The sequence below is a fragment of the Rhodococcus sp. MT28 genome (genome assembly GCF_058792695.1).
Genome location: NZ_JBXAFD010000001.1, coordinates 1 through 57671 on the forward strand (window position 1 = coordinate 1; position 57671 = coordinate 57671).

Consider the following 57671-nt stretch of genomic DNA (forward strand, 5'->3'; position numbering starts at 1 on the left):
CTCGACTTGCATGTGTTAAGCACGCCGCCAGCGTTCGTCCTGAGCCAGGATCAAACTCTCCGTTGAAGACTCTAGATATCACCAACCCGAAGGCCGGCTAATCAGTCATAGACAAAAAGAGTCAAATCACTAGCAAAAAAACTCAACTAGCAAAAAATGTGTCGGCAACCATTCAGACGGAAGAATGAACAATCACCGACGAAAAATACTCACACCACACACAAATCAACCAAACCCCAAGGGGCGGTTGATCATTCGCGGATGTGAAGTACCAAAAAATATTTGGCACTGACATTCATCGACACACTGTTGAGTTCTCAAAGAACACGCACACACCATCACCACGACCCTACGGCCGCCGCTCCGGGGCAACTTTTCCAGCCTATCCCAACCAAGTCACCGGCGCAAACCGGAACCCCGTGAAGAAAAACTGGATTGTGTTCGCCAGGCACTTCGTACAACCTCGTGTCCCTCACCCTCGCAGGTGGGAGTCGGTGTCCGTGTCGCTCTGACCTGGACAAAGTTACGCGAAGATCAACACAACACCAAATCGCCAGGTCAGAGCACTGACGCCGGTTAACAGGCGATACTTTTCTCGAATTTTTACTTCTCGCGATGACTTTCTGCGCCCACTGCGGTCTGTATGAGCAGGAACCAACAGGAACCGAAGCGTTCAGTAATCAGTCAACCGAGTTCAAGGAGCACCCAATGTCTCGTCTTCTCTTCGTCAACATGCCTGTCAAGGACGTCGTCGCTACCCGTGCATTCTTCAGTGGCCTCGGCTTCGAGTTCAACGACATGTTCAGTGACGAGAACACTGTCTCGATGATCGTCAGCGATTCCGCCACCGTCATGTTCCTGAACGAACCGCGTTTCGGGGACTTCATCGCCGACGACATCTGCGACACGTCGAAAGCTCGTGAAGCACTGATGTGTGTGTCGGCCGACAGCAGGGAGGAAGTCGACACCTTCGTCGACGCGGCGATTGCTGCCGGCGGCAGCAAGTGGATGGAGCCCCAGGATCACGGCTTCATGTACGGACGCGCATTCCGCGACCTCGACAATCACGTCTGGGAGGTCATGTGGATGGACCCGGCTGCGACTGTTCCCCAGCAGTAACGCACAGCAACAGCAGTAACGAGCAGTCGCGCGGGTCCCTCCATACCGGAGGGCTCGCGCAACTCCTTGCCCCTACAACTCGGCAGGGCCCCTACAGCTCGGCAGGCAATCCGAACCGTGCGAACAGACTCAGATCGAAGAAACACGTCACGTGCGAGATCCCGGACTCGGTGACATCGAGAACGTGCAACTGGAAAGCGCGGTGAACACCATCGGGCTCGCGCATGTAGAGGCCGAACGCCGGCTGTCCGTTCGCAGCGGTCGGAAGTAGGCGCATCGCTCCTGGTCCGTCGGCCGGGCATTTGGTTCCGATGAGTTGCCCGATTGCCTCGGGGCCCTGGTACCAACCCTCGAACGGAGGCATCTCCCAGATGGCTTCGCGCGTGAACAGTTCGACGATGGCCTCGACGTCGTAGCTCTCGAAGCTGTGCACGTAGTCGCGAAGCAACTTCCGGGCAGCCTCGGTAGTCGGTTCCACGAGATCGTCCTCGGTGGGTCCGATGTGATTGATCTGCGCGCGAGCCCGCTGCAGCAGGCTGTTTACCGCAGTGGTTGTGGTGTCCAGCGCCTCCGCAACTTCCGACGCCTTCCACTGGAGAACGTCACGTAGAACCAGAACCGCACGTTGGCGCGCGGACAAGTGCTGCAAAGCGGCAACAAGGGCGAGCCTGACCGAATCGCGATTGACGACCATGACGGCCGGATCATTGACGTCGCCCAACGCAGAATCGGCAATCGGTTCCAACCAGGCAATCTCGTTGCGCTCGATCAAATCGTCGGCCGGGTCCGAACTAGGTGCGCCGAGGCCGGTCGGGAGGGGACGCCTCGATCTCCCCTCCAGCGCGGTCAGGCAGGTATTCGTCGCGATGCGGTAGAGCCAGGTCCTGAGAGATGACTGGCCCTTGTAACCGTCAAACCCGCGCCAAGCCCGGATGAACGTCTCCTGGACCTGGTCTTCGGCGTCGTGAATCGACCCCATCATGCGATAGCAGTGCGCCAGCAACTCGCGGCGGTACGGATCGGCAAGAGTGAGGAAATCACTGTCCAACGCCTGATCGACTGTCATTTGTTCAGACTAGTGGCCGAGCGCCCGAAACACAGGCGTCGGCGAGAATTCGATCAGGCAGGCGCCTGCACCGCAGTCAACCTGGATCTCTTCCGGAGAACGAACCCCAGTGATTCGTAGAGTCTGATCGCATTCGTATTCGATTGCACTGCATGGAGAAATGGCAGCTCGCCGCGCTCGCGAATCCCGGCAGCGACGGCACGGATCAGCGTCGTACCCAGGCCTCGACCCCGAAAGTCGCTGTCAGTGCACACCGCACTGATTTCCGTCCATCCCGGAGGGTGCAACCGCTCCCCCGCCATGGCAACAAGTCTTCCGTCGACGCGAATGCCGTAGTAACTGCCCATCTCGACGGTACGAGGAAGAAACGGTCCTGGCTTGGTGCGCTCGATCAATGCCAGAATTTCGGGAACGTCGCCCGTTCCGAGAAGTTCGACCGACGGATCAACGGAGACTTCGAGTGCGGATCCGTCCATCTGCACCGAGCCGAACTGATCCACAACGCGCCACCCTTCCGGCGGGCGGTGATCAAATCCTCGTAAACCTACTGTGCCGCCAGGACCTACGAGTGTGAGTAGGTTCTCCCAGTCCTCGGCGTCCAACTCGGGCGGATGACCGACAAACGGCGCGACCGTCGGGTCGTACCGCGCAACTCTCCCTGCCCAGCGAGCGAATTGCGCATGATGTCCGCGAAGTCCTTGTCGCACAGGATCGTCCAGCGGATGGGTGTCGACATCCGTGTCAACTGTCTCGACAAACGACGCCAGGGTCGCCTCCGTGGTCATCGAACCTCTTCCTGCCCTATTTGCCTGTGATGGAGGCGAACGAACCTCCCCGCCCACCTCGATGACAACGCTAGGAACACTTGCTGTCGTAGTCGCCGGATAGAATCAAGATGATTCTGACCTCGACCTGTATTTCCGGCGTCAATCAGGGCTCGATTGCAGATCTGCACCAGGACATTCGTCGCGACGCCTCACCAACCGGAAGGCTATTTGGCATGAGCAACTCCGACCCGATCAGGTCCGCATTCGACCAGTTGCCCCTGAAGGAGATGGACGCTGCAACGCTGGTCTTCGCCATCGAGAGCGCCGTCGACGAGCTGGCGATCTCGGGTGAAACCCTACGGCTCGCCATGGAGGTCGCTACCCTTGCGCACCTCGATCAGTTCAGAAAGAACGGGATCAAGTCCGACGAGGATCCCTACATCGTTCATCCCCTACGAAATGTATTGCGGCTGCTTCGGTACGGGTGCTCCGATGTCGAGATCCTGAGCGCAACCGCGCTTCACGACACGGTCGAAGACCGACCACACGCCGTCATCGCGCTCCTCGGTGGCCAGACTGCAGACGACATGTCCGCATCCGAAGCACAGGAACGTGCGTCAACACTCATCGCCTCGCGCTTCGGCCACAGAATCTCCGAACTTGTTGAGGCAGTGACCAATCCAATCGACTACCCATGCGACAACACCACCGCCGGATATCAGGATCACGTCATCCGCGCGATAGCGGATCCCGCAGTGTTCCTCGTGAAGTTCAGTGACTTCGTCGACAACGCGGGAAGCGTGAAGTACCTGAGCGAGACCGACAGGCTGAGACTGGTCACGAAATACGAACCACTCGTGGAGCACTTCAAGCGGACTTCACTTGCTCTCGGCAACGGATTGCACCTCCCTCCCTCAGGACTCGACGCGATCGCAAAGCACATCGCAACCATCGAAGGCGATTTCTCGAATACGGTCCGACCGGACATAAAAAATACTCGCCAGTAGTACCGATCAGTAATAATCGAGCAACCCAGAGAATTCTCCGAATATGCGATTTTGTTACCAGTGAGTATTCACTTTCTTGCCGATTTCATTACCATCGTGATCCGTGTCACAAGTCCGAATTCGATTGCACCGCAATGATTTAACGCCATATGTGTAACCGTGGTTCACGTTGACTAATATTCTTCAATTCGCCCAGGTGACATGAGCGTCGACATACTGCATTCTTAGATAAACCAGGGATTCCCTGGAAGCAGACACAATATGTTGCTGATTCGTGATTGGAGCGGTTCTGAGTCCACGCCTGCAGGGTGGCGCACAAGGCACACAGTGCCTCAGCGCACACAGCGCTTCGGTGCACACAGTGCTTCAGCGCAGGGGACTCGACGAACCGGAAGGGCAATCACTTGCCGACGCGCAACCGGGGGAAACACAGCGCATCGCGGCGTAGTTCACGAACCGGGGAATCCGGGTACGTGGGACACGGTCGGCTCATATCGCAACGTACGTGACGAAGAATCTCATCAAGGACGGTGGCAGTGACAATGTTCAAACGAATCGCAGTGGTCAATCGAGGTGAGGCCGCGGTCCGGCTGATCAGGGCTGTACGCGAACTGAACGCCGAACACGACTACGGCATTCGCGTCATTGCGCTGCACACCGAGGCCGAGCGCCGCGCCATGTTCGTCCGCCAGGCCGATGAGGGCGTGACCCTGCGCAGCACCGGCACCGGTAGCCCGTACCTCGACTACGCCGAACTCGAGCGAGCACTGCTCGCAGCCAAGGCCGACGCAGTCTGGGTCGGCTGGGGCTTCGTGGCCGAGGATCCCGCCTTCGCGGAGATCGTCGCGAAACTGGGCATCACGTTCATCGGCCCGAGCGCCGACGCGATGCGCCTGCTCGGCGACAAGGTTGCCGCCAAGATCCTGGCCGAGAAGGTCGGCGTACCGGTCGCCCCGTGGAGCGGCGGACCGGTCGAAACGCGCGCCGACGCTCGTCGTCATGCTCAGTCCATCGGATATCCCCTGATCATCAAGGCCCGAAGCGGCGGCGGCGGACGCGGTATCCGCAAGGTCTGGGCCGAAGACGAACTCGAAGTTGCACTCGAGCGCACGCAGGGCGAAGCAGAGCGGTCCTTCGGCGACCCCGTCGTCTTCCTCGAACGCCTTGTCACCGATGCACGCCACGTCGAGGTACAGGTCATCGCCGACAACCACGGCAATGTCTGGGCTCCGGGCGTTCGCGACTGCTCGATTCAGCGTCGCAACCAGAAGGTCATCGAAGAATCCGCCTCCCCCGTCCTGACCGAAGAACAGTCGGACCACCTCAAGAAGGTGTCCGCCGAACTGGTCAAGGCAGCCGGATACCAGGGCGCAGGCACGGTCGAATACCTCTACCAGCCCGGAAACAAGCTCTTCACGTTCCTCGAGGTCAACACCCGCCTGCAGGTCGAGCACCCGATCACCGAGGTCACCACCGGAATCGACCTCGTCAAACTGCAGATCCTGGTCGCCAGTGGTGACGAATTGGTCGGTGACTGCCCGCCCGCATTCGGCCACGCCGTCGAAGCCCGCCTCAACGCCGAAGACGCCGACAACGATTTCGCGCCGGCACCCGGCACCGTTCAGCTCCTCAAGTTCCCGCTCGGCTCCGGCATCCGGGTCGACACCGGCATCGCTGCCGGGGACGTCATTCCGCCCGACTACGACTCGATGGTCGCGAAGGTCATCGCGTGGGGCCGCAACCGCTCCGAGGCACTTGCGCGTCTGCGCACTGCCCTTCGTGAAACCACTGTCGTACTCGACGGCGGCACTACCACCAAGTCGTTCCTCCTCGATCTACTCGATCGCGACGAGGTCATCTCGGCATCCGCGGATACCGGCTGGCTCGACCGCACAGGCGCCCTGACCGGCACCACTCGTCGCGCGGACGTCGCACTGATCGCCACCGCCATCGATGCTTACGACGCCGAGGAGTCCCTCGAGCGTGCGGCCTTCCTCGCCTCGGCACGCGGCGGCCGTCCCCGCGCCAACCACGCGATCGGCCGTACCGTCGAGCTCAACTACCAAGGTCAGGCATACAAACTGACCGTCGGGCGTATCGGCCCGCACCGCTACCGCGTCGACGGAGACGCCGGCGACATCGAGGTCGACGTCGATCGTCTCGGTGACTTCGAGTCACGGCTGGTGATCGGTGATCGCCGCTTCCACGTCGTTTCCGTCGTGAGCCCGGCTCGCTATCTCGTCGAGGTCGACGGCATCAGCCACCAGATCAGCCAGGACGACGCCGGCGTAGTCCGCGCGCCGGCTCCCGCCGTAGTGGTAGCAGTACCGGTCGCGGTCGGCGACGACGTCGAAGCCGGATCCACTCTGGTCGTGCTCGAATCCATGAAGATGGAGACCGCGGTTCGCGCTCCGTATGCGGGCAAAGTGCGTGAGGTTCTCGCTACCGTCAACTCCCAGGTCGATGCCGGCGCACCGCTCCTGCGCGTCGACCAGGTCAGTGAGGAAGCTGTCACGGAGAAGGCTCCGCGAGTCCAATTCGATCTTCCCGCAGCAACTTCCGGGTCCGATACCCGCGCAGATGCATTGGCACAGCTGGAAGCACTGACCGCGATGATCAGTGGCTACGACGTCAGCGGCAAGCACGCAAACGCTGTTCTGGCCGAATACGACGCACTTCGCAGCGCACTCGAATCCGAGGACCGCGAACTGGTCCAGGCAGAACTGGCTGTGCTGACCACCTTCGCCGACATCTGCGAACTCTCGCGCAACAAGCCCACCTCGGGCGAGTCCGCGAAGGACGAGTCCGTCCACAGCCCCCGCGAGCACTTCCACACCTTCCTGCACTCACTCGACTCCGAGCGCGAAGGTTTGCCGGCGTCGTTCCGCACGAGACTCGAACGGGCACTTCGCCACTACGACGTCACCGATCTGGAAGATCGCCAGGCCGTCGAGGAAGCGGTGTACCGACTCTTCCTGGCTCTGCAGCGCATGGAAGCCCAGATCCCGGTCATTGCAGCACTTCTCGAAGGCTGGCTCGTCGGCGACAAGGCTCCCGGTTGCTCGGCGCAGGAGCTCAACGAGGTTCTCGATCGACTCATCGTCGCGACGCAGGTCCGCTACCCCGTCATCGGCGACGTCGCCCGCAACCTTCGCTTCCGGTTCTTCGACGAGCCGCGCATCCGCAAAGTTCGCGAAGACGTCTACGACGGAGTACGCGGCAACCTCGCCTACCTCGAAGAGCAGCCGGACGCTGCAGATTTCGACGAGCGAATCGCCAATCTCGTCGCCACTCCCGAACCGCTACTGGACCTGTTGGGTCGAAAGATCGGCCTCGGCAACCGCGATGGCGGCCCTCTGCTCGAGGTCATCACGCGTCGCTACTACAAGATTCACTCGTTCGAAGACGTCCGCGTTTTCGAGCACGTCGACCGCCGTTTCGTAACCGGTAACTTCGACCTCAAGGGCGACGGGCTGCATCTGGTCTCGACGGTGGCCGAATTCGACGCTCTCGGTACGGCTCTCGACGATGTCGCCACGATCGCGCAGGATGCTCCATCCGGTCGCGGGCTGGTAGTCGACATCTACCTCGACTGGCCTGATCAGCCCGCCGACGGCGACGCGCTCGTCGAGACGCTGCGCACCGAACTCTCGCGCAACGAGACGATCACACGGTCTCGCCGCGCGACGGTGATCATCTGCAACCCGAACGGGGATCCGGTCCGGTGGGTCACCTTCCGCCCCGTCGACGGCGAACTGGTCGAGGACCACATCATCCGCGACATGCATCCGCTCACGGGTCAGCGTCTGGACATGTGGCGCCTGAAGAACTTCAACGGAAAGCGCCTCCCGGCTCCGGAGAACACCTACCTGTTCCACCTCTCGGCCAAGGAGAATCCGAAGGACGAGCGCCTGATCGCTCTGGCCGAAATCCGCGACGTGACACCGCAACTCGACGACGAAGGTCAGATGGTTGCACTCCCGGCCATCGAGCGCACGCTCGCTGCCTGCCTCGACGGTATCCGTCGGGCGCAGTCCCAGCGCGGCGACAAGCGTCGACTCGCAGCCAACCGCGTCGTGCTCTACGTGTGGCCGGTCGCCGACGTTCCCAGCGAGCGCTTCTCGGTGATCGCTCAGAACGCAGCCCGACTGACCGTCGGCGCCGGGCTCGAAGAGATCACGCTCATCACTCGGCTGAAGGACCGAAAGGGCGGCGCGCCCAAGGAAGTTGCGCTGCGATTCTCCTACCGCGCGGGTGCCGGTGTGGTCATCAACAAGACCACACCTCCCACTGAACCGCTGCTCCCCCTCGACGCGTACGCCCAGAAGGTCCAGAGTTCGCGGGCACGCGGAACTGTGTACCCGTACGAGCTGATTCCACTCCTGACCGGCACCAAGGGCACCTTCGTCGAGCACGACTTCGACGAAGCGGGCGTCCTGTCACCTGTCGAGCGTCCGTACGGTCTCAACAAGGCCGGCATCGTCGTCGGCCTCGTGAACACGCCGACGCCGCGCTATCCCGAGGGAATGACCCGTGTCGCGCTATTCGGTGACCCCACCAAGGCGCTCGGTACCGTCGCCGAGGCCGAATGCTCACGCGTCGTCGCTGCCATCGACCTGGCCGAGAAGTTGAACGCTCCGGTCGAGTGGTTCGCACTGTCCTCCGGTGCCACCATCTCGATGGAGAGCGGCACCGAGAACATGGACTGGGTCTCCCGCGGCCTGCGCCGAATCATCACCTTCACCCAGAACGGCGGCGAGATCAACATCGTCGTCACGGGCATCAACGTCGGCGCTCAGCCCTACTGGAACGCCGAAGCCACCATGTTGATGCACACCAAGGGCATTCTGGTGATGACCCCGGACAGCGCGATGGTGCTGACCGGCAAGCAGTCTCTCGACTACTCCGGTGGTGTGTCGGCCGAGGACAACTTCGGTATCGGTGGTTACGACCGCGTCATGGGCCCCAACGGCCAGGCACAGTATTGGGCCCCCGACCTCACTGCGGCGTGCGAGATCCTGTTCCGTCACTACGCACACTCGTACCTCGCTCCCGGCGAACGGTTCCCGCGCCGCGCAGCGACGACGGACCCTGTCGATCGCGACGTGCGTAGCTTCCCGCACACCCACCCGTCGAGCGACTTCGAGACGGTCGGCGACATCTTCTCCTCGGCGAAGAACCCGGATCGCAAGAAGCCCTTCGACATTCGCACCGTAATGCGTTCGGTGGTCGACCAGGACCACTCTGTTCTCGAGCGTTGGGCCGACATGGCCGGCGCCGACACCTCGGTCGTTCTGGACGCGCACCTCGCCGGACATCCGGTCACAGTGGTGGGCATCGAATCCCGCGCGATCCCACGTAAGGGGCACTTCCCCGCCGACGGTCCCGACACCTGGACGTCGGGAACGCTGTTCCCGAACTCGTCGAAGAAGACTGCCCGCGCGATCAATGCTGCGAGCGGCAACCGTCCGATCGTGGTGCTGGCCAACCTGTCCGGCTTCGACGGTTCCCCGGAGTCGCTGCGCAACATCCAGCTCGAGTACGGCGCCGAGATCGGCCGCGCCATCGTCAACTTCGACGGACCGATCGTGTTCTGCGTCGTCTCCCGCTACCACGGCGGCGCGTTCGTCGTGTTCTCCGGTGCGCTCAACGACAACATGGAAGTTCTTGCTGTCGAAGGCTCGTTCGCGTCGGTACTCGGCGGCGCCCCCGCCGCCGCAGTGGTCTTCACCCGTGAGGTGAACACCCGCACCAACAACGACCCGAAGGTGCAGCAACTGGAGGCAGACTTGGCAGCAGCCAAGGATGACACGGAGAAAGCACATCTGCGCGTAGAACTGAACGCTCAGCGCATCGCCGTCCGCTCCGACAAGCTCGGCGAAGTGGCATCCGAATTCGAAGCGATCCACAACATCCAGCGGGCCCGAGAGGTCGGCTCGGTGGATGAGATCGTCCCTGCCGCAGAACTGCGTCCGCAGATCATCGCAGCAGTCGAACGCGGCATGAAGCGCGCACTCGCGCAGTAAGTTTCTCCGCACGTCGAGCGGTCCCGCGAAATGCGGGGCCGCTCGATTTGTGTCCAGGCCTCGATTTGTGTCCAGGCAGCGCCTGCGTCAGACCCCCTCGAGCGCCTCTCCGATCTCTTCGAGGACGTGATTGTGCTGCTCTGTTGCGAGCAGATGCCCCGCTGCAATGGTGACTGCCACGGGCCACTCGATGATCTCGAAGGCGACCATCAGTCCCATCACCGCAAAGTAGGCGATCTGCTCGGGTCTCGGAACAGGGATGGCACCGACGATCGGTAGCTCCAACTCGAAGCTCCGTGCCGAACGGACGGATTCGACTACCGCGCGGTGATCGACGGGGTTCGTGTGGTCGACGGTGTTCTGGGACATGTCACGATTCCTCAGGATTCATCTCGGGTCGCCCGGGAGTTCGGCGACGTGTCACTTCCAGCAGCGACGCTCACAAGCGTGTCCGATTCACCGGTTTCCGCTTCTTTGATTTCCACGTCGCTGATTTCCACGCTGTCGCGGGCGCTGACTCCCCCGGTTCGGGAGGTGTACGCAGTGCTCGTTCGCGTCGGGATCTTGCGAATCGTCGACTGACCGTTCGCGTTCTCCTCAGTTGCGGCAATCCGCTCCAACGCCCGCGGGGCCAGCGCCGCGAGCAGCGTCGCCGCCGACGCGCAGCCCACCGCTTGGCCCCAGGCGATGGGACCAAGCGGCGTGCAACCGAGAAATTGGCTCACCACGGGTGTGCTGACGAGCGTCGCCAGCGCCGCAGCGGATCCGGCAACGGTTGCGACCACCAGCGGACTGCGTGATTCGAGCAGCGTCTGCCCCAGTTGGGTGCCCACCAGGGCAACCAACGCCACCGTCGACGCTCGCCGCCTCCTACCGCTCGCCCGGGCCAGAAGCCACGCTGCCAGCGCACCGATTGCCGTGGCACCGCCGCGGACAGCGATCGTCTGCCACAACGCATGAGCGTCCATCTGTTCGGACTTCTCGGATCCGTTCTCGGACGGGGTGCTCACCGCAAGCGCGGCAGCGGGCAAGGCGTCCGTCATCAGATTGACCAGTAGCAACTGCCTTGCGTTGAGCGGTGATTCGCCGGACAACGCAGAACCGATCAGCGCGAATGCGACTTCACCCGCGTTGCCTCCGAGCAAAACCCCTACCGCTGATCTGACCCGCCGCCACAATTGACTGCCCTCATCCAATGCGTCGGTCAGTCCGCCGACACGGCCGTCGAGGAGCACGATGTCTGCGGCGCCGCGCGCCGGATCACTGTCGGTCGACGCCACCCCGATTCCCACGCTGGAAACTCGGATCGCCGCAGCATCGTTCGCGCCGTCACCGACCATGGCGCACACCCGCCCGTCGGTCTCCAACGCTTGCACGATCTCGACCTTCTGCTCGGGTGTCACGCGCGCAAAGACGCTGCTGCCGCGGACCGCATCCCGTCTTTCGGCGCGAGAGAAGTTCTCCCAGTCAGGACCGGTGACAACATCCTCGCGTGCGACGTCCAACCCCAGTTCGGTGGCGACCGCGGCCGCTGTTGTCGGATGATCCCCGGTCAGCACGCGCACTTGCCGTCCGTCGCCTCGAAGTTCTCGAACAAGTTGCGTTGCTTCGGGTCTGAGCGTGTCCGAGAGTCCGAGAAGGCCGACCGCTTCCAGCCCCTCGGAGCAACACTGTTCGAGAAATTGCGAGTCTTCGCCTGCGCGTCGCGCGTCGTGTTCCGACAACTCGCGCTGGGCGACGGCAACCACCCGCAGTCCGCGTCCGGCCATGCTTTGAACGTGCTTCGCCGACACAGCATTCGGATCTCGTCCTGCTTCGGTCACGAATTCCGGCGAACCTTTGAGTGCGATCCGCCTGCCGAGCAAAGCTGCCGAGTACGGCCGCCCCGACCTGAACGGAACGAGGTTGTTCGCCTCGACGTCACCGAAAACCAAAGCGTCGTCCAGAGCTTGCTGGGCTGCATCGACGACGGCGGCATCCGTCGAATGAAACACGCGATCGTCGCGACTTCCCAGGGCACTGCGCGCCGCAACTTCCAGAATCTCGCTTTCGTCCCAGCCGTCGACGCGTTCGACCGCGGCCACCCGTAGCTTGTTCTCGCTGAGGGTTCCGGTCTTGTCGAAGCAGACCACGTCGACACGACCGAGCGCTTCTATCGATCGTGGCGCACGAACCAACACTCCTGCTGCAGTGAGCCTTCGCGCTGCGGCCTGCTGAGCCAGAGTGGCAACCAGAGGCAGCCCCTCCGGCACGGCAGCCACAGCCACGGCCACACCTCCGGTGACGGCGCGGCGCAGACCGGTACCACGAAGCAGACCCGCGACTGTCACCAACGCCCCACCGCCGATACTGGCCGGCAGGGTCGCCCTCGTGAGTTCGCGAAGTCTGTTGGTCAGGCCCACAGCAGGTCCGGATCGGGACACACCGACATCGGCACGCCTGGTCACCGTTCGGGCTCCGATGGCCGTGACCACGCCACGACCGGATCCGGCAAGCACTGTTGTCCCTGCGTAGGCCATGCACCGTCGCTCGGCCAGTGGCATCCCAGGGGTCGGGTCGGTCTGCTTGTCGACGGGCAGGGACTCTCCCGTCAACGACGACTCGTCGACTTCCAGTGATTCGACGCTCAACAGGCGACAATCTGCGGGCACGATGTCCCCGGACTCGATTGCCACGACGTCACCGAGTTCGAGCGCGTCGGCCGCTGTCTCGACCGTGCCGTCGTTGGTTACTCGCCGAGCTACCGGTTCCTGAGTCCGCAAGAGCCGCTGCACCGCCCGCTCCGAATGAAGCCGTTGAACAGCGGACATCGCGGCATTGCCGACCAAGACCGAGCCGACCAGGACGGCGTCTACCGGTGAACCGAGGACTGCACTGGCAGCGGAGCCGGTCGCCAACACAGGCGTCAGTGGATCCGCCAATTCTGTTCGCAACGCCGACAATCCGTCACGGATCAACCTGAACCGTGCGGGCGCTCGCACACGAGCTTCCGCACGGTGCGGTGTATGTCGGATGGATTCGGATAGTTCGCGAACGACAGCATCACCGTCCATCTCATGCCAGGTATCGCTCGGAGTACCGACAGGGACGGGCGCTTGAATCACAGATCGGGACAGGGTGTATCCGGTCCACAGTCCCGCGGCCGAACCAGCCGTGACCGGCCCCGGCCCTGCCCCTCGAACTCCCGGAAGCATGATCAAGGCACCCAATGCCGAAGAACCTGAGGAGAGTTCGACACCGCGCCTCGTCGCTGTTCGAGCAGCCGGGAGCGCATGGACAACCCGCCACGCCCCGGCCAAGTCGGTGTGGATGTCGGCACTCACGTGCTCGCCACTCGGTGGTGAAATCCCGATGCGTAGCACTGCCTGCCCCGCTATCGCCCTACTCGACACGATCGCAACTGTCCGACCCTCGGCCACCAACGCCGAGAGAGCCTCGCGCAGGCCGGCTTCGGCAGTCGATTGCGCCGGATAGAGCTCGTCGAATCCACTTCGCAGTGATCCGAGCCCGTCGTCGTCGATCGTGACGGCTGCGACCCCGGCCGCACGTATTTCGCCTATCAGTGTTTCCGCCAGACCTTTTCGCACGGGTCGCACGACCACTTCGGCGCCGCCGATGCGGTGCCTTCCCACTCCGACAGTTCCGTCGTTCAGAGCTTTCCTGGCTTGTTCCCACACTGCGACGCGATCCGACTCGGCCACCTCTCGTATGTCGGAAACCCGGAGCGAGTCGTCGAAGAGGACGCTCGGATCGACGAGGACGGTGTCAATACGATCGAGCATGCGTAGAGCCGCAGAGTCCGAAACGGCGGTGTGGTGCGTCCGACACAGACCGTATGACACACCAGCAGCGAATGATTCGCGCGACATCCGAAGCGGCCGCGGCGCCGAAACCTTGATACTCGTCGCGACGGTGTCACCGCCGGCAGAGACGGTAGCCAGTGCAGCCCCGGCCACCAACTGAACCCCTGCGATCCTGTCTGCGTAACGCTCACCTGAGCCACTCGGTTCAGGCCTCACGGAAGAACCGCGACCGCCAGGTTCGAGTGGCCCCACACGCCGAGAGCTTCGCGCCGCCAGAGTTTCGCGCAGCAGCATCGTCCGCAGCCAGAAATCCACGCCCAATGACGCAGGCGCATAGGTCAGAACATCCGCGAACGACGTCGCCGACTCCAATGCGAAGTCGGTGAGCGAACGGCCAAGGCTCTGTTCGATCCGCCGACGCACCCAGGGTTGATAATTGATCGCCGACGCGGCCGCCGAGACATAGGCGGAACCTGGGATTCGCGGGGCACCGAATATCGATCCCGCTGCTGCAGGAATCATCCCCACACCCGCCAACGCGAGGGTGCCGGTCCGCAACGCCACGTCACTGACAGCGGTTCGCGGAATCGTCGAACCACCCACCAACGCGAGTCCCGACAACGCCAGACGCGGCGGCAAAGTTGCCACCGACACCGCACGCCGGGCCATCGCTGAGAACATCAGTGAGTGGATCGAGTGTGCGAAGAACTGTGAGTTCGATCCTGTGACCGGCCGGCCGCCTTGTGGGAGTTTCCGCTCGATTCCTTCTTTACCTGTTCCGGCTTGCTCGTGCGGCCAACCGCCTTGACCTGGCGATCCGGCCGACCGCTCTTGCGATCCCATTCGTGGAGTACCAGGGCCGTGCCGCCGACTGCCAAGAGCACCGGCCATTCCACCAATCCCGCCGCACCCACGGCCGCCATCGTGAGAACCGCCGTCGGCGTCGAGGAACTACCCGCACGAATTCCGTCTCGGACACCCTCCGCCGATCCACGTATCCCGCCCGTCACTCCACCGATCACTCCACCGCCGACGGCTCCGGCCACCGTCGTCGTTGCGTCTGCCACCCCACGAACGACGCGGGTCGCTTCGTCCACAATCATCATCGGACGCTCCTATCAGCAGTCCATCGAAGAATTCAGTATTTGAGGCCATACCCAACGCTGACGGCGGCAATCACGATCCGATACATTTTTCGGCGAACCTGGCGAGGGCGCGCCATCGCCAGCGCCGTGAGAGGGTACGGTGCGGGATGCAGCGACCACCTTCATCGACGGGAGTTCCACACAGTGGCGATCATCGGAAATTCGGATCTCGACATCTTCCGACTCAGCTTGGGCGGCAACCCTTTCGGATGGACCGCGGACGAGAAGACGTCCTTCGAGATCCTCGACTCGTTCGCCGAAGCCGGTGCAAATTTCATCGACACCTCCGACTCGTACACGGCGTCGGCTCCCGGCAATTCCGGTGGGGAATCCGAAACGATCATCGGGAAATGGATCACCGATCGGGGACTGCAGAACGACATCGTCGTCGCCACCAAGGTGGGTAGCCATCCCGATTTCAAGGGCCTGAAGGCCGACAACATCGCGGCCGCAGCTGAGGCGTCGCTGCAGCGCCTGCAGACGGACTGCATCGATCTGTACTACGCGCATTTCGACGACCCGCAGACTCCGCTCGAGGAAACTCTCGAAGCCTTCAATGCGTTGGTCGTCGCGGGCAAGGTTCGCTATCTCGGAATCTCCAACTACAGCCCCGATCGCGTCCGGGAGTGGCTGCGAATCACCGAAGAGAACGGTTACGCCGCGCCGATCGCCCTGCAACCGCACTACAACCTGGTTCACCGCAAGTCGTACGAACCCGAACTTGCCCAGATCGCCACCGACAACAACATCAGCGTCTTCCCGTACTTCGCTCTCGCTTCCGGCTTCCTGACCGGAAAATACAAGACCCGCGCGGATATCGAAGGCAGCTCCCGCGAACGACTGACCGCCGGATACTTCAGCGACGCCGGACTCGACGTCGTCGCGGAACTGGCGACAATCGCGCAGGCACACGACAGCGAGATCTCGACCGTCGCGCTGGCCTGGCTGCTGACTCGACCGGGCATCACCGCACCGATCGCGAGCGTCAGCCGGCCCGAGCAGCTCCCGGCGCTACTGGACGCCCCGAATCTGGTGCTCTCGTCGAACGAACTGGACACTCTCGAACGGGTGTCGGCGGCAGTCGGAGCCTGAGATCAGGCAGTTTTGAGATGAGCGCCGAGGGCCGTGTTGTTGATCGTCCAGAACGACCAACCGTCATGGCTCTCGGTGTCGCCTGAGATGTGACCGGTGACAGCATTTGCGGCCGCGGTCGGATCTGGGAATCGGCGGCCTTCCATCGGTCCACGCATGATCTCGACGACCTCGGTGGTTTCGTCGAAGCGCCCGACCCAGCGATATCCGTGGCAATCGGCTGTCATCTCGAGGCGATTGTCGACGACTTCGATCTCCTCGACACCGCTGGCGCGACGCTTCTTCGCGGCGACCGGCGACGTCTTACGCTTGGTCGCAACCGGGGTCTCGACGTAAATGCTCGGATCCTTGACCGCGGCTAAGCCCAGCGCATCCCAACGATCGTGACCGTGCACGACGCGCCCACGCGGAATCGCGTGATGGCCGGTGCGATTGCGTCCGGGGCTGTCCATGATCCACAGGTCGACCTCGGCGCGGATGTCGTCGGCGACCTCGTTGGAGGGCAACATGTAGAACTCGTGCGGATCTGCTGCCAGGTCGACGAACACCCAGAACTCGGAGCGGGTGTCGTCACTCTCGAGCGACTCGTCCTGACGCCTGGCCTGCCAGTCACCGTCGAGCTTGGACCGCACGCGGACGATTCGGCTGACACCGTCAGCGCCCGTCACCTCGACGGGATTACGACGTGAGTGCGTGAGACGGACAGCCTTGCCCCCACGCTGCGTAGCTTCGGAAATGAACGCATTGATGCCGCGGCTTGCGGTGTCTTCCATGATCGACCTGTCTCGAGCGGGTACGCCCGCATCACCGGATCGGCATCGGGGTCGAGCATTGAGCGAAATCCCGGCCTTTACTTCGATCGTGTGGCCGGTCAGTACCCCCGACCTTACAGCTCCGGCGACGGCCTGACTACGGCGCCCGACGCTCGTTCCCAGAGGTCAGCAGTGCAATGTCCCCGTAAAGCGCCGCCCGGTGAGCGAACATCAGCTCTTCCACACCGTCGAATTGATCCCCGACGTAGTGCGTGTTTGCAGCCGAAAGTTCACGTGAGCCGGAGCGCGCAAGTAGGTCGTCGATCCGGCTGTCGAGGCTCGCTGCATGCGCAACCGCGCGCTGCGAACTCAACTGATCCTCGGCCCGTGCGACCAGGTCACCGATCCGCGCGAGGGCCGCCACGCGCTCGACCAGCTGGTCCCAGACCACGCCGAGCGCTTCCCTGCGCGAAGCGATTCCGGCTCGGGTTCCCTCGTCGCGTGCCAGTGTTTCCGCGTCGTCCAACTCCGCAAGAATCGAACGCAGCGCGACGGTGTCGACCGCGATCTGGGTGATCTCGTCGGCCAGGTCGAGTTGGTTGCGTTGAATGACGAAGTGGTCGGAATGCCACGCGCTGGAGCTTTCGATCCGGTCGAACAGATTCCCGGCGAGGTAAAGCAAGGCGTCGTACTCACCGGCGCGTCCCTCGGGTTCTGAATCGACCAGTCCGTCGAGGACTTCCGCGATGCGCCTTCCGGCATCGGCGATGACACCGGTTCCCTGGACCTTCCCGAACTGGGCGGCAAGTTTGTCGAGTGCTGCGTTTCCACTGCTGGCCACGACACCGAGCCCCACCGGCAGCTTGGCTGGAACCGGTGTACGGGTGAGCCCGGCAAAGAGAGCCTCGCGTTGCTCGACGTCGAGATGCAGGCCGTCGCGCCGGTCCTTGCGGATGGCACGGACACTGCTCGCGAAGTGACGATTGGAATGCACGATCGCCGATCGCATCGACTGAACGCGCTTGTCGAGCGCCTGCACCCGTCGTTCGAGGACAACCTGAACAGGGCCGATGCGAGTCGCGAGCAGTCGACGTCTGGTGCGGGCCAGCTCGTCGGTGAGATACCGCAACTCCGAGAAGCCGCCGATCTCCGGGAACGAACGTCCGACACTGCGCCGGTTCGCCAGGATCGATCGCGTCGACTCGTCCCCATACCCCCCGGCAATCAGCAGCGCGACATCATCGGACAACTCCGGCCGGTTCGACTCGACAGTTCCCGCCGCACACCACTCCCTCACTCGGGTGGAGATGAGCGTTCGCCGTTCGGTCACCGATGCCACGACAAAGACGTCGTCAGTTCCGTCTCTCATCTCACGGCCATCCGTCATCTCACGCCTCCTGCTGGGTGCCGGTTACCACTGTTCCAGAATCTGCCGACACGCGCCCGACCCCTGCGACCCAGCTCGACGCACCCCTGCCATACCGTAGGCGGGTGACCTCCCTGCGATCAGACGCGCACGCAGGTCACTCGCGCGCATCGAAGACTGATCCAGCAGTTCAACCGCTGCTTCCCGACCTCGCGATCGAACAACTTCAGTCCTTGTTGCAAGTACGTTCCTGGACTCTCGCGGAATGGTTCGCGATGGCCGACCAACGCGGATTCCTCGCGCCCGCGGCCAGTGTCCCGCTCTTCATGGAAGCCGCGCTGAAGTATCCCGAGCACCGCGAGGCGCTACTTCGCCTCGCCGGTCGACGCGGGCAGTACCTGGCGGAGCAGAACCCGGATTGGGCCCAGCTGCGACGAATCGGAACACGCCGGGACGAGCTGTGGCTTTCGCCCGATCCGGACGACCGTACGGCCTGGTTCGATTACATACGTACGGTCGACCCGGAACTGGCGAGCGAAGAGCTCGAGATCGCTTGGGACGACGAGGCCACGGCAAGCCGGCTGCACTTCCTCGACCATCTCGACGTCGGGCTGGGTGAACACGACTACGCGCTCCTCGAGCGTGCACTCGACGATCCAGCCGTGCGGGTCCGTGAGCGTGCAATTCAACTACTACGGCAACTCCCCCGATCTCCGTTTGCCTCTCGAATGGTCACTCGGGCTCGGTCCTGGGTGCGGCTCGAGACGAAGCCCTTGCGGCCGCGCCTTGCCGTCCGATTGCCCGGCTCGCTCGACGACCTCGCATTTCGTGACGGCATCGAAGACGTCCACTACAAGAACAAGGGCATCCGGCGCTGGTGGTTACGGCAAGTCGTGACCGCCACTCCGCTGACGCTGTGGGAATCTATGGCCGGTTCGCCACGCGAGGCCCTCACCATCCCCATCGAGAAGCAATGGCGCGCGGTGATGATCGAATCATGGATTGCCGCAACCGTTCTCCAGAAGAACACCGCGTGGGCGTCGGCATTTCTGGAGCGGGACGGGCGCACGACCGACCGGAGAATCGTCGCCATCGCGGACCCACGCGAGCGCGTCGAGTACATCGTTGCCGGCCACGCGGACGAGTACCTTCTGGGCGTCGACGGCAGCGCACTGCTCGACGGCATCGACCGCCCATGGCCCCTGGCCGTCGCCGAAAAGTTGTTGAATGCCTTGGAGAACGAAGCGATGGAGCATGCTGCGACGGGTGAGGACTTGGGCATCCACTCGCGTCACAGTCACTTTTCCACCCTGCGAAGCGTGCAGGCGCGCTTCCCTTTCGACGCCGTACCGCTTCTGCAGGACGCGGCGGCCCGAACGAGTGACCCCGGGTGGCAACAAGCGTTCACCGACAGCGCCGTCAACATCGAGCAGCGCCGACTCCGCTTGGACGTCCTGCGCAATCACCGCTGAACGACGAAGGGGCCGCATCCTTGGAACGGAATGCGGCCCCTTCGTCGTTCGTGAAAGATCAGACCACGCTGACCATCTCGTGATCAGCCACACCGGCGGCCAACACCCGAAGGTGATCTTCGGTGCTGCCGAGGGTGTGCTCGATGGCGACGAGTCGGCTCACGTAGTGCCCCACCGGGTACTCTGCGGTCATACCGATACCACCATGCATCTGGATCGCCTCCTGGCCGATGAGCCGAGCCGAACGCCCGATCTGCAACTTCACCCGCGAAGCGATCACTGGATCGACGACGCCGTCGGCAAGGGACATCGTTGCGTACAGACTCATGCTGCGTGCCAACTCGAGCGAGACGTACAGGTCGGCGGCGCGGTGTGTCAGTGTCTGGAACTTTGCGAGGGGAACCCCGAATTGCTTACGCGTCTTGAGGTATTCGGTGGTCAGGCGTAGCGCCTCTTCCATCGCTCCGACAGCCTCGGCGCACAGCGCGGCCTGCTCACGGATCTGCGCGGCCTGGATCAGAGCAGTAGCGTCACCGCCCTCACCGAGTGCTTCGGCCGGCGTATCGGTGAACTCGATCTGCGCCCCGCGCAACCCGTCGTGAGTGGCGTAGGACTTGCGTACCAAACCGGAGGCATCGCTCTTGACGAGGAACAGTCCGACGCCACCGCCGGGGAGCGCAGCGCTCACGACCAAGATGTCCGCCGTCGCGCCGTGGCCGACGGGATTCTTGATACCGGTGATGGTCCAGCCGCCGTCGACCTGGGCCGCCGCGGTGGCCCGTTCGGTTGCCGGCCAACGGATTCCGGGTTCCTGGTCGGCGAACGCGAGGAACGTGGTGCCCTCGGCCACTCCGGGAAGAATCGACGAGCGCTGCTCTGCGCTGCCACCTTCGGAGATGAGGCCGCCCGGCGTCACGACCGCGTCGAGTAGCGGCTCGGGTGCCAAGCGTCGACCGATCTCGGTCATGACCGCGCCGATTTCCACTGGGCCGGCGTCCATGCCGCCGTCGTCCTCGGAAAATGTCAGGCCGAGCAAGCCGACCTCGGCCAACTGCTTCCAGACCTGCGGGCTCCACCCGGGATCGGAGTCGATGATCGCGTTGCGCTTCTCGGCGTCGTAGCTACGCGCGAGGAGATCCTTGGTGGTGTCGCGGAGAAGTTTTTGTTCGTCGTTGAGTTCGAAGTCCATGCCACGCCTCACAATCCGAGGATCGAGGAGGCGATGATGCTGCGCTGCACTTCGCTCGATCCGCTGTAGATGGATACCTTGCGGTAGTTCAGGTACGTCGGGGCAGTGTGCTGTGCCCAGCTCGCGGAGGCGATGTCGCTGCCCGCGTCGTACGGCAGTGAATCAGGGCCGGCCACGTCCATCAGCAGTTCGACGCTCGCCTGCTGCAATTCGGAGCCACGAAGCTTGAGCAGCGACGACGCCGGGTTCGGCTGGCCGTCAGCGGAACTTGCGACCACCCGGAGCTGAGTGAGCTCGAGGGCAAGCAATTCGTTTTCGAGTTCGGCAAGGCGAGCAGCGAAGAGCGGATCTTCGAGCAGTGTTCCGTTACCGACCTTGACCTCGGCAGCGCGAGCCTTGGCCTGGGCCAGACGAACCTTCGAGAAACCGACGCGGGTGACACCGGTTCGCTCGTTGCCGAGCAGGAACTTGGCGTAGCCCCAGCCCTGGTTCTCTTCACCGACCAGGTTCTCTCCCGGAACGCGGACGTCCTCGAAGAACACTTCGTTGACCTCGTAGCCGCCGTCGATCAGCTTGATCGGGCGGACCGTGACGCCAGGCGTCTTCAGATCGACAAGGATGAACGAGATGCCGGCCTGACGCTTGGGCGCATCGGGATTGGTGCGCACGAGGCAGAAGATCCAGTCGGCGTACTGTCCCAGCGTCGTCCAGGTCTTCTGACCATTGATGACCCAGTCGTCGCCGTCGCGGACCGCACGGGTCTTGAGCGAAGCGAGATCGGAACCGGCCTCGGGCTCAGAGAATCCCTGGCACCACCAGATGTCGAGGTTCGCAGTCGCCGGAAGGAACTTCTCCTTCTGCTCCTGCGAGCCGAAGGCCGCGATGACCGGACCGACCATGTTGGCGTTGAACGCCAAAGGTTCGGGAACCGACGCAAGCTGCAGTTCGTCGAGCCAGATGTTGTGCTGGACCGGGGTCCAGTCCTTGCCGCCCCACTCGACCGGCCAGTGCGGTACCGCCAGACCGTGAGCGTTGAGGATCTGCTGCGCCTCGACCATACGGTCGCGCCCCAACTCCTCGCCGTGGGCGTACGCCTCCCTGATGTCCGCGGGGATTTGCGTACGGAAGAACGTCCGCATCTCGTCGCGGAACGCTAGTTCCTCGTCGGTCAATGCCAGGTTCATCGGGATTCCTTCGCACTCGAAACCGGATTCATGTTCGGTTCGACCGTACCCCGACAGCTATGGAGGCGGAACAGGTACCGCAAAAGACGGCACTCAGGGCCGACCTCCTACACGGTTTTCAGGACCAACAGGTAACCCCCGCCCGCGGCGTCGATACTTGTTTCGACATTCAACGCGGGAGCCAGACGCGACAACCGATCGATCAGCCAATCCGACGCTTCCTGGGCGTCGTCCTTGCCGGGGCAGCGAGCGACGGCGACGCGGCCACCCTTTCGCTCGAGCTGCTCCACGACCCCGATGATCGGGGCGGGATCCACGACGAACAGCCGATCTGGCCATTCCACAACAGGTTTGACCGCACCCTTCTTGGTGTTGCATGCGCGGTGCGCCAAGCGTTCGACGCCACCTTTGGTCTTGCCACCCTTTTTTGCGGTGTTGATGCTGTCGATACTCGGGCCGCGCGGATCATTGACGGACATGTCGGGATCGACCGGTTCGTCACACAGCCAGCAGCGCCAGGATTCACGTTCGCCGACTTCTTGAAGGGTGCTCATGTGGCAACGGTACCGTGCGCACTTTCGGCTGTTACCGCTACCAAAAGTGCGCACGGGGGCCGAAGGCCCTACATGTCTGCAATCGCCTCGAGCGGCTTCGTCTTGGCCGCTCGGTTGGCCGGCCACAGCGCCGCCAAGACACCCACCACACCCGAGCCGATCAGCATTCCGACCACCTGACCCCACGGGATCGTGATCTTGTCGAGGCCCTGATCCGCGAGAGTGCTCACGAAGGCCCAACCGAACGCGATGCCGAGAACAACTCCGACCGCCGCGCCGTACACCGCGATGAGCACCGACTCGAGGTAGATCGTGCGTCGCATCTGTCCGCGCTGCATGCCGACAGCTCGCAGCATTCCGATTTCTCGTCGCCGCTCGACCACCGAGAGTGCCAGGGTGTTGATGATGCCCAGGATTGCGATCACGACCGCGAGTGCAAGCAGTCCGTAGAGGATCGCCAACAACGTGTTGATCTGCTGGCCCTGAGTTCCCTTGAACTCCTCACGATCCTGCACCTGGACGACGACGTACTTCTCCGTGGCCGTTTCGAGCTCGGATCGCAGCGTTGTCAGATCCGCGCCAGGCTTCGCCTTCACCAGCACCACGAAGTCCGGCAGACTCTCGGCCGGCATCAGCTTCCGATACGCCTCGTCCGAGACGATCCACGAGCCGATCAGCTGGTTGTCCTCGAACACTCCCGCGACAACCGTCTGGTACTCGACGCCGCCGGGACCGGTCAACGTCTGGGTCGAACCCACAGTCCAACCCTTGTCGTCCGCAGTCGACTTCGAGACGAGCATGTTGTTGCCGGTCAGATCGACCGTGCCCTCGAGGATCTTGTATTCGAGCACGCCTTCGATCGGGCCGTCGAACGAAGCGCCCTGCTCGTCCTCACCGTCGACCTTCGCACGCACTCCGTGCAACGACGTCGCGCTCTGCACGTCGGGCACTTGTCGGACCGCGTCGGCCGCACCTCGCGGCACGCCGATCGCGTTGGGACCGGTCAGGATGTAGTCGGCCGAAACACCCACGTCGACAAGAGCATTGATGCTCGCCTTGGCCGAGGAACCGAACACTCCGATGACCGTCACCAGCATCAGACCGAGAGTCAAAGCGAATGCCGTTGCGGCCGTGCGACGGGGATTGCGCACCGCATTGGTACGAGCCAATCGCCCGATGGCACCGAACGGCTTGGCGAACACGGCACCGAGCGCGCCGACGATCGGCCGCGACAGCGCGGGAGCCCCGAGAAGCACCGCGATGATCAACGAGAACGCACCGAGGCCTACGATCAGCGCCGCGCCGCCGCCGGTACCGCGAGAGCCGAACACGAGCAGTGCCACACCGATCACGCCGAGAATCGCACCGATCAACGTCCGCACTCGCAGTGAGTCGCCGGTGGAGGCGAACTCCTCACGCATGGCCGCCACCGGCGGGATCTTCGACGCACGACGAGCCGGGGCGTAAGCGCTGAGCGTCGTGACGACGACGCCGACCACCAACGCGACGATGATCGTGCGGGCACCCACCTGGAGCGGGCCTTCCGGCAGACCGACGTCGAATGTGTTGAGGAGACTGCGCAATCCGTAGGCGAGACCGATACCGCCGAGCAGACCGATGATGCTGCCGATGAGTCCGACCACGAGCGCCTCGGTGACCACCGAACGGCCGACCTGCGCTCGGCTCGCACCGATCGCACGCAGCAGCGCCAGCTCACGAAGACGCTGCGCCACGATCATCGAGAAGGTGTTGTAGATGATGAACGTTCCGACGAGCAGAGCAATCGCGCCGAACGCCAACAGGAAATAGTTGATGAAGCTCAGCGCCGAGTCGACCTCGGCCTTGGTCTCCTCACGAACCTGGTCGCCGGTCTGCACCTTGAGATCGGGGAAAACCTGCTCGACGCGTTGCTGCAGTTCCGTCTGCGACACCCCTTCGCCCGCGACGTCGATGTACTCGACGTGTTGGCCGTCGGTGAAGAGTCCACGGGCCTGCTCGTCGGTGAAGAGCGCGCCGATGAACCCGCCGGTGTCACTGCCCGCCCCCTCGTAGATACCGGACAACGTCACGTCCACGATTCCGCGGGCCGGTGCCAGAACCTTGGCGGAGTCCCCCACCTTCAGTCCGGCTCGCTCGGCGGCGCTGGTGTTCAGCGCGACCTGACCGGTCTGCGTCGGAGGCGCGCCCTCGACGAAGGTGTCGGGTTCGGCAATCGCCTGGCCCGGCGGTAGGTAGGACTGACCGATACTCGGCGCGCCGCCGGTCTGAACAGCGCCGCCGTCTGCGTTGATCAGGACGATCTGTCCACTGACGGCCGGGGCTACCGCTCGGACGCCGTCGACTGCGCCAAGTTTGTCGACATCCTCGACCGGAACGCCACTGGTGTTGCGCTCTTCCATCGATACCCGGACGTCGACGCCCTGGGCGGTGTTCTCGAAGATCGAATCGAAAGTCTTCTGGAGGGTGTCGGTGAAAACGAACGACCCCGCGACAAAAGCCGTGCCAAGCACCACGGAGAGAACCGTCAGCGCAAGTCGCACCTTGTGTGCCGCCAAGTTGCGCAGGGAAACCTTGCGCATCGGCGAGTTGCTTACCGAAGCCATGTGCTCAAGCCCCGGCTTCCACGTTCACGACCGCCTGCGGAGCGTCCAGACGCTTCATCCGGTCGAGGACCGAATCCGCCGTAGGCTCGCGCAATTCGTCGACGATCTTGCCGTCCGCGAGGAACACCACCCGGTCGGCATACGCCGCTGCCCGCGGATCGTGCGTCACGATCACCACGGTCTGGTTGAACTCGTCGACGGCCGCCCGCAGGATCGAGAGCACCTCACCGGAGGACTTCGAATCGAGGTTTCCGGTCGGCTCGTCGCCGAAGATGATCTCCGGCTGACCCGCCAGCGCACGCGCACACGCCACACGCTGCTGCTGACCACCCGAGAGCTCTCCCGGCCGATGATCGAGGCGATCCCCGAGACCCAGCTTGGTCAGGACGCTGTTCAACCAGGTCGGGTCCGCTTTGCGTCCCGCGATGTCGAGCGGCAACGTGATGTTCTCGAGCGCGGTCAGGGTCGGCACCAGGTTGAACGCCTGGAAAACGAAACCGATGCGATCGCGTCGCAATTGGGTCATCTGTTTGTCGGAAAGCGTCGTGAGTTCCGTGTCACCGATGAGAACGGAACCCGAACTTGCGGAATCCAGACCGGCGAGGCAATGCATCAGCGTCGACTTACCGGAACCGGACGGCCCCATGATCGCCGTGAACTCACCGCGGGCGAAATCTGCGGACACCGAACTGAGGGCGTGCACCTGGGTATCTCCGGTGCCGTAGGTCTTGGACAGGCCGACTGCGCGGGCCGCGACATCCTGGGCGTGCGAACTCATGATCGCCTTTCCTGTTCACTTCGGTGCTACTTTGCGGGCGTGACGGGCGCCCGTGAAAACACGGACGCCCGCAATGGTTGGTTCCATCCTGTCGGGTGGCGGGCGCGCCCGCCATCGGGGACCACCCTGATATCTGCGGCCGAGCCGGTCAGGGTCGGGGGAATGCGACCCCTCCTGCTTGTGCGCATTGACTGGAAACAGCGATACGAAGACCGGGCGCACATTAACCTTGTGACACCAATCACACGAGAGAGGCGGCCGAATGTCCGACGCCACCGCTGGAATCATTTTCGATCGGCTAGAGCACTGGGCGACGGTCAAGCCTGATCAAGCAGCGATGACCTTCCAAGGGACCGAATTCACGTGGGCTCAGTGGCGGGACCGCATCTTGCGTATCGCCGCCGCCCTCGCCGAATCAGGCATCGGTGCCGGCGACACTGTCGCGTTCGTCGACAAGAATCATCTGTCCTGTCTCGAAGTCACCTACGCCGCCTCACTACTCGGCGCCGCGAATGTCGTTCCCAACTGGCGACTTTCGAGCGAAGAGCTGGATTACGTCCTCGCGGACTGTGGCGCTCGCATTCTGTTCGTCGGCAGCGAACTACTCCCCCAGGTCGTCGCGATGCGAGACCGCTTGACGGCCGTCGAATCGATCTTCGCCGTCGGCGGTGAACACGACGAATTCGAGCCGTGGATCGACGAGGTCACACCGCTGCACTCCCGCCCCGAGGTGAGCCCCGATGCCACCGCTCTGGTTCTCTACAGTTCCGGGACGACCGGTCGCCCCAAAGGTGTCCAGCTCACGCATCGAAACCTGTTCGCGCACAGCAACAATGTCCTCGAAATCCTGCCGGCCCACGAGGATCACCGATTCTTGATCGCGATGCCGATGTTCCACGTCGGCGGAACGTGCTACGCCATCATGGCAATTCACACCGGTGGCCGCTGTTACTTCACGAGAGAAGCCGACGGACCGTCGATCTTCGCCGGTCTCGCCGCCGGAGCCAACATCGCCTTTCTCGTCCCACCGGTCATTGCCGGAGTCCTGGCCGCAGGCGAGCAGGCGGTCGCCGCCTTCAAAGCATTCAAACGCATCACCTACGGCGCCGCCCCCATGCCGCTCCCACTGTTGCGCGCGGCACTCGCAGCGTGGCCGGACACCGAATTCGTGCAGGTCTACGGCATGACCGAAATGGCAGGCGTCATTACCGCGTTGATGCCGGACGTTCACCGCGACGAGTCGCAGGTCGAGCGCATGGCATCAGCAGGTACGGCGATCCCCGGCGTCGAGATGCGCGTGGTGGACCCCGTCACGCTCGCGGACGTGCCCACCGGAACGACCGGTGAGCTGTGGTGGCGATCCGAACAGTGCACACCCGGATACCTGGGTAAGCCCGAGGCGACGGCCGAAACGATTACCGCAGACGGGTGGCTGCGTAGCGGCGACATGGGCCGCGCCGACTCCGGCGGGTTCGTCTTCATCGAGGACCGCCTCAAGGACATGATCATCACCGGCGGCGAGAACGTCTACTCCCCCGAGATCGAACGAGTACTGGTGGAGCATCCGGCAATCGCCGAGGTCGCGGTCATCGGCGTTCCCGACGACCGTTGGGGTGAAACCGTCAAGGCTGTCGTGGTTCTCACTGCCGAAGCGCAGATCGACGAAGCCGATCTGATCACCTATACACAGGAACGCCTCGCAAAGTTCAAGTGCCCGACCAGTATCGACGTCGTCGAGATTCTTCCCCGCAATCCCACCGGAAAGATCCTCAAACGCGACCTCCGCAAACCGTACTGGGAGAACCGCGAACACAAACTGGTCTGAGTTCGCGTGCTGTAATGGGGCGGTGACTTCGCGCCGCCCCACCACACCCAATCCGACCGATCCGTGCCCGTGCGGCAGCGGCAACGCGTTGGCCGGATGCTGCGGCAAGTACATCAGCGGAGTAGCGCACGCACCGACCGCCGAAACCCTGATGCGTTCGCGTTACACGGCTTTCGCTGTGATGGACGACGAATATCTCACGCAGACTTGGCATCCCGACCATCGCCCAGCCCAACTCGATCTCGACCCCGACCAGAAATGGCTCCGGTTGGAGATCCTGGACACCGAACGGGGCGGGCTGTTCGATTCCGACGGCGTCGTGGAATTTCGCGCTCACTACACATTCGGACGCGAGCGGGGAATGCTCCACGAACGCAGTCGATTTGCGCGAACAGAGGGTAAGTGGCTCTATGTCGACGGCGATATCGGTTAGGTAACTCCGGGCACCGCCGCCGCGGATCCCGATAACGCGAGCCCTACGATCGAGTCATGACAACGAACCGGACGAGATCATTTGCCGCTGTCGCTGCCATCGCAGTGGGCGTGAGCCTGACTGCCTGTTCGCAGGACGCGGAGACCACTCCCACGGCAGCCACCTCGGCCGTCACCTCGACCTCGACCTCGAGTGCAGCAGCGTCGACCACAGAACCAGTCCCGACGGACAGCTCCGACAAGACGTCGGCTGCGGGCACCGAATCCAAGCTCACCGTCGTCGACATCCGAGTGGGCGAGCACGACGGATTCGATCGTGTCGTCTACGAAATGGGCGGAACCGGCACACCCGGTTGGCGCGTCAAGTACGTCGACGCGGCGACGCAGGAAGGCAGCGGTAAGCCCGTGGACATCAAGGGTGCCGCTTTGATCCAGGTCCTGATCGACGGTTCCGCATATCCCTTCGACAGCGGAGTCGAGCAGTACTCCGGCCCCAACCCGGTCCCCGGCGTCGGCGGAGTCGTGACCGAGGTCAACGGGTCCAACGTCTTCGAGGGAGTGACGCAGTCGTTCATCGGCGTGACCGAGAAGCAGCCGTTCACGGTCACGACGCTCAGCGACCCTCCTCGCGTGGTGGTCGACGTGGCCCGCTGAGGCCGCACTTGACCTGAAGTTTGGTTGAGGTTCTACCTTCGTGTCGTACCGGCCACGTAATCTTCGTTGCCGGCGACCGGAGGGGCGAAGTCATGAGTATGGAAGTCACCGCGTGGAACGCGATGTACAACGCGATGCACGCGCAAGAAGATCGGCGCCCGTTCTCGAAGGCGACACTGAAGCGGATCGCGAAGTTCGCAGTTCCACAGAAACGCAACCTCAGCTGGTACCTCGTACTGAGTGTCGTCACTGCTGCGCTTGCCGTGGCAACACCTGTCCTGGCCGGGCGCGTGGTCAACGCGATAGTCGGCGGCGACGCCGTCGACGTGGTCGTCAAACTTGCCGCCCTGATCGCACTGGTTGCACTTCTCGAAGCCGCTCTGGGACTGTTGACCCGGTGGCTCTCGGCCAGCATCGGCGAAGACCTGATCCTGCATCTGCGCACCACCGTCTTCGATCACGTCCAGAAGATGCCCATCGCGTTCTTCACCAGAACTCGAACCGGAGCACTGGTCAGCCGTCTCAACAACGACGTCATCGGCGCTCAGCGCGCCTTCAGCGACACCTTGTCCGGAGTGGTCAGCAATCTGGTCACCCTGGTGATCACGCTGATCGTCATGCTCGGGATCTCCTGGCAGATCACCGTCCTCGCGCTGCTACTTCTCCCGATCTTCGTCATCCCCGCACGGCGCATGGGCGCAAAACTTGCAGCACTCAATCGTGAAGCAGCCAACCATAATTCGCTCATGAGCACCCAGATGACGGAGCGGTTCTCCGCTCCCGGCGCGACTCTGGTCAAGCTGTTCGGCCGCCCGTCGCAAGAATCTGCGGAGTTCGCGGTTCGCGCCAGGCGTGTGCGCAACATCGGAGTCCGGACCGCAATGCTTCAGTCCGTCTTCGTCACAGCGCTGACGCTGGTCTCGGCCCTTGCTCTTGCCCTCGTCTACGGACTCGGCGGTTTCTACGCGCTGCGCGGACAGTTGGACGCAGGCGCCGTCGTGGCGATGGCATTGTTGTTGACGCGGCTGTACTCGCCGTTGACCGCACTGGCCAGCGCCCGGGTGGACGTCATGAGCGCCCTGGTCAGCTTCGAGCGGGTATTCGAGATTCTCGATCTGGCGCCGCTCATCACCGAGAAGCCCGATGCACGCACGGTGCCGCAGGGCCCGGTGTCCGTCGAGTTCAAGAACGTCACTTTTGCTTACCCATCCGCGGACAAGGTGTCTCTCGCGTCCCTGGAGGAAGTCGCGATCCTCGACACCCGCGGCGGCGAGGACGTGTTGCACAACCTGTCGTTCCGCACCGAAGCAGGACAGATGGTCGCCTTGGTCGGCACGTCCGGTGCCGGAAAGTCGACCGTGGCGCAGATGATTCCGCGCCTCTACGACATCGACTCCGGTTCGGTCGAGTTGGGCGGCGTCGACGTCCGCGACCTCAGTGCCGATTCCATCCGGGAGACCGTCGGCATGGTCACGCAGGACGGGCACCTGTTCCACGAGAGCCTTCGATCCAACCTGCTCCTTGCGCGACCGGATGCCACCGAAGAAGATCTGCGTGAGGTTCTGGAGCGCGCACGGCTCACCGACCTGGTTGCGTCGCTGCCCGACGGATTGGAGACGGTGGTGGGTGAACGCGGTTACCGCCTCTCGGGCGGCGAGCGTCAACGCCTGACCATCGCACGCCTGCTCCTGGCCCAGCCTCGCGTCGTCATCTTGGACGAGGCCACCGCGCATCTCGACTCGACGTCGGAAGCTGCGGTTCAGGAAGCACTCGGCGAAGCACTCGCCGGGCGGACTGCGGTGGTGATCGCTCACCGATTGTCGACGATCCGTTCCGCGGACCTGATCCTTGTCGTCGAGGCAGGCCAGATCGTCGAGCGCGGAAACCATGAGGAACTGCTCGCGCGCGGTGGCCGCTACGCCGAGTTGTACCGCACGCAGTTCGACACCAACGCCCGGAAGAACGGCGCCCTCGCACCGACGCCGATCTGATACCGCGCAGCGCCTTGCCCACACACACACACAGAAAACAGGCGCTGTCCTCCTCGCGGAGGGCAGCGCCTGTTTCAGTCTTCATGTCAGTCGTTGAAGCTGTAGGTCAGTCGTTGTAGCGATCGCGTCCGCCACCGCGGCGGTCGTCACGTCCACCGCGATCGTCCCGGCCACCACGGTCGCCACGGCCACTCGGACGTCCCTGCGGCGGCCCGAAATCAGGCTGCAGCTGGATCAGGACGCCGGAGATGCGTGTGCGACGCAAAGCTTCGAGAGTCTCGTTGGAGAGGTCGGCCGGCAGCTCGACGATGCTGTGATCCGGGCGAATGCTGATGTGCCCGAAGTCGCTTCGACGAAGCCCACCCTCGTTGGCGATGGCACCGACGATGGCACCCGGAACGACGCGGTGACGCTTGCCGACTGCAATGCGGTAAGCAGCCAACTCCTGGCCCTCGGGCCCACGCGAGCGCGGGGCCGGGCCATCGTCGAAACGACGGGGAGGACGTGGTTCACGAGGCTCGCGCTCACGACGCGGCGGTGCCGGCGGCTCGGGAGAAAGCAAGAATGCTTCGCCGTCGCGCGACTGCAACGCCAGAGCGGCAGCGATGTCGATGAGCGGAACGTCGTGTTCCTGGTCGTAGTCCTCGATCATCTTGCGGAACATCGCGAGATTCTCCGAGGCCAGGCTCTCGGTGATGGAGTCACCGAACTTGGCCACGCGCTGAGCGTTGACGTCGTCGACACTGGGAAGCTGCATCTCCGCAAGCGGCTGACGGGTCGCCTTCTCGATGGACTTGAGCAGATGACGCTCACGCGGGGCGACGAACAGCAACGCGTCACCCTGACGACCGGCGCGGCCGGTACGACCGATGCGGTGGACGTACGACTCCGTGTCATGCGGGATGTCGTAGTTGACGACGTGGGAGATTCGATCCACGTCGAGGCCTCGAGCAGCAACGTCGGTCGCGACGAGGATGTCGAGGGCGCCGTTCTTGAGCTGACCGATGGTCCGCTCACGCTGTGCCTGGACGATGTCGCCGTTGATCGCGGCAGCCGAGTGCCCGCGGGCCCGCAGCTTCTCCGCCAGGTCTTCGGTGGCCTGCTTGGTACGGACGAAGATGATCATCGCCTCGAAAGCCTCGACCTCGAGGACGCGGGTCAGTGCATCGAGCTTGCGCTGATGAGCAACCTGAATGTAGCGCTGCGTGATGTTCGAGGCGGTCGACGTCTTGGACTTGACGGTGATCTCGACCGGATTGTTCAGGTACTGCTTCGAGATCCGGCGAATCGAGCCGGGCATCGTTGCCGAGAACAGAGCGACCTGCTTGTCGCCGGGGGTGTCGCGGAGGATGCGCTCGACGTCCTCCTGGAAGCCCATCTTGAGCATCTCGTCGGCCTCGTCCAGAACGAGGTACTTGAGATTGGTCAGATCCAGGGTGCCCTTTTCGAGATGGTCGATGACACGACCAGGCGTACCGACGACGACGTGCGCACCGCGGCGCAGTCCGGACAGCTGGACGCCGTAGCTCTGGCCACCGTAAATCGGCAGCACGTTGAGTCCGGGGATGTGCGCGGAGTACTTGCCGAAGGCCTCGGCAACCTGAAGCGCCAGCTCACGCGTGGGAGCAAGCACCAGCGCCTGGGTCTGCTTGATCGACGTGTCGATCCGCGACAGAACGGGAACTGCGAAGGCTGCGGTCTTGCCGGTACCGGTCTGTGCGAGACCGACGACGTCCTTGCCTTCGAGCAGTGGCGGAATGGTGGCAGCCTGAATGGGCGAGGGCGACTCGTAGCCCACGTCTGACAGTGCCTTCAGTACCCGATCATCGATGTCGAGGTCGGCAAATGTTGGGGGTTCGGGGTCACGCTCAATATCACTCATTTGACCAGCAGTTTAGCGGATAGAGTATAGACACGACGACATACCGGGGGTGCTTTTACGACAGATCCACCCTCCCAGAGGGTTTCGCCTAGCGTAGGAAGCATGACCGAAGCCACCGCAGCCACCCCCTCCCAGACCGTTGTCGCGATTGCCCAATTCGCCCCGGGGACGGACAAGAAAGCCAACCTCGAATCACTGCGATCACTGGCTTCCGATGCAGCAGCACGCGGCGCGAAAGTTGTCGTGGCGCCGGAATACTCGATGTTCACCGCACCGAAGACGGATGAGCGTTTGATCGAGTCCGCGGAGGACCTGGACGGCGAATTCGGTTCGGCGCTGGCGTCGGTCGCCGCGGAGTTCGGAATCTTCCTCGTGGCAGGAATGAACGAGCGGATCGACGACGTGAGCAGAATCTCCAACACCCTCGTCGCGATGGACCCGAACGGCGAACTGGTGGCGACCTACCGGAAACTGCATCTTTACGACGCTTTCGGTTACCAGGAGTCGGCCGTGATCCGCGCGGGCGAGATCACCGAACCGCAGACCTTCGGGTGCGACGGCCTGACCTTCGGCCTCCAGACCTGCTACGACCTGCGCTTCCCGGAAGTCACCCGGCGCATCGTCGACGTCGGCGCAGACATCTTGCTCCTGCCCGCCCAGTGGGTGCCGGGGCCGCTCAAGGAAGACCACTGGACCACTCTCGTGCGCGCCCGGGCCATCGAGAACACGATGTACATCGCAGCGGCAGATCAGAGCGCGCGCGGCGGCGCGGGTGCCAGCATGATCGTCGACCCGATGGGCGTCGTGATGTGTTCACTTGGCGAGCAGGTCGGGGTCGCAACCGCACTCGTTTCGGCTGCTCGCATCGCCGAGGTACGCGAGAAGAATCCCGCTCTCGCGCTGCGGAGGTTCACAGTCTCGTCGCGGTGACCTGCAGCGAGTAGCGTCGAACTGGTCGGGGTTCGAGCTTCTCGAGGACAACGCAGTGACCCAGTATCGGGATCGATCTTCCGCCGGCAAATTTCTGGCCGGGCGGCTCGAGACCTTGCGTATCGACAAGCCCGTCGTTCTCGGACTCCCGCGCGGCGGAGTTCCGGTCGCAGCCGAGGTGGCTGCGGCATTGAACGCTCCGCTCGGCATCGTGGTGGTGCGCAAGCTCGGCAGTCCGTACAACCCGGAACTGGCGATGGGCGCCATCGGTGAGGGCGGCGTGCGGGTCCTCAACCACGACGTCATCGCAGCGGTTCGCGTCTCGAAAAGAGAACTCGTCGCCGTCGAACGCGACGAGCGAACCGAATTGGAACGGCGGGCGCATCTCCTGCGCGAGGGGCGGACCCCGGTTTCCCTCCACGGACGCACTGCGGTGATCGTCGACGACGGAATGGCTACGGGCGCGAGTGCCGCCGTTGCCTGCCGATGCGCGCGCACCGCGGGTGCCGCCTCCGTGATCGTCGCTGTCCCAGTAGCGTCCCCCGAAGCCATGAGAGTGATCGCGTGCTCCGCCGATCGGGTCGTCTGCCCCTTCGTTCCTGCCCTGTTAGGCGGCGTCGGTGCTGCATTCGAGGACTTTCATCAACTCAGCGACGACGAAGTGCTGTCCTTCCTCGCCTGAGTGCACACCTCTCCAGCCTGAGCACAGTCCAAGAGATCTCTGAGAATTTGTGATGTGTGCAACATTTCGCTCCTCGGTGCCGATAGCCCAAATGGAACAAAAAGAATTCGGCTTTCTGGAGGAACCGTGACCATCTCGACCGATACCGTCGACGCCGTCGCAGCTGCGTGCCGTGACCGCCTGGGCGACCCTTCCGCCTGGGTTGCGTCAGACGCTTATCGACAGAGCCTCGCCCTGTGCATCATCGAATCCGTTCAGTCCACGTCGGGTCACAGCGAAGTGACCGTCGTCGATCGCTACCTGGCGTACCGGAAAGCCCGCGAGGACAAACCCGTCACGGATGGCGCACGTGAACTACTCCGCACCTTCGAGGAAGCCGGCAGTTCGGACCAGTGGGCAGGCAAGATCGGCTCGTACAAGCGTCGCTACACGGCGACGGGTGTCCCGATCGAGGCACGGCACATCCAACAGGTCGCCGAGAAACTCCATCACTTGCGGATCAACAGCGTCGAGGACCTGCTGTCGGCCGCTGATTCCGACAACGCTCTCGAAGCCGTTCACCATGCCTGGATGGACGCGTGCGGAGACGGTTCCGAAGTGACCTGGGCCCACCTGTTGATGTTGGCCGGAATTCCGCACACCGATCTGGGGACCGCTGCCGACACCTTCATCAGCGCGACACTCGGCACCACCGAGTTGCCGGGAGACACCTCGGAGATCCTTGCAGCTACTGCAGAGCAACTCGGAGTGGATCCGGACCGATTGGACTACGCAATTCGGCGGTGGCTGTCCGTGCACGGTCGCACGCTCCAACACGTCGCCTGAGTACCTGTAAACAGGCGGTCACACTAAACTGCAGGTCAGCGCCCGACCAGTTCTACCGAATAGTAACGACAGTGCAAAATGACGACTAATGTGATGCAATGCACATCAGAAATGTCAGTAGTCACTGGAGGGGTCAATAGTGCGCGAGTTCTCAGTTCCACAGTCGTTCTCAATTCCGGAGAACGTATCCATGGCCGACTCCGTGTTCCGTCACGCCGAAGAAGACCCCACATTCGTGCCGTTCAAGAGGCCGTCGAACGGTGGATGGGTCGACGTCACTGCAGCTGAATTCGCGAAGCAGGTCTCCGCAGTTGCCAAGGGCCTGATCGCGTCAGGTGTCGAGCTCGGCGACCGCGTCGCTATCCTGTCCGCGACTCGCTACGAGTGGGTCGTTCTCGACTACGCCATCTGGACTGCCGGCGGATGCACCGTCGCGATCTACGAGACCTCCTCCCCTGATCAGGCGCAGTGGATCCTCGAGGATTCAGCGACGACACTTCTGGTCGTCGAAACGGCCAAGCACGCGGAGACTCACAAGGAAGTCACCGACGGCGCAGAAGCCCTCCGCGAGGTTCTTGTCATCGAGTCGGGTGCGATCGACGAGCTGTCCAGTCGCGGTTCGGCAATCACCGACGAAGAACTGCACACTCGTCGTCACCAGGTCACCGCCGCCTCGCCCGCGACCCTGATCTACACCTCCGGAACCACCGGACGCCCCAAGGGTGTCCAGCTGACGCACTCCAACTTCTACGCCGAGTCCAACGCCTGCCGCCTGGCGATGCCGGAGTCCATGGTTCCCGGCAAGAAGACTCTGATGTTCCTGCCGCTTGCCCACGTATTCGCGCGGGCGATCTCCTTCGGCGCTTTCGACGCCAAGGTCACCGTCGCCCACACGTCGGACCTGACGACGCTGCTCGATCAGTTCGCCGGCTTCAAGCCCAACTTCATCCTCTCGGTGCCCCGCGTGTTCGAGAAGGTGTACAACTCGGCTCGCCAGAAGGCAGTCGACGGCGGTAAGGGCAGCATCTTCGACAAGGCTGCTGCCACCGCCATCGAATACAGCGAATCCCTCGAAAAGGGTGGCCCCGGCCTGGCACTCAAGCTCAAGCACGCGGTATTCGACAAGCTCGTCTACTCGAAGTTGCGTGCAGCTCTGGGTGGCGAGTGCGAGCGTGCAGTCTCCGGTGGCGCAGCCCTCGGCGCGCGCCTCGGCCACTACTTCCGCGGCGTCGGCATCCCGATCTACGAGGGCTACGGACTCACCGAGACCAGCGCCGCAATCACCGTCAACACCTCGAGCGCGCAGCGCGTCGGCACCGTCGGCAAGCCGATCAACGGCCATGCAGCACGGATCGCCGAGGACGGCGAACTCCTCCTGCAGGGCCCGGTCGTGTTCGCCGGCTACTGGCACAACGAGAAGGCCACTGCCGAATCCATCGTCGACGGCTGGTTCCACACCGGCGACCTCGGCTCGATCGACAACGAGGGCTACGTCTCCATCACCGGACGCAAGAAGGAAATCATCGTCACCGCGGGCGGCAAGAACGTCGCACCGGCAGGCCTCGAAGATTCCCTGCGCGCGCACGCTCTGATCAGCCAGTGCCTCGTCGTCGGCGACGGTCAGCCGTTCATCGGTGCACTGATCACCCTCGATCCGGAGACTCTGCCCGGTTGGGTCGAGCGCAACGGCCTGCCCGCCGGCACCCCGATTGCCGATCTGGTGAAGAACGCCGACCTGATCGCCGAGATCGACTCGGCCGTTGCCGACGCGAACAAGAAGGTCTCCAACCCCGAGCAGATCAAGAAGTACACGATCCTCGAGGTCGACTTCACCCAGGAGACCGGTGAATTGACGCCGACGCTCAAGCTCAAGCGCAACATCATTCACGAAGCTCACAAGACCAAGATCAGCGACCTGTACGCCTGATCGATCGTCTTTCACGAGTCTGGCCCGGTTCGAATGCGAACCGGGCCAGACTCGTTTCACTGTCCGGCGCAGAGTAGTTCCTCTTCGATCTCGGATGGAAGGCCGTGCACCGCACGATCCTCCCGCTGAGTCGGCAGAGTTTCTCGCTGCATCCACTCCCAGGTATCGCGCACGGTGTCTTCGACGGGCCGGCACCGCAGCCCTGCTTGCCCCGCCTTGGCGGTGTCGGCTTCGAGGAAGCCCGCGAACTCGCCCTCTTGCGGAACCCAACACGGAAGTTGTGTCCACGGCTGCACTCCCGCAGCGGCCAGCCTGTCCTCGTCGATCCACACGAGTTCAGCGTCCGAACCGGTGGCATCCACGCACGCCTGGAGGAGCCCGGAGGTAGTGGTGTGGCCGGACGGGCTGATGACGTCGTACGCCCCGCTGATCCCGGCGGCCAGTCCGGCCAGGACAAAGGTTGCGATGTCGCGGGCATCGACGTACTGCAACGGTCTGGTCGGCACTCCGGGAGCAACGACACGTCCGCCCGCCGCGATGCGCTGCAGCCACCACGGCAACCGCCCGATGTCCTCGCGCGGGCCGAGGATCAAACCTGCCCTCGCGAGTAACGCGTCCGGGAAGGATTCCAGGACAGCGAGTTCGGCCCCGCGTTTGGCGGACGCGTAATCGCTGTAGTCATCGGAGGTCGCAGATGCGGCCACCACTGGTGAGGTCTCGTCTACGTGCAAGCCCCATTGGTAGACGGATCCACTGGAGATGTATGCGTACCGGTCGACGTGACCGCGCAAAACGCGTGCATTCTCACCGACCACTCGGGGGCTACCCGACCAGGTGTCGACGACAAGATCCCATCGACGATCACCGAGCGCATCAACCATCGCACGCTGATCGGTGCGATCCGCGAACAGGACCTCCGCTGTAGGTGGTGGCGCTCCGGTGAGCCCACGATGGAGCACTGTCACTTCCCAGCCCCGAGCCAAAGCGTCATCGACGAGAGCGCGGCCGAGGAACCGTGTTCCTCCGAGCATCAACAGCTTCATGAGGGCCATCGTCACTTGAAAAGCGTCGTGCGGCAACACGTTCGTCTGGTAGCGCAATTTCCGGCGACTGAGGCACGGACTAACCGCTCAGATACCTCGTCCGGGATTGAGAATGTTCTTCGGATCGAATGCGGCCTTCACTGCAAGCATCATTTCGCGTTCGGTCTGGCCGACCATGTCCGCCATGTACGGCGCTTTGAGAACCCCGATACCGTGTTCACCGCTGATCGTTCCGCCCAACGCCAGTGCGCCGGCAACGATGTCGTCGAAAGCTCCGCGCGCACGATCCTGCGCACCCGATTCGGCAGCGTCGAACACGATGGTCGGGTGGAGATTGCCGTCGGCGGCGTGACCGAAGGTTCCGATCGTGACGCCGTGGCGATCGGCCGCTTCACGAATGCATTCCAACATGGACGGCAACGCCGGCACCGGCACCGCGACGTCGTCGAGAAGTACCGTGCCCAACGCCTCGAGAGCCGGCAAGGCCATGCGGCGCGCGGCGGTGAACTCTTCACCTTCCACCGGATCGTCGGTGTGGAAAACCTCTCGGGCCCCGGCACTTTCGCACGCCGCGGCGCAGTCCGCTGCCTCGGCGGCCGCCGACCTACCGTCGCACTGGATGAGCAGCATCGCCCCGGCCGATTCGTCCAGCCCCATCTTGGTCAGCCGATTGACGGCGCCGATGGTGACGTCGTCCATCAACTCCATCTGACACGGTTCGGCCACTGCCGACACGGCGAGGACGGCATCGATCGCGGACTCCGCGGAATCGAAGAAGGCGACCACAGTGGTCGCGGCAGTGGGCGCCGTACGCAACCGCATCGTGGCTTCGACGATGACCGCGAGAGTGCCCTCCGACCCGACGAGCAGATGTGTCAGGTCCAGCCCCGCAACGTTTTTGCGCGTCCGTGCACCGGTACGGATCACACGCCCGTCGGCGAGTACCGCCGTCAGGGCCGCAACGTGATCACCGGTGACGCCGTACTTGGCGCAACAGATGCCGCCTGCATTTGTCGCCAGATTGCCGCCGATACTCGAGATGGACCGGCTTCCCGGATCCGGTACGTACCAAAGGCCCTGCTGTGCAGCAGCTTCCGCCAGGTCACCGTTGATCACTCCGGGCTCCACCGTGGCGGTGCGCGCGGCAGGATCGATCTCGAGAATGCGATCCATGCCCGCGACGCTCAAGACGATGCATCCGTCGAGTGCGTTGGCGGCGCCGGCCAACCCGGTACCTGCCCCTCGTGTCACCACGGGAACGGAGAGTTCGTGGGCCACCGTCATGACCGCAACGACGTCGTCAACCGTCTTCGCCTTGACCAGCGCGGCGGGCGTTCCGGCTGTGGTGAGCAGTGATTGATCCCGGACGTACGCGCCCATTCGGTCGGGATCGGTTGTCGCCCTGTCCCCCACCGCTTTCTGCAAGCGTTCACCCAACAGATCGATACTCGTGGTCATTGTGTTCGTCCTTCGTAGAATCCGCGCACATGGCGCTCGACCAAAACGGCGGCCTCGTCAGCTGCACCGCGCTCGATCGCGTCGGCGATACCCTCGTGCTCGGCCAACAGTGCGCCGAGCGTGGCCGCCGAGTTCTCGCGCGAGTCGAGTTCGCTCAGCAGGTAGCCGGCGATGCTGTCGCGGAGAACCGTCATGACCAACCCGAACGCCTTGTTCCCGCCCGCTCCGGCCAGCGCAACGTGAAAGTCGACATCGGCGTCGTGGAATGCGACCGAGTCGTCGGCAAGGGTTGCGACGCGCATCCGCTCGATCGCATCCCGGGCGCCGTTCGGCACCGCGACGACAGTGCGCAGCGCAGCAGCTTCGAGCAGCACTCGCAATTCGACAAGATCGCCCAATGGAACTGCACCCACCTGCAACGCCGTGCTGAGAGCTGTGGCCGCGGAATCGGCCGTATGCTCGTGCGTCACCCGAGGCCTGGCAGTAGAAGTGGTGTCCGCGCCGGTCAACAATCCCTGCGCTTGCAGGACACGAAGCGCCTCACGGACCGTCGATCGCCCCACCGAGAACGTCTGCGCGAGTTCCTGTTCGGTCGGCAATGCCTCGCCGACGGGAAGCGAGCCGTCGAGTATGGCAGCACGGATTCTTCCCGACACGGCAAGGCTGAGCGGCATGCGCGACAACGGAGTCGTATCCATGCCGCGACGCTACCACCCCTTGCCTGCTTGTCTGACAAACTGTTTAATTGAGGAGATTCGTGACCCGGACCACAACAGAGAAGGTGCCGACCATGACCGACAAGCTCGAATTGGATCCCGCGACCACCGCCGTCGTGCTCATCGAGTACCAGAACGACTTCACCACCGAGGGCGGTGTCCTCCACGAGGCCGTCGCACCAGTCATGGAATCGAACGGACTCCTCGCGAACACCGCCGCGCTGGTCGATGCGGCCCGGGCGGCGGGTGTCACCGTGATGCACGCACCGATCACCTTCGCCGAGGGGTACAACGAAATCACCTCGCATCCGTACGGAATCCTCAAGGGCGTCGTCGACGGAAAGGCTTTCGTGAAAGGTTCGTGGGGCGCCGCTATCGTCGACGACCTCACTCCGAAAGACGGCGACATCGTCATCGAGGGCAAGCGCGGACTCGACACTTTTGCCAGCACCAACCTCGATTTCATTCTGCGCAGCAAAGGAATTCGCACGATCCTTCTCGGCGGCTTCCTGACCAACTGCTGCGTCGAATCGACCATGCGCACCGGATACGAGAACGGTTACCGGGTCATCACACTCACCGATTGCGTGGCAGGCACTTCGGTCGCCGAACACGAGAACGCGATCACCTACGACTACCCGATGTTCTCGCATCCCGTCACGTCGAAAGAGGTGCTCGGCGCGCTCTCCTGAGAGGACTACCTGGAATGCGCGAGAAGGAATTCACGGCTGACGTTGGTGACACTGGCGTGAACCTTCTCGTGCAGCAGGTCGTGACCGGCGTCCTCGAACTCACGCATCTCGACGTTGCGCAGCGTCCGCGCCCAGTCCCGGACGGGATCGACCGGGGCGATCCGGTCGTCGGTACCGTGAACGACCAGGACTGGGATGCCCGCGTCGGAGAGTTCCGCCCACCCGTGTTGCTCGACCGCACTGCGCGGGATGCCGCACAACACCGCGGACGCGAATTCGTGATCGCGATGAGCCAGCACCGTCAGCGCAGTCACAGCACCTAACGAATGACCCATCACCGCCTGCGGAACGTCGGGCAGTTCCGCCAAGGCGATGTCAGCCAGCGCGGCTGCATCGGCAGCAAGATCGGAGAGAGGAGCCCCGACTCCCGGATCACCCTCCGACAAACCGTGCCCGGTGTGATCGATCGCCCACACGTCAATCCCCGACGCCGTCATTGCGCTCGCGAAACGGTGATACTGCCCGCTGTGCTGGCCGAGACCGTGCAGAAAGACCAGTGACACCGTGGGCACCGCACCCCCTGCCGCCGGCCAATGCCGAAAGTGCACCTGACCGGTTCGTCCGTCGAAGAAAGGCATGATCGTCATTCTGCACGCCGCTACCGATATCCGCGGCTCGTGAGCGGTTACTGGTGGGTTGCCTTGTCGGTGAGCGATGGCACAATCGCCCTGTGTTCCTACTCGATGATCAGATCGTCTACAGCGCCAGCGACCTCTCGGCTGCGGCCTCGTGCGAGTTCGCACTGCTGCGGCAACTCGACGCCCGAACCGGTCTGATCGCGGCCGAGGCCGCCGAGGCGGATCCGATGCTCGAACGGACGTCGAGCCTCGGCGACTCGCACGAGCGCGAACAGCTTCAGAAGTTCATCGATCAGCACGGAGACGGCGTCGTCGTCATGCCGCGACCGGAACACTCACGCGCAGGCCTGACCGCTGCCACGTTGGCCACCGTCGAGGCAGCACGATCGGGCGCGCCAGTCATTTATCAGGGAACCTTTTTCGACGGCCGATTCCTCGGGTTCTGCGATTTCCTCGTCCGCGAAGGCGACACCTACGCGGTCTACGACAGCAAGCTCTCCCGGCACGCCAAGGTGTCGGCACTTCTACAACTCGCCGCATACGCGGATGCGTTGGAGCGCAATGCAATTGCCGCCTCCGATCAAGTTCATCTACTGCTAGGCGACGGCAGCACGTCGTCGCACGACATCGGAGACATCGCGCCGGTATTCGCGGCACGTAGAGCTGAACTCGAACGAGTCCTCGACGAGCACCGCGCCGAGGGGAAACCGACACAGTGGCTCGACGATCGGTACCTGCGTTGTGGTCGATGCGACACCTGCAGCGTCGAGGTCGAAAGCCATCGAGACCTGCTGCTGGTTGCGGGTGTCCGCGGCAATCAGCGTGAACAGCTGATCGTCTCGGGGATCACGACAATCGACGAACTCGCCGCGAGCACCGGCCCAGTCGAGGGAATCCGCCGGGAAACACTCGACAAGCTCCGTGCACAGGCAGCGGTTCAACTACGCCAGGAACTGTCCGGCGACGCCGAATTCGAGGTCTACGAACCCTCGGCGCTCGGCGGACTCCCCATCCCCGACGACGGCGACATCTTCTTCGACTTCGAGGGCGATCCGCTCTGGGCCGAGGACGGGTCCACCGATTGGGGGTTGGAGTATCTGTTCGGTGTGGTCGAAGGGCCTGCGGACGACTACGTGTTCAAGCCGTTCTGGGCACACGATCGCGAGGGTGAGCGCCAGGCGCTCCTCGACTTCCTCGATTACGTCACCGCGCGTCGAGAAGCTCATCCAGGCATGCACATCTACCACTATGCCGCGTACGAGAAATCGGCGCTGTTGCGCTTGGCCGCACGTCACGGTGTCGGCGAGCAGACCGTGGACACCCTGCTCAGCGAGAACGTGCTCGTAGACCTGTACCCGATCGTCCGCGCGTGCCTGCGGATCGGACAACGCTCGTACAGCATCAAGAAACTCGAGCCGCTCTACATGGGTGAGCACGGCCGTGACGGTGACGTGACCAACGCCGCCGCCTCGGTCGTCGCTTATGCCGACTACTGCGAATTGCGCGACGGCGGACAAGCCGACCAGGCCAGGGAACTTCTTCAGGGCATCTCCGACTACAACGAGTACGACTGCGAATCCACTCTCCGCCTGCGCGATTGGCTCGCCGAGCGCGCCGCAGAACACGGCGTCGAACTTCGAGAGCCGACCGGACAGATCAAGATTCCACTCGAAGAACTCACCGAATCGGAAATCGCACTCCGCGACTTCGCCGGCCACAAGGCCGGTTCGACACGCACCTCCGATCAGCAGGCTGCTGCTCTATTGGCCGCAGCAGTCGGTTACCACAATCGCGAGCGGAAGCCGTACTGGTGGGCCCACTTCGACCGATTGGTCACACCGATCGAAGACCTCGTGGACATCCGCGACGTCATGGTGGTCGAGCAGTCCGAAATCGAAACGGACTGGCACAAGAGCACCGCGCGGCAGAAGAAGTTTCGTCGCCACATCCAATTGACCGGAAGTTTCGGCACCGGAACGTCTTTGAGTCCGGGCAGTGATTTGTTCGCGCTCTACGCAACCCCCTCCCCGGATGCCGTTGCAAGCGAGAACCCCACCCAGCGCGGCACCAGCAGCGTCAAGGTCACCGCCGTCGTCAAGTCCGAAGGGCTCGACGTGGTCACCGTGGAAGAACTGCTCAGCGGTGACGAATACATCGATTCCCCTGTCGCGTTGGCACCTGGTCGTCCGATTCCCACCGGACGCATGGAGAAGTCCATCGCCGCTGCCGCGTCCGACGCCAGCGAGAGCCTGCCCGAACTGCCACACATCGCGGCAGTCGACATTCTCAGGCGCAGCACCCCGAGAACCCTCTCGGGTTCAGCGCTGCCACCTGTCGGCACCGACAACAACTACGCCGACGCCATCACCGCCGCACTTCTCGACCTCGACGATTCCTACGTGGCGGTGCAAGGTCCTCCCGGTACCGGCAAAACCTACACGGGCGCTCGTGTCGTCAAGACACTGATCGAACAACACCATTGGCGAATCGGCGTGGTGGCACAATCACATTCGGTGGTCGAGAACATGCTTGGCGGCATTCTGAAGGCCGGCGTGGACCCCGCACTGGTCGCAAAGAAGGGCAGCCGCAGCAAGACCGCGGAATGGCAGGACATCGCGTCCGAGGAATACGCCGGATTCATCGCCGAAGCGGAAGGCGTCGGCTGCGTCATCGGCGGCACTGCATGGGACTTCGCGAACACCGATCGTGTTCCCGCCGGCAGTTTGGACTTGCTCGTGGTCGACGAGGCAGGTCAATTCGCGCTGGCGAACACCATTGCCGTCGCGATTTCCGCGCGAAACCTGTTGCTGCTGGGCGACCCGCAGCAGTTGCCGCAGGTGAGCCAAGGTACTCACCCCGAACCTGTCGACGAATCGGCACTCGGTTGGCTCGCCGAGGGACACGGCGCACTGCCACCCGAACTCGGCTACTTCCTCGAGAAAACGTGGCGGATGCACCCGGATCTGTGTGCGCCCGTGTCCGCATTGTCGTACGAGGGCAAGCTGCGTTCCCAGGAAACCGTCAGTGCGGCAAGGAAGCTCGACGGACTCGCTGCCGGAGTACACACGGTGTTCGTCGATCACCGCGGCAATTCCACCTACTCCCCGGAAGAGTCCCAGGAAATCGTTCGCCAGATCCAGGGCCTTCTCGGCACGCCTTGGACCGACCCGAGCGAGTTCGAGGGAACCAGGCCGCTGGAGCAGTCGGACATTCTCGTGGTCGCGGCGTACAACGCCCAGGTGGGCACCGTCGAGCGCGATCTCACCGAGGCCGGTCTCACGGAGGTCGAGGTCGGGACCGTCGACAAGTTCCAGGGCCGCGAGGCTGCGGTGGCAATCGTGTCGATGGCCGCATCTGCCGTCGAGGACGTCCCGCGAGGGATGTCGTTCCTGCTGTCGCGAAACCGTCTCAATGTTGCTGTCTCACGCGGCAAGTGGTGCGCGATCATCGTTCGATCGCACGCGTTGACGCAGTACATGCCCAGTACGCCTGCGGGATTGGTCGAACTGGGCGCGTTCATGAGGCTGACGAGCTAGCCGAAGCCTGTCTTACCCGAAACACTGCCCTACCCGAAGCACTGCCCTTCGCCGCGATAGGTGGGAACCGAGGTTCGGGTGCCGTCGGCTTCGACCACGTACACGCGGTCGAAGCGCTCGCACAGCTCGCCGGCTTTGGCGTGACGGAACCACACACGGTCGCCGATCGCGATGTTGCCGGCTTCCTTCCCGGTGACCGGCGTCTGGACTTCGCCGGCACCTTCGTTACGGAGCAGTTTGAGACCGGCGGGCCAGACCGGCGACGGAACGCGGGTGGCTCCCGCAGGTCCCGACGCGATGTATCCGCCACCGAACAGGGTCGTGACCGACGGCGTCGGTTTGCGCACGGCCGACAGCGCGAAGAACAGCGCCGGATCGGGACGGAAGGCACGGTAGCGGTCGAACAGGGTCGGTACGTACAGTCCGGAGCCTGCTGTTACCTCGGTCACCACAGGATCGGCCGAGCTGACCTCCAGCGACCCCGTACCGCCGCTGTTGACGATCTCGAGTGCACCCACGGCATCGGTGACGGCCGCGACCACAGCGCCCCTTCTGGACGCCAATTCGCGGGCAGAGGCTTTCTTGACCCAACCGATCGGAGCACTGGTGTCAGGAAGGCCGGCAATCTGGGCTTCGTAGAACATCACTCCGACGACGGAGAATCCGCGTTGGCGCGCACGCGCCGCGAGTGCGGCGACCGCGCCAGGTTCGCGCAGTGGCGAGCGTCGTACGCCCAGATGGATCGGGCCGATCCGCAGTGACGCGTCGACGTCGAGACACACGCGGACAGGCGCATCCCCCGTCGACGCCGAACGAATGAGGTCCAACTGCGCATCGTCGTCGACCATCAAGGTGATCGATGCGAGAGCGGTGTCGTCGGCAGCGAGATCCGCGATGGCGCCACGATCGGCGGTCGGGTACCCCATCAGGATGTCCCGTGCGCCGAGCCCGACCAGCCACAGAGCCTCGCGCAGCGAGTACGCCATGATTCCGCGGAATCCGCCGGACGCGGTCAGTGTGTCGCCGAGAGTTTCAGCCAGAACCGTCCGACAACGAACCGATTTGCTCGCCACTCGCACCGGGGTTCCACCGGCGCGGCGCACCAGGTCGGCTGCATTACTGCGCAGTGTGGTCAGATCCAGAGCAGCCAGAGGCGGGTCGAGTTCTCGCGTGGCAGCAGTGAGTCGATCAAGGGTCCTGGTCACAGATGATCCAATCGTCGCGGCGTGCGACCAGTCAATCACCAATCCTGGACGTATGTCCAGGATGGCGGTTCTACTGAGGCGCGACCACGGCTTTGTTGGCGATTACCTGAACCATTTCTCCGAACTCGGCAATAGTCGCGTCGGAGTCACGATCGACCAGCCATCGCAGAACAAGGCCGTCGATCATCGCAAGACTCAGTCGCGCAATCGAACTCAACGGCTCCGTCCACACCGTGCCCGATATCTTGGCGCACTCTTCGAGAAACGACACCGCGAGCTCATCCATGATTCGGTACTGCTCAAATGCAACCGCCCCAGCACGTTCGGCTCCGAGATTGCGACTACGCAGTGCCTGCGCAGTAATTTCGTAGGTCAACAACTGGCGATCCGGGGTTGCCTCGATGGTCGGCCACATTCCGGTCAGGCCGATGTGCAGCAATTCCCTGAGCCCCTGCACGCCACTGAGATCCGGCGCATGGCGGACCTGCGCGAACGCATACTGCATCGACGCACTGAGCTGCAGAATGAGCGTTTCACCCATTGCCGCGATCAGCGCTTCCTTGCTCTCGAAGCAGTAATGAACGACGCCGAGCGATACCCCGGCCTCCTCTGCCACCGCCCTTACCGTCACAGAACTGACACCGCGCTGTTCCGCAATAGACAAGGCGGACTCGACCAATTGTGTGCGGCGTTCGTCCGCCGGGAGCCTGTTCAGCATCCAATGATCGTAGAACGCAAATGACAAAATCTTCGCGCAATACTTGCCTGGACGACCGTCCAAGTACATTATTGCGTAATGGCTTCGGACACTTGGCAGAACTGGGCGGGCACTCAAAGCGCCGCGCCGCGTCGCTTTGCGACGCCGACAAATACCCGTGAACTTTCGTCGTTGGTCGCCGAGGCCGCCTCGCGTGGCCAACGTGTGAAGGCCGTCGGCGCCGGCCACTCGTTCACCGGTGTCGCGGTCACTGACGGTGTCCTCGTCAGCCTGGACAACTTGAGCGGAATCGACTCGATCACACCGACCGACGACGGTGCGCTGGTCACTGTTTTTGCAGGCACTCGCCTTCATGCTCTCAACGACGCCTTGTGGCAACGCGGATATGCGATGGCCAATCTCGGTGACATCGACGTCCAGTCACTGGCCGGCGCGACGTCCACCGGCACGCACGGCACCGGCGCACGATTCGGCGGTATCGCCACGCAGATTCGCGGAATCGAGATCGTTCTCGCCGACGGATCCGTCGTTACCGCAAGCGCCGACGAAAACGTCGAATTGTTCGAAGCAGGCCGCCTCGGATTGGGCGCAATCGGCATCATTTCGAAGATCACTCTCGCCTGCGTTCCGCGATTCACACTTCGCGCAATCGAGGAACCCGACACGCTGTCTCACATACTGGACACCCTCGAGAGCGATCGTCTGGGCTTGGACCACTTCGAGTTCTACTGGTTTCCGCACACCGATCGTGTCCTGACGAAGAGCAATACGCGACTCCCCGGAGATACCGAACCCGATCCGGTGGGCAAGGTCCGCGCGTTCGTCGACGACGAACTCCTCTCGAACACACTCTTCGAAGGTGTCAACCGCGTTGCCACCCTGGCACCGGCCGCGATCCCGAGAATCAACAACGTGTCGTCCCGATTGCTCGGCGCCCGCGAGTTCACCGATCGCAGCTACCGGGTATTCGCGTCTTCGCGCCGCGTGAAGTTCAAGGAGATGGAGTACGCGATTCCGCGCGAACACGTCACCGAGACACTTCACGAAATCGATCGCTGGATGAAGAAGTCCGGAACCAACGTCGCTTTCCCCGTCGAAGTACGTTTCGCTGCCGCCGACGACCTCTGGCTCTCCACTGCTCACGGACGCGACACGGCATACATCGCGGTACACCAGTACCACCGCCGACCCGAAACCGAATACTTCGCCGCGGTGGAAGCCATCGCGCGCGCCGTCGACGGCCGGCCGCATTGGGGAAAAATGCACAACCGGACCGTCGACGACCTGCGTCCTACGTACGACCGACTCGACGACTTTGTCGCCGTTCGAGACAAGTACGACGCGAATCGTGTGTTCGACAACGAGTACTTGCGTCAGGTGCTCGGCGACTGACGTTCAGTGCCGCAGCAGTTCCGCTTTTCGCGCATCGCTCGCAAACGAGGCTTTGATCGAGTTCCGGGCGAGGGTGTCTCGCTCGGCCTCCGTCAGACCCAGGGCTCGGCCCAGTTCGGTGAAATTGTCGTCGACATATCCCCCGAAGTAGGCCGGGTCGTCGGAGTTGACCGTGACGATCAAACCCATCTCGAGCATCGATCGAAGCGGATGATCCGACAGCGAATCGAACACCCGCAGACGAACGTTCGACAACGGGCAGACCGTCAGTGGAATCTCCTCGTCGACCAGACGCTCGATCAGGGCAGGATCCTCGAGTGCCCGGACTCCGTGGTCGATCCGCTCGGCGCCGAGAATGTCGAGCGCCTGCCAGATGTACTCGGGCGGTCCCTCTTCACCGGCGTGAGCCACAACGTGCAAACCCTCGGCACGCGCGCGGGCGAACACGTCCTCGAACAGTGACGGCGGGTTGCCGACCTCCGCGGAGTCGAGTCCGAGCCCGACGATCGGAGCCTGCAGGCGAATTATCTCGGAGAAGATCTCCTCGGCGTCCTTGACGGGCTGATCTCGGAGGATGGCGGCGATTGCCGCGCTGCTGAGCCCGAACTCGCGCTCACTCGATGCCACCGCATCCATGATCCCGTCCAGGACCTCGGTCAGCGGAACACCACGGACCACGTGCGCCTGTGGATTGAAGAAGAACTCGGCATGCGCGACGCCGGCCGCAGCCGCCCGGCGGAAGTACGCTCGCGTCAGGTCGGCAAAATCCTCCGCGGTGCGCAGGACGGCCATGTTGGCGAAGTAGAGATCGAGGAACGACTGCAGATCGGTGAACTCGTACCTCGACTTCAGATCGTCGATGTCGTTGTACGGCAAGTCCATTCGATTGCGCTCGGCAAGTCGGTAAATCTGTTCGGGTTCCAGAGAACCCTCGATGTGCATGTGCAGCTCTGCGACAGGTGTAGCCATGTCGGTGTTACCGCCCCTTCCAGACCGGGGCGCGCTTCTCGGCGAACGCCGTCGCGCCCTCGCGTGCATCTTCGGACGCGAACACCGGCGCCATGACCTGCAACTGCTTCGCGAAAGCTTCGTCGTCGGACCAACCGCCGGCCTTGACGATGATCTCCTTGGTGACCGCAACCGCGAGCGGTCCGTTGCGGGTGATGCGATCAGCCAGCTCCAGCGCGCCTTCGAGCGCCTTACCCGGCTCGGTCACCGTGTTCACGAAGCCGTAGCGGTAGGCCTCCTCGGCTGTGAAACTGTCACCAGTCAGGGCCAGTTCCAATGCCTTCTGGTACGGAATCCGCTTGGGCAGGCGCAACAATCCGCCTCCACCTGCGACCAGCCCTCGCTTGACCTCCGGGATACCGAACTTCGCTTCGGACGACGCGACCACCAGGTCGGTGGCAAGCACGAGTTCCGTGCCGCCTGCCAACGCGAAGCCCTCGACCGCCGAAATGATCGGCTTACGCGGCGGCCCTTCCGTGAATCCGAGACCGCGTCCCGGCACGAGTACGTTCTCGCCGGCCACGAATGCCTTCAGATCCATACCGGCACAGAAGTTTCCGCCGGCCCCTGTCAGCACCGCCAAGGACAGATCGTCGTCCGCATCGAGCTCTTCGACCGCACCGGCCAATGCGTGACTGACCGCCGAGTTGATGGCGTTACGCGCCTCGGGCCGGTTGATGGTGATGATCAGTGTCCGCCCGCGCCGCTCGGTGAGAACCTCGTCCGCCATGATGTCCCTCTCGTTTGTCGACCACGCTCGCGTGACTACGCGACGTTGCGTTCGACAATACGGACGAAGCCATCGGGGTCGATCTGCGCGGTGTCGTGAGTGCAGAACCACCCCTGGGTGAACCTCGTCGAGGTCGCTTGCGGCGAGTTCCAATACCGACGCGTGACACTCGGTCCACGGCACAGCAACTCACCGAAACCACCTGGAGCATCCGGGCCGTACAACGCCACTTCCATTCCACCGAAAGCGATTCCGACGCTTCCGAGGTGGGTGGGCGCCGACTCGGTTGGCAGAATGAGACCAGCCCCACAGGTCTCGGTTTTGCCCCACCCGATCACATGCCGAGCGGCCGGGAACAGGGTCAGCAGCTTGGATTCCTGTTCGGCCGTGATCGGCGACCCGCTGCAATCGATCCACTGAACCGACCTCGAACCGGCACGCGCCGCCGGTCCAAGGGTGAGCAACCGTGGCTCGAGCAGGTCCTCGGGCCGCCCGGTCACGATGTCGACGGTATGCACACTCTCACGCCAGAAGTCGCCGGCGAGGACCACCGTTCCACCGACCACCAACGTCGCGAGCACGTGCACGAACTGCCGCACCGACTTGAAGTCATTGTCCACCAACAGATTTCGCACACCTTCGACGCCGTAATCGCGCGAGTGCAGAATGCCGACGATGGCGGAGAGCACGTTCTCGTTGCTCAACTCGACGCCCAGCATTTCGCCCGAAGAATCGGCGGTGTACGCGAGGATCGCCATCTCCTCCGGGGCGGCACCGTCGTCGATGAACGGAACACCGTGTGGGAGTTCCCCGTCGAGCACCAACACCGAGCCACTGTCCGCGATGACGAAGTCCGCCGCGTCGTCGCTCAGATGAACACCCACGGAGACCGGAACACCGCCGGCGAGAATGACGCCGAGGCACGCCTCCATCCACCTCACCCCGGCGGCGACGCGAATGGCCACACGGTCACCGATCTCGACGCCTCGCGACTTCAGCCCGCCTGCGACCCGCGACGCCTCGGCCCACAACTCCGCGAAGGTGACCTGCTCGCCGTCGACCTCCTCCACCGCGATGCGTGAGGAGAATCGATGAACGGCGATATCGAGGAGTTCGGACAGCGACGGGTCGAGTTGGCTGTACCGAAGCACCCCGTCACCCGCACGGGTGACACGGGCGTCGGCGAGGAGCTGATTCGAACACGGGTATTCCACAAGCGTCGACCGCATCGATACCTCCACGTCACTGACAACCCACCGGCCATTCGACTATATGACGTGGATCACAGTTCGTGGAGGTCTCTGGCGATAATCGTCGCAAACTTACTTTCCGGAGTAGACCGCTTTGCCCGGTCCGACGTCGAGGAAACTGCGGACAGCGCCGCGTAGGTCATCGGTGGCGAACAGCGCACCGGACACTCCGGGAGTCACCGAATCCGCATGAGCGATCCCGCCGGAACGCCAGGCCGCGACGATCTGCTTGGTGGCGTCGTGGGCTCGCGTGGGTCCGTCCGCCAGCCTGGTCGCCAGGGCACGCGCCGCAGCATCGACATCGTCGTGAACTGCATTGACGACGCCCCACGAGTGCAGGGTTACGGCGTCGTAGAGATCGCCGGTCATGACCAACTCCCGAGCCCGTCCGGAACCGGCGCGCTCGGCCAAACGCTGCGGTCCACCCATGGACGGCGTCAGACCGACCACTGTCTCGACCAGTCCGAACTTCGCCTTCGGCGCCGCGAGGATGATGTCGCAGGCCAAGGAGATCTCGAAGGCAGCAGTCAGCGTCAGCCCGTGCGCCGCGTAGATGACCGGGCACGGCAACGCCTCGAGCGGATGGCAGATCTGGGCGAACAGTTCGCGCCACAATTCCGCTCCCTGCTCCGGGTTCAGTCCGTCGAACACATGGACGTCGACGCCGGCCGAGTTGACCTTGCCCTCGGCGCGCAGAAGCACAGCGCGCGGTGGGTTTTCGGTCAGCGCTGCAACATCGGCGATGACGGCGTCGAACATGGCCTGATCGAACAGATTGAGTGGTCCGTGCGCGAACGTCAGGACAGCCACCTCGGCACCACCATCGGTGGTGAAGCGCTCGAGGCGGGTGGGATGCGATTCGGGAGCAGTCATGCCGCCACACTGCCACATCGAACCGGCCTACGATCGTCGGGTGGAGGGTCTGAGAAATGCACTCGCGGACGTTGTGGGACACCGGTTCGTCGTCGACGACGCCGACGTGTTGGCGACCCGTTCCACCGACCAGACAGGGCGCTACAGCGGGCGCGCCAGCGCTCTGGTCCGACCCCGAAATACCGCCGAAGTCTCGGCAGCGCTGAACGTGTGCCGCTCGCGCGGCGTACCGGTCACCATTCAGGGCGGGCGAACCGGTCTGGTCGCCGGGACGGTGCCCGAGCACGACGACGTCCTGCTCTCCACCGAACGCCTCGAGGCGATCGGCGAAGTCGATGTTGCCGCCGGTCGGATCGCCGTCGGTGCGGGAGCGACACTCGCGCAGGTACATTCGGCGGCCGCCGCCGCCGGTTTGAAGTTCGGTGTCGACATAGCCTCGCGGGACACTGCGACGATCGGCGGCATGGTCTCCACCAATGCCGGTGGCCTGCACACGGTTCGATACGGGAACATGGCCGAACAGGTGCTCGGACTCGAGGTGGTACTCCCCGACGGAACTCCTGTGCGCCGGTCACCGAAAGTGTTGTCCGACAATTCCGGATACAACCTGCCCGCTCTGTGGGTGGGCAGCGAGGGAACTCTTGGTGTGGTCACGGCAGTCGACCTGAAATTACGGAAGATACCGACTCACCGCGTCACATCGCTGACCGGTTTCGACACACTCCAAGACGTCGTCGAGGCGGGGCGAGTGTTGCGCACTCTCGACGGCGTCGACGCACTGGAGTTGGTGGACGGGCGCGGTCTCGAACTGGCCGCCCACCATTTGAACGCCGCGGTTCCGACGGGGCGACCGTGGTACCTCCTCGCCGAGGTGTCCGCGGCCCACGATCCGCTGGAAGACCTGGCCGAGCTGCTCGAACGCATCGACCCACCGGAGAACCCGGCAGTGGCGGTCGACGATCCCGGCTCGACGCGTTTGTGGGCGGCGCGGGAGTGTTTCGCCGAAGTGGTCGGACTGTTCGGCCCCCCACTGAAATTCGACGCGGCGCTGCCGCTGGACTCGCTTGCCACCTTCGCCGAGGACGCCGCGGCGGTGATCGCGAGTCGTGCCCCCGCGGCAATTCCGATCCTCTTCGGACACGTCGCCGAGGGAAATATCCACCTCAACGTCCTGAACTGCCCGAACGCCGACACCGTGTACCGCAGCGTCCTCGAACTGGTTCGCGATCACGGCGGAAACGTCAGTTCCGAACACGGGGTGGGCTCGCTCAAACGCAACTATCTGGACCTGGCCCTCTCTGCGGAGGACATAGCCACGATGTGGGCGATCAAGCGAGCCCTGGACCCGAGCGACTATCTCAATCGTGCAGTGATGTTTCCCGACGCGCTTCGGCACTGACGGCCATCGCGTCGTCGTGTGCGTCGCCGCGCAGAGGCCGAGCGAAGCACACCGAAGCGACGAAGCCGATGAGCAGCACGCCTGCGGGCAGCCAGATCGACTCCGACATCGCCGTGCTGAACGGTTCTCGGACGAACTCGGGTAGGTGACCCACTCCGGCTTCGGAACTGCCGCCGGTCAGACCCTGAGCCGCCAATCGTGCGGTGATCAGTGCTCCGATCGCGGCACTGCCGAGAACCGCACCCACCTGCCGGGTGGTGTTGTAGACGCCGGCGCCGGCGCCGGCCTGCATCGGAGGCAGGTTGTGTGTGGCGGTGGCCGCGAGCGGTGACCAGATGCATGCGTTGGCGAAGCCGATCAGGCCGATCGGCAGGAGCAGTTCCCAGATCGCGACGTCGGGAGACATCACCAGTGCGAGCCAGCCCAGGGCGATCGCAAACAGCAGGAAGCCGGTGCCCGCGATGTAGCGCGGATGCGTCTTGTCGACGAGCTTGCCGATGATCGGCGCAAAGATGCCGGTTAGCACGGCCATCGGAACGAGGAGGAGCGCCGACTGCGTCGGGGAGAGTCCGCGAACTGCCTGGGTGTAGAACATCAGCGGAAGGACCATCGACGTGATCGCGAAGCCCATCGCGGTGATGGCGACGTTGGCGAGCGAGAAGTTGCGGTCCTTGAAGAGTTCGAGTGGGAGCAAGGGCTCGTTCTTGTTGCGCGACTGGTAGAACACGAACACCGCGAGCAACACCACACCGGCACCGATCAGGCTCCAGACGAATCCGTTCCAGTCGTACGAACTGCCTTCCTGGATTCCGAACACGAGCAGGAACATGCCTGCGGCGCTGAGAATCACGCCGGGGATGTCGAACTTGTGCTCGCTGGTCGGCAACGACGGAACAAGCTTCCACGCGAGGAGGAAGGCGATGATACCGACCGGGACGTTGACGATGAAGATCCATTCCCAGCCGAGATTGTCGACCAACACACCACCGGCAAGCGGACCGACCAGCGTCGCAACACCGGCAACCGCGCCCCACAGGCCCATCGCGGCGCCACGCTTGTTCGGCGCGAACGTGCGTGTGATGACGGCCATCGTCTGAGGCGTCATCATTGCGGCGCCCAGACCCTGGAAAGCCCTTGCCACGATGAGCATCTCGACGCTGCCGGACAGACCACACCACAGTGAAGCGCCGGTGAACAGTACGAGGCCGATCATGTACAGGTTCTTCGGTCCGAACCTGTCACCGAGCCGGCCGGTGACGAGCAGCGGCACCGCGTACGCCAGCAGGTACGCGCTGGTGACCCAGACGACCTTGTTGATGTCGGTGCCGAGGTCCTCCATGATCGCAGGGTTGGCGACAGCGACGATGGTGCTGTCCACCAGAATCATGAAGAACCCGATACACAGCGCCCACAGCGCGTGCCAGGGATTGACCTGCTTTTCCATCTTCAGTCCTTAGGTAGTGCGGACGAGCCTGCGGAGCCGGCCAGCCGGTCGAGAAGTTCTTGTGAGAGCCAGGGCATTTCGCCGCTCTCGATGTCTGTCACCAACGCGCCGATCCACTCTCTTTCGGCGACGGTCAGTGCGTGGGCGTAGTCCGCGCCCACCGTGAAGATTCGTGGTTTTTCCGCCGCCTTCAGCGCTTCGTAGTCGGCCTCGAATTTCGCGATCGTCTTGTCGAGGTGCGCGAGACGAATTCGAAGCATCTGACACGCGGTGGACGCGGAAAGGTTGTGCATTTCGGCGAGCGCGAGCGGCAACCGCGGATACTCCCGCACCGGAACCGCCAACATCTCACGTAGTTGATGCTCGAGGGCCTCGCGGCCCCGGGCGGTGATCTCGTACGTCGTCCGTTCGGGCCGGTTGCCCTCACGATCGGTCCCGATCGAAGCCAGAAGTTCCTGCTTCTCCAACCGGGAAACCGTGTGATAGAGCGATCCCGGCTTGATCTTCACCAACTGATCGCCCCGGCGAACCGAGGCCAGTTGATACATCTCGTACGGATGCATCGAACGCTCGGACAGCAGGCCCAGAACGGTGATTCCCAGAGGCGTCAGTGACACGTCACCCATGAGTCCCCCTCCCTGACAAGCCGCAATTGACTATTTCTTGACTATTCCACCTGAAATAGTCCACATGGAATATACGACCTCTGTCCATCTCGATCAACCCGTTCGAATCGGACTAGCCTGTAGCGAGTGGACGAACATCACCTCGACATCATCCGACTCGCTTGGGCACGTGAACTGGGCCTCGGCGACTCGGCACTTCGGCCGGCACACACGGCCCGCGTCGTCGGCGACGACATCCACGTTCTCGATCTGGCAGGCTCAGGTGCGATCGTCGGGCCGCAGTGGTTCATCGAGCGCACCGAGGACATCTCCGTCGACGCCCTGCTGCAACCGGCGCGTCTGCTCGAGATCGCCGGCGATCACGGCGGCCGAATCACCGGCCCCGTCGATCTCGCTTTCCTCGGCGACTACACGGACGCGCCACCCGACGAGCAACTACTGATTTCCCACGACATCGACGATGCCCTCGCCGTCGCTGCGCTCTGCCCACCCGACGACAGCACCACAGCCGACCTCGGGAACCGGACGCGGTGGTTCACCGCCCTCACCGATTCCACCGAGGTGCTCGGATGCGCGGCGTACTCCGAATTTCAGGGATTCGTGGCAGATCTTACGACCCTGACTGCTCCAGCGCATCGCCGTCACGGAATCGGCTGCGCAGTAACGCTTCTCGCTGCGGAGGACGCTCTCGATTCCGGCTTGATCCCGCAGCTACGCACAAGTCGCGGCAGTGCGATCGGCGCGACGCTTCCACGTAAAGCCAAATTCGACGTTCTGGGGGCATACGCTCGGGTACACGTGCACCTGCCCAGTTGACACTCGAACGAGAGGGACCGCAGATGAGTACGGAAGACGGCGCGAGCGAACCGACATTCGTCGAAGAGGGTCGTGAATTCAAACGCGACACCAACTACATCCCGACCCGGATCACCGAGGACGGCCGCGACGGTTACCCCGTCGAACCCGGGCGATACCGGTTGATCGTGGCACGTGCCTGCCCGTGGGCAAACCGCGCCATCATCGTCCGCCGCCTACTCGGCCTCGAAGACGTACTGTCGATGGGCATCTGCGGTCCGGTTCACGACAAGCGAAGCTGGACTTTCGATCTCGACCCGGGCGGCGTCGATCCCGTACTGAAGATCCCGCGACTGCAGGACGCATACTTCGCCCGAGATCCCCACTACCCCAGGGGAATCACGGTGCCCGCCATGGTGGAGATCGCCACGGGCAAGGTGATCACGAACGACTACCCACAGATCACCCTCGACTTCTCGACGCAATGGAAGAAGTACCACCGCGAAGGCGCACCGGATCTGTACCCGGAGCCTCTGCGAAACGAAATCGACGAAGTGGCCGAGTACGTTTTTCGCGACGTCAACAACGGCGTCTACCGCTGCGGTTTCGCCGGTTCACAGCAGGCGTACGACGAGGCATACGACACGCTGTTCGCTCGCCTCGACTGGCTCACCGAACGTCTTGCCCGGCAACGTTTCCTGGTGGGCGACACCATCACCGAAGCCGATGTGCGCCTGTTCACCACGCTGGCGCGGTTCGATCCCGTCTATCACGGCCACTTCAAGTGCAACAGAAGCAAACTCAGCGAGATGCCGGTGCTGTGGGACTACGCGCGCGATCTGTTCCAAACCCCCGGATTCGGTGACACCATCGACTTCACACAGATCAAAGCGCACTACTACATCGTGCATTCCGAGATCAATCCCTCCGGAATCGTGCCCAAGGGACCGGAATTGACACACTGGCTCGAACCGCACGGACGCGAACAGCTGGGTGGCCGACCGTTCGGGGACGGCACACCACCTCATCCGCCCATCCCGTCGGAAGTGGTTCCGGCAGAGCACTGGGCCACCAGGT

At 63.3% G+C, this 57671-nt stretch carries 44 protein-coding genes and 1 rRNA gene (1 of these 45 running past the window's edge); 19 read left to right on the forward strand and 26 right to left on the reverse strand.

The genetic code is table 11. The annotated features are described in order from the left end of the window. A 16S ribosomal RNA gene (locus tag AC1Q6C_RS00005) occupies nucleotides 1-66 on the reverse strand; the annotation flags it as partial. A gap of 642 nt (nucleotides 67-708) precedes the next feature. Here AC1Q6C_RS00005 and AC1Q6C_RS00010 point away from each other — a divergent pair. Further along, nucleotides 709-1119 carry a VOC family protein gene (locus AC1Q6C_RS00010; RefSeq protein WP_042923411.1) on the forward strand — a complete coding sequence of 137 codons (411 nt, stop codon included), beginning with the start codon at nucleotides 709-711 and terminating at the stop codon, nucleotides 1117-1119. A gap of 91 nt (nucleotides 1120-1210) precedes the next feature. On the opposite strand, the gene AC1Q6C_RS00015 is transcribed toward AC1Q6C_RS00010, so the two are convergent. Then, nucleotides 1211-2185 carry a sigma-70 family RNA polymerase sigma factor gene (locus AC1Q6C_RS00015; RefSeq protein ID WP_003945115.1) on the reverse strand — a complete coding sequence of 325 codons (975 nt, stop codon included), beginning with the start codon at nucleotides 2183-2185 and terminating at the stop codon, nucleotides 1211-1213. A 53-nt stretch (nucleotides 2186-2238) separates the two neighbouring features. Further along, on the reverse strand, nucleotides 2239-2970 hold the full coding sequence (locus AC1Q6C_RS00020) for a GNAT family N-acetyltransferase (RefSeq protein WP_003945124.1): 732 nt from the start codon (nucleotides 2968-2970) through the stop codon (nucleotides 2239-2241). 215 nt (nucleotides 2971-3185) lie between these two features. Here AC1Q6C_RS00020 and AC1Q6C_RS00025 point away from each other — a divergent pair, with 215 nt between their 5' ends. Both AC1Q6C_RS00025 and AC1Q6C_RS00030 read left to right on the forward strand, forming a co-directional pair. Further along, nucleotides 3186-3959 (forward strand): hypothetical protein, encoded by a 774-nt coding sequence (locus AC1Q6C_RS00025; protein WP_225320093.1) that lies wholly within the window; start codon nucleotides 3186-3188, stop codon nucleotides 3957-3959. A gap of 542 nt (nucleotides 3960-4501) precedes the next feature. Further along, nucleotides 4502-9985 carry an ATP-binding protein gene (locus AC1Q6C_RS00030; RefSeq protein ID WP_230359924.1) on the forward strand — a complete coding sequence of 1828 codons (5484 nt, stop codon included), beginning with the start codon at nucleotides 4502-4504 and terminating at the stop codon, nucleotides 9983-9985. An 87-nt stretch (nucleotides 9986-10072) separates the two neighbouring features. On the opposite strand, the gene AC1Q6C_RS00035 is transcribed toward AC1Q6C_RS00030, so the two are convergent. The 3 genes from AC1Q6C_RS00035 to AC1Q6C_RS00045 are packed head-to-tail and all read right to left on the reverse strand — an operon-like array spanning nucleotide 10073 to nucleotide 14894. After that, the gene (locus tag AC1Q6C_RS00035) at nucleotides 10073-10354 is read right to left on the reverse strand and encodes a hypothetical protein (protein ID WP_030536904.1); all 282 of its coding nucleotides are present in this window, start codon (nucleotides 10352-10354) and stop codon (nucleotides 10073-10075) included. Between the two features lie 11 nt (nucleotides 10355-10365). Next, on the reverse strand, nucleotides 10366-14469 hold the full coding sequence (locus AC1Q6C_RS00040) for a cation-translocating P-type ATPase (protein WP_492666305.1): 4104 nt from the start codon (nucleotides 14467-14469) through the stop codon (nucleotides 10366-10368). Continuing rightward, nucleotides 14469-14894 (reverse strand): hypothetical protein, encoded by a 426-nt coding sequence (locus AC1Q6C_RS00045; RefSeq protein WP_030536906.1) that lies wholly within the window; start codon nucleotides 14892-14894, stop codon nucleotides 14469-14471. Before AC1Q6C_RS00045 ends, AC1Q6C_RS00040 begins: the two co-directional genes overlap by 1 nt. A gap of 183 nt (nucleotides 14895-15077) precedes the next feature. On the opposite strand from AC1Q6C_RS00045, the gene AC1Q6C_RS00050 reads away from it, so the two are divergent. Beyond that, nucleotides 15078-16025: an aldo/keto reductase gene (locus AC1Q6C_RS00050; RefSeq protein WP_007732210.1), complete on the forward strand. Its 948-nt coding sequence runs from the start codon at nucleotides 15078-15080 to the stop codon at nucleotides 16023-16025. A 2-nt stretch (nucleotides 16026-16027) separates the two neighbouring features. On the opposite strand, the gene AC1Q6C_RS00055 is transcribed toward AC1Q6C_RS00050, so the two are convergent. Further along, on the reverse strand, nucleotides 16028-16798 hold the full coding sequence (locus AC1Q6C_RS00055; protein WP_003945109.1) for a hypothetical protein: 771 nt from the start codon (nucleotides 16796-16798) through the stop codon (nucleotides 16028-16030). Between the two features lie 136 nt (nucleotides 16799-16934). Continuing rightward, entirely contained in the window at nucleotides 16935-18164 is a 1230-nt protein-coding gene (locus AC1Q6C_RS00060) for a hypothetical protein (RefSeq protein WP_492666306.1), read from the reverse strand. A gap of 104 nt (nucleotides 18165-18268) precedes the next feature. Here AC1Q6C_RS00060 and AC1Q6C_RS00065 point away from each other — a divergent pair, with 104 nt between their 5' ends. After that, nucleotides 18269-19615: a DUF5691 domain-containing protein gene (locus AC1Q6C_RS00065; RefSeq protein WP_073513002.1), complete on the forward strand. Its 1347-nt coding sequence runs from the start codon at nucleotides 18269-18271 to the stop codon at nucleotides 19613-19615. Nucleotides 19616-19673: 58 nt separating this feature from the next. Here AC1Q6C_RS00065 and AC1Q6C_RS00070 read toward each other — a convergent pair whose 3' ends face one another. The 5 genes from AC1Q6C_RS00070 to AC1Q6C_RS00090 all read right to left on the reverse strand — a co-directional run bounded on the left by AC1Q6C_RS00070 (nucleotide 19674) and on the right by AC1Q6C_RS00090 (nucleotide 25923). Beyond that, nucleotides 19674-20804 (reverse strand): acyl-CoA dehydrogenase family protein, encoded by a 1131-nt coding sequence (locus AC1Q6C_RS00070; RefSeq protein WP_030536908.1) that lies wholly within the window; start codon nucleotides 20802-20804, stop codon nucleotides 19674-19676. Nucleotides 20805-20812: 8 nt separating this feature from the next. Further along, nucleotides 20813-21988 carry an acyl-CoA dehydrogenase family protein gene (locus tag AC1Q6C_RS00075; RefSeq protein ID WP_007736177.1) on the reverse strand — a complete coding sequence of 392 codons (1176 nt, stop codon included), beginning with the start codon at nucleotides 21986-21988 and terminating at the stop codon, nucleotides 20813-20815. 107 nt (nucleotides 21989-22095) lie between these two features. Then, entirely contained in the window at nucleotides 22096-22542 is a 447-nt protein-coding gene (locus AC1Q6C_RS00080; protein WP_007736175.1) for a hypothetical protein, read from the reverse strand. 68 nt (nucleotides 22543-22610) lie between these two features. Next, the gene (locus AC1Q6C_RS00085; RefSeq protein ID WP_492666307.1) at nucleotides 22611-25145 is read right to left on the reverse strand and encodes an ABC transporter permease; all 2535 of its coding nucleotides are present in this window, start codon (nucleotides 25143-25145) and stop codon (nucleotides 22611-22613) included. A gap of 4 nt (nucleotides 25146-25149) precedes the next feature. Then, complete coding sequence (locus AC1Q6C_RS00090) at nucleotides 25150-25923, reverse strand: ABC transporter ATP-binding protein (RefSeq protein WP_003945134.1); 774 nt, start codon at nucleotides 25921-25923, stop codon at nucleotides 25150-25152. A gap of 262 nt (nucleotides 25924-26185) precedes the next feature. Between AC1Q6C_RS00090 and AC1Q6C_RS00095 the strand changes: the two genes are divergently transcribed. From AC1Q6C_RS00095 to AC1Q6C_RS00110, 4 genes are all read left to right on the forward strand, one after another. Then, entirely contained in the window at nucleotides 26186-27748 is a 1563-nt protein-coding gene (locus tag AC1Q6C_RS00095; protein WP_230358899.1) for a long-chain-fatty-acid--CoA ligase, read from the forward strand. 22 nt (nucleotides 27749-27770) lie between these two features. Continuing rightward, a complete protein-coding gene (locus AC1Q6C_RS00100; RefSeq protein ID WP_118603938.1) occupies nucleotides 27771-28181 on the forward strand; it encodes a YchJ family protein in 411 nt (136 codons plus the stop codon). A gap of 56 nt (nucleotides 28182-28237) precedes the next feature. Then, on the forward strand, nucleotides 28238-28834 hold the full coding sequence (locus AC1Q6C_RS00105; protein ID WP_118603935.1) for an AMIN-like domain-containing (lipo)protein: 597 nt from the start codon (nucleotides 28238-28240) through the stop codon (nucleotides 28832-28834). Nucleotides 28835-28926: 92 nt separating this feature from the next. Continuing rightward, the gene (locus AC1Q6C_RS00110; RefSeq protein WP_230358900.1) at nucleotides 28927-30825 is read left to right on the forward strand and encodes an ABC transporter ATP-binding protein; all 1899 of its coding nucleotides are present in this window, start codon (nucleotides 28927-28929) and stop codon (nucleotides 30823-30825) included. A 106-nt stretch (nucleotides 30826-30931) separates the two neighbouring features. Here the strand turns inward: AC1Q6C_RS00110 and AC1Q6C_RS00115 are convergent, their stop codons facing one another. Next, nucleotides 30932-32707 carry a DEAD/DEAH box helicase gene (locus tag AC1Q6C_RS00115; protein WP_003945121.1) on the reverse strand — a complete coding sequence of 592 codons (1776 nt, stop codon included), beginning with the start codon at nucleotides 32705-32707 and terminating at the stop codon, nucleotides 30932-30934. A 102-nt stretch (nucleotides 32708-32809) separates the two neighbouring features. On the opposite strand from AC1Q6C_RS00115, the gene AC1Q6C_RS00120 reads away from it, so the two are divergent. From AC1Q6C_RS00120 to AC1Q6C_RS00135, 4 genes are all read left to right on the forward strand, one after another. Beyond that, nucleotides 32810-33637: a carbon-nitrogen hydrolase family protein gene (locus tag AC1Q6C_RS00120; RefSeq protein ID WP_050656184.1), complete on the forward strand. Its 828-nt coding sequence runs from the start codon at nucleotides 32810-32812 to the stop codon at nucleotides 33635-33637. Between the two features lie 55 nt (nucleotides 33638-33692). Beyond that, nucleotides 33693-34319 (forward strand): phosphoribosyltransferase, encoded by a 627-nt coding sequence (locus tag AC1Q6C_RS00125; RefSeq protein ID WP_492666308.1) that lies wholly within the window; start codon nucleotides 33693-33695, stop codon nucleotides 34317-34319. Nucleotides 34320-34445: 126 nt separating this feature from the next. Beyond that, complete coding sequence (locus tag AC1Q6C_RS00130) at nucleotides 34446-35144, forward strand: DUF8548 family protein (protein ID WP_230358901.1); 699 nt, start codon at nucleotides 34446-34448, stop codon at nucleotides 35142-35144. Between the two features lie 139 nt (nucleotides 35145-35283). After that, complete coding sequence (locus AC1Q6C_RS00135) at nucleotides 35284-37071, forward strand: AMP-dependent synthetase/ligase (protein WP_064689333.1); 1788 nt, start codon at nucleotides 35284-35286, stop codon at nucleotides 37069-37071. 56 nt (nucleotides 37072-37127) lie between these two features. Here AC1Q6C_RS00135 and AC1Q6C_RS00140 read toward each other — a convergent pair whose 3' ends face one another. The 3 genes from AC1Q6C_RS00140 to AC1Q6C_RS00150 form a co-directional block, all read right to left on the reverse strand. Further along, complete coding sequence (locus AC1Q6C_RS00140; protein WP_315873714.1) at nucleotides 37128-38114, reverse strand: NAD-dependent epimerase/dehydratase family protein; 987 nt, start codon at nucleotides 38112-38114, stop codon at nucleotides 37128-37130. Nucleotides 38115-38201: 87 nt separating this feature from the next. Continuing rightward, the gene (locus AC1Q6C_RS00145) at nucleotides 38202-39572 is read right to left on the reverse strand and encodes an FAD-binding oxidoreductase (protein ID WP_064689332.1); all 1371 of its coding nucleotides are present in this window, start codon (nucleotides 39570-39572) and stop codon (nucleotides 38202-38204) included. Next, nucleotides 39569-40270 carry a FadR/GntR family transcriptional regulator gene (locus tag AC1Q6C_RS00150; protein ID WP_007736157.1) on the reverse strand — a complete coding sequence of 234 codons (702 nt, stop codon included), beginning with the start codon at nucleotides 40268-40270 and terminating at the stop codon, nucleotides 39569-39571. The genes AC1Q6C_RS00145 and AC1Q6C_RS00150 overlap by 4 nt, the downstream gene beginning before the upstream one ends. A 92-nt stretch (nucleotides 40271-40362) precedes the next feature. On the opposite strand from AC1Q6C_RS00150, the gene AC1Q6C_RS00155 reads away from it, so the two are divergent. Then, nucleotides 40363-40980 carry a cysteine hydrolase family protein gene (locus AC1Q6C_RS00155; protein WP_030536921.1) on the forward strand — a complete coding sequence of 206 codons (618 nt, stop codon included), beginning with the start codon at nucleotides 40363-40365 and terminating at the stop codon, nucleotides 40978-40980. Between the two features lie 5 nt (nucleotides 40981-40985). Here the strand turns inward: AC1Q6C_RS00155 and AC1Q6C_RS00160 are convergent, their stop codons facing one another. Beyond that, nucleotides 40986-41627 (reverse strand): alpha/beta hydrolase, encoded by a 642-nt coding sequence (locus tag AC1Q6C_RS00160; RefSeq protein ID WP_082654941.1) that lies wholly within the window; start codon nucleotides 41625-41627, stop codon nucleotides 40986-40988. 83 nt (nucleotides 41628-41710) lie between these two features. Here AC1Q6C_RS00160 and AC1Q6C_RS00165 point away from each other — a divergent pair, with 83 nt between their 5' ends. Next, complete coding sequence (locus tag AC1Q6C_RS00165; protein ID WP_064689331.1) at nucleotides 41711-45154, forward strand: TM0106 family RecB-like putative nuclease; 3444 nt, start codon at nucleotides 41711-41713, stop codon at nucleotides 45152-45154. A 29-nt stretch (nucleotides 45155-45183) separates the two neighbouring features. Here the strand turns inward: AC1Q6C_RS00165 and AC1Q6C_RS00170 are convergent, their stop codons facing one another. Both AC1Q6C_RS00170 and AC1Q6C_RS00175 read right to left on the reverse strand, forming a co-directional pair. Then, complete coding sequence (locus tag AC1Q6C_RS00170; RefSeq protein ID WP_007736155.1) at nucleotides 45184-46359, reverse strand: amino acid deaminase/aldolase; 1176 nt, start codon at nucleotides 46357-46359, stop codon at nucleotides 45184-45186. 70 nt (nucleotides 46360-46429) lie between these two features. Continuing rightward, nucleotides 46430-47077 carry a TetR/AcrR family transcriptional regulator gene (locus AC1Q6C_RS00175; RefSeq protein ID WP_020908434.1) on the reverse strand — a complete coding sequence of 216 codons (648 nt, stop codon included), beginning with the start codon at nucleotides 47075-47077 and terminating at the stop codon, nucleotides 46430-46432. A 78-nt stretch (nucleotides 47078-47155) separates the two neighbouring features. On the opposite strand from AC1Q6C_RS00175, the gene AC1Q6C_RS00180 reads away from it, so the two are divergent. Then, entirely contained in the window at nucleotides 47156-48469 is a 1314-nt protein-coding gene (locus AC1Q6C_RS00180) for a D-arabinono-1,4-lactone oxidase (RefSeq protein ID WP_054781623.1), read from the forward strand. Nucleotides 48470-48472: 3 nt separating this feature from the next. On the opposite strand, the gene AC1Q6C_RS00185 is transcribed toward AC1Q6C_RS00180, so the two are convergent. The 4 genes from AC1Q6C_RS00185 to AC1Q6C_RS00200 form a co-directional block, all read right to left on the reverse strand. After that, nucleotides 48473-49438 (reverse strand): adenosine deaminase, encoded by a 966-nt coding sequence (locus AC1Q6C_RS00185; protein WP_209922323.1) that lies wholly within the window; start codon nucleotides 49436-49438, stop codon nucleotides 48473-48475. A 7-nt stretch (nucleotides 49439-49445) separates the two neighbouring features. Then, nucleotides 49446-50207, reverse strand: coding sequence for a crotonase/enoyl-CoA hydratase family protein (locus tag AC1Q6C_RS00190; protein ID WP_116058085.1), 762 nt, complete (start codon nucleotides 50205-50207; stop codon nucleotides 49446-49448). A 35-nt stretch (nucleotides 50208-50242) separates the two neighbouring features. Beyond that, entirely contained in the window at nucleotides 50243-51436 is a 1194-nt protein-coding gene (locus tag AC1Q6C_RS00195; protein WP_230358902.1) for a class I adenylate-forming enzyme family protein, read from the reverse strand. Nucleotides 51437-51529: 93 nt separating this feature from the next. Continuing rightward, nucleotides 51530-52330 carry an enoyl-CoA hydratase/isomerase family protein gene (locus AC1Q6C_RS00200; RefSeq protein ID WP_230358903.1) on the reverse strand — a complete coding sequence of 267 codons (801 nt, stop codon included), beginning with the start codon at nucleotides 52328-52330 and terminating at the stop codon, nucleotides 51530-51532. Between AC1Q6C_RS00200 and AC1Q6C_RS00205 the strand changes: the two genes are divergently transcribed. Beyond that, the gene (locus AC1Q6C_RS00205) at nucleotides 52329-53729 is read left to right on the forward strand and encodes an FAD-binding oxidoreductase (RefSeq protein WP_230358904.1); all 1401 of its coding nucleotides are present in this window, start codon (nucleotides 52329-52331) and stop codon (nucleotides 53727-53729) included. The genes AC1Q6C_RS00200 and AC1Q6C_RS00205 overlap by 2 nt on opposite strands. On the opposite strand, the gene AC1Q6C_RS00210 is transcribed toward AC1Q6C_RS00205, so the two are convergent. Beyond that, complete coding sequence (locus AC1Q6C_RS00210; protein ID WP_230358905.1) at nucleotides 53689-55173, reverse strand: DHA2 family efflux MFS transporter permease subunit; 1485 nt, start codon at nucleotides 55171-55173, stop codon at nucleotides 53689-53691. The two genes, AC1Q6C_RS00205 and AC1Q6C_RS00210, sit on opposite strands and share 41 nt — an antisense overlap. A gap of 2 nt (nucleotides 55174-55175) precedes the next feature. After that, on the reverse strand, nucleotides 55176-55799 hold the full coding sequence (locus AC1Q6C_RS00215) for a PadR family transcriptional regulator (RefSeq protein WP_007736146.1): 624 nt from the start codon (nucleotides 55797-55799) through the stop codon (nucleotides 55176-55178). A gap of 126 nt (nucleotides 55800-55925) precedes the next feature. Between AC1Q6C_RS00215 and AC1Q6C_RS00220 the strand changes: the two genes are divergently transcribed. Together AC1Q6C_RS00220 and AC1Q6C_RS00225 are read left to right on the forward strand one after the other, a co-directional pair. Next, nucleotides 55926-56615 (forward strand): GNAT family N-acetyltransferase, encoded by a 690-nt coding sequence (locus AC1Q6C_RS00220; RefSeq protein WP_003945114.1) that lies wholly within the window; start codon nucleotides 55926-55928, stop codon nucleotides 56613-56615. Between the two features lie 23 nt (nucleotides 56616-56638). After that, on the forward strand, nucleotides 56639-57671 hold the 5' portion of the coding sequence (locus tag AC1Q6C_RS00225) for a glutathione S-transferase family protein (protein ID WP_042450363.1). 2 nt of this gene lie beyond the right edge of the window; the window shows 1033 of its 1035 coding nt (coding positions 1-1033); the start codon lies at nucleotides 56639-56641; the stop codon is cut by the window's right edge — 1 of its three bases falls inside, at nucleotide 57671.

What these genes read in the sequence shown, in the direction of transcription:
- AC1Q6C_RS00110 (WP_230358900.1), top strand. Translation starts at nt 28,927, where the DNA reads ATGAGTATGGAAGTCACCGCGTGGAACGCGATGTACAACGCGATGCAC.
- AC1Q6C_RS00120 (WP_050656184.1), top strand. Translation starts at nt 32,810, where the DNA reads ATGACCGAAGCCACCGCAGCCACCCCCTCCCAGACCGTTGTCGCGATT.
- AC1Q6C_RS00020 (WP_003945124.1), bottom strand. Translation starts at nt 2,970, where the DNA reads ATGACCACGGAGGCGACCCTGGCGTCGTTTGTCGAGACAGTTGACACG.
- AC1Q6C_RS00015 (WP_003945115.1), bottom strand. Translation starts at nt 2,185, where the DNA reads ATGACAGTCGATCAGGCGTTGGACAGTGATTTCCTCACTCTTGCCGAT.
- AC1Q6C_RS00040 (WP_492666305.1), bottom strand. Translation starts at nt 14,469, where the DNA reads ATGTTCTCAGCGATGGCCCGGCGTGCGGTGTCGGTGGCAACTTTGCCG.
- AC1Q6C_RS00155 (WP_030536921.1), top strand. Translation starts at nt 40,363, where the DNA reads ATGACCGACAAGCTCGAATTGGATCCCGCGACCACCGCCGTCGTGCTC.
- AC1Q6C_RS00175 (WP_020908434.1), bottom strand. Translation starts at nt 47,077, where the DNA reads ATGCTGAACAGGCTCCCGGCGGACGAACGCCGCACACAATTGGTCGAG.
- AC1Q6C_RS00045 (WP_030536906.1), bottom strand. Translation starts at nt 14,894, where the DNA reads ATGATGATTGTGGACGAAGCGACCCGCGTCGTTCGTGGGGTGGCAGAC.
- AC1Q6C_RS00105 (WP_118603935.1), top strand. Translation starts at nt 28,238, where the DNA reads ATGACAACGAACCGGACGAGATCATTTGCCGCTGTCGCTGCCATCGCA.
- AC1Q6C_RS00035 (WP_030536904.1), bottom strand. Translation starts at nt 10,354, where the DNA reads ATGTCCCAGAACACCGTCGACCACACGAACCCCGTCGATCACCGCGCG.
- AC1Q6C_RS00190 (WP_116058085.1), bottom strand. Translation starts at nt 50,207, where the DNA reads ATGGCGGACGAGGTTCTCACCGAGCGGCGCGGGCGGACACTGATCATC.
- AC1Q6C_RS00075 (WP_007736177.1), bottom strand. Translation starts at nt 21,988, where the DNA reads ATGAACCTGGCATTGACCGACGAGGAACTAGCGTTCCGCGACGAGATG.
- AC1Q6C_RS00195 (WP_230358902.1), bottom strand. Translation starts at nt 51,436, where the DNA reads ATGCGGTCGACGCTTGTGGAATACCCGTGTTCGAATCAGCTCCTCGCC.
- AC1Q6C_RS00210 (WP_230358905.1), bottom strand. Translation starts at nt 55,173, where the DNA reads ATGGAAAAGCAGGTCAATCCCTGGCACGCGCTGTGGGCGCTGTGTATC.
- AC1Q6C_RS00030 (WP_230359924.1), top strand. Translation starts at nt 4,502, where the DNA reads ATGTTCAAACGAATCGCAGTGGTCAATCGAGGTGAGGCCGCGGTCCGG.
- AC1Q6C_RS00080 (WP_007736175.1), bottom strand. Translation starts at nt 22,542, where the DNA reads ATGAGCACCCTTCAAGAAGTCGGCGAACGTGAATCCTGGCGCTGCTGG.
- AC1Q6C_RS00010 (WP_042923411.1), top strand. Translation starts at nt 709, where the DNA reads ATGTCTCGTCTTCTCTTCGTCAACATGCCTGTCAAGGACGTCGTCGCT.
- AC1Q6C_RS00095 (WP_230358899.1), top strand. Translation starts at nt 26,186, where the DNA reads ATGTCCGACGCCACCGCTGGAATCATTTTCGATCGGCTAGAGCACTGG.
- AC1Q6C_RS00140 (WP_315873714.1), bottom strand. Translation starts at nt 38,114, where the DNA reads ATGAAGCTGTTGATGCTCGGAGGAACACGGTTCCTCGGCCGCGCTCTC.
- AC1Q6C_RS00090 (WP_003945134.1), bottom strand. Translation starts at nt 25,923, where the DNA reads ATGAGTTCGCACGCCCAGGATGTCGCGGCCCGCGCAGTCGGCCTGTCC.
- AC1Q6C_RS00055 (WP_003945109.1), bottom strand. Translation starts at nt 16,798, where the DNA reads ATGGAAGACACCGCAAGCCGCGGCATCAATGCGTTCATTTCCGAAGCT.
- AC1Q6C_RS00070 (WP_030536908.1), bottom strand. Translation starts at nt 20,804, where the DNA reads ATGGACTTCGAACTCAACGACGAACAAAAACTTCTCCGCGACACCACC.
- AC1Q6C_RS00200 (WP_230358903.1), bottom strand. Translation starts at nt 52,330, where the DNA reads ATGACTGCTCCCGAATCGCATCCCACCCGCCTCGAGCGCTTCACCACC.
- AC1Q6C_RS00185 (WP_209922323.1), bottom strand. Translation starts at nt 49,438, where the DNA reads ATGGCTACACCTGTCGCAGAGCTGCACATGCACATCGAGGGTTCTCTG.
- AC1Q6C_RS00180 (WP_054781623.1), top strand. Translation starts at nt 47,156, where the DNA reads ATGGCTTCGGACACTTGGCAGAACTGGGCGGGCACTCAAAGCGCCGCG.
- AC1Q6C_RS00025 (WP_225320093.1), top strand. Translation starts at nt 3,186, where the DNA reads ATGAGCAACTCCGACCCGATCAGGTCCGCATTCGACCAGTTGCCCCTG.
- AC1Q6C_RS00060 (WP_492666306.1), bottom strand. Translation starts at nt 18,164, where the DNA reads ATGACGGATGGCCGTGAGATGAGAGACGGAACTGACGACGTCTTTGTC.
- AC1Q6C_RS00215 (WP_007736146.1), bottom strand. Translation starts at nt 55,799, where the DNA reads ATGGGTGACGTGTCACTGACGCCTCTGGGAATCACCGTTCTGGGCCTG.
- AC1Q6C_RS00160 (WP_082654941.1), bottom strand. Translation starts at nt 41,627, where the DNA reads ATGACGATCATGCCTTTCTTCGACGGACGAACCGGTCAGGTGCACTTT.
- AC1Q6C_RS00205 (WP_230358904.1), top strand. Translation starts at nt 52,329, where the DNA reads ATGCCGCCACACTGCCACATCGAACCGGCCTACGATCGTCGGGTGGAG.
- AC1Q6C_RS00145 (WP_064689332.1), bottom strand. Translation starts at nt 39,572, where the DNA reads ATGACCACGAGTATCGATCTGTTGGGTGAACGCTTGCAGAAAGCGGTG.
- AC1Q6C_RS00085 (WP_492666307.1), bottom strand. Translation starts at nt 25,145, where the DNA reads ATGGCTTCGGTAAGCAACTCGCCGATGCGCAAGGTTTCCCTGCGCAAC.
- AC1Q6C_RS00150 (WP_007736157.1), bottom strand. Translation starts at nt 40,270, where the DNA reads ATGGATACGACTCCGTTGTCGCGCATGCCGCTCAGCCTTGCCGTGTCG.
- AC1Q6C_RS00115 (WP_003945121.1), bottom strand. Translation starts at nt 32,707, where the DNA reads ATGAGTGATATTGAGCGTGACCCCGAACCCCCAACATTTGCCGACCTC.